The organism is Kitasatospora sp. NPDC085464 (assembly GCF_044541955.1).
In the GTDB taxonomy this organism is placed as follows: domain Bacteria; phylum Actinomycetota; class Actinomycetes; order Streptomycetales; family Streptomycetaceae; genus Kitasatospora.
The window spans coordinates 108,097-165,541 of the sequence record NZ_JBITTM010000003.1 but is presented as its reverse complement, the minus strand read 5'-3'; the positions used below and the strand labels follow the sequence as shown (position 1 = coordinate 165,541).

Annotated in this window: 47 protein-coding genes (2 of these 47 running past the window's edge); 25 read left to right on the top strand and 22 right to left on the bottom strand. The window is 74.6% G+C overall.

The genetic code is table 11. From position 1 onward, the window contains the following. The 3 genes from ACIGG8_RS03945 to ACIGG8_RS03935 form a co-directional block, all read left to right on the top strand. Positions 1-1,414, top strand: partial view of an HSP90 family protein gene (locus ACIGG8_RS03945; protein WP_396545530.1) — the 3' portion only. It extends 428 nt beyond the left edge of the window; 1,414 of the gene's 1,842 nt are visible here — the last part of the coding sequence; its start codon lies beyond the left edge, outside the window; its stop codon occupies positions 1,412-1,414. Further along, on the top strand, positions 1,411-3,576 hold the full coding sequence (locus tag ACIGG8_RS03940) for a hypothetical protein (RefSeq protein WP_396545528.1): 2,166 nt from the start codon (positions 1,411-1,413) through the stop codon (positions 3,574-3,576). The genes ACIGG8_RS03945 and ACIGG8_RS03940 overlap by 4 nt, the downstream gene beginning before the upstream one ends. 304 nt (positions 3,577-3,880) lie before the next feature. Beyond that, positions 3,881-4,624 carry an LURP-one-related/scramblase family protein gene (locus ACIGG8_RS03935; protein ID WP_396545756.1) on the top strand — a complete coding sequence of 248 codons (744 nt, stop codon included), beginning with the start codon at positions 3,881-3,883 and terminating at the stop codon, positions 4,622-4,624. Between the two features lie 211 nt (positions 4,625-4,835). On the opposite strand, the gene ACIGG8_RS03930 is transcribed toward ACIGG8_RS03935, so the two are convergent. Continuing rightward, entirely contained in the window at positions 4,836-5,654 is an 819-nt protein-coding gene (locus ACIGG8_RS03930; protein WP_396545526.1) for a hypothetical protein, read from the bottom strand. A gap of 162 nt (positions 5,655-5,816) precedes the next feature. Between ACIGG8_RS03930 and thpR the strand changes: the two genes are divergently transcribed. Both thpR and ACIGG8_RS03920 read left to right on the top strand, forming a co-directional pair. Beyond that, positions 5,817-6,434 carry an RNA 2',3'-cyclic phosphodiesterase gene (gene thpR, locus ACIGG8_RS03925; protein WP_396545524.1) on the top strand — a complete coding sequence of 206 codons (618 nt, stop codon included), beginning with the start codon at positions 5,817-5,819 and terminating at the stop codon, positions 6,432-6,434. A gap of 337 nt (positions 6,435-6,771) precedes the next feature. Further along, positions 6,772-7,578 carry a hypothetical protein gene (locus ACIGG8_RS03920; protein WP_396545522.1) on the top strand — a complete coding sequence of 269 codons (807 nt, stop codon included), beginning with the start codon at positions 6,772-6,774 and terminating at the stop codon, positions 7,576-7,578. 119 nt (positions 7,579-7,697) lie between these two features. Here ACIGG8_RS03920 and ACIGG8_RS03915 read toward each other — a convergent pair whose 3' ends face one another. Further along, entirely contained in the window at positions 7,698-9,254 is a 1,557-nt protein-coding gene (locus ACIGG8_RS03915) for a hypothetical protein (RefSeq protein WP_396545520.1), read from the bottom strand. Between the two features lie 463 nt (positions 9,255-9,717). Here ACIGG8_RS03915 and ACIGG8_RS03910 point away from each other — a divergent pair, with 463 nt between their 5' ends. The 5 genes from ACIGG8_RS03910 to ACIGG8_RS03890 all read left to right on the top strand — a co-directional run bounded on the left by ACIGG8_RS03910 (position 9,718) and on the right by ACIGG8_RS03890 (position 14,299). Beyond that, positions 9,718-11,019: a hypothetical protein gene (locus ACIGG8_RS03910; RefSeq protein ID WP_396545519.1), complete on the top strand. Its 1,302-nt coding sequence runs from the start codon at positions 9,718-9,720 to the stop codon at positions 11,017-11,019. Beyond that, positions 11,013-11,558: a hypothetical protein gene (locus tag ACIGG8_RS03905; protein WP_396545517.1), complete on the top strand. Its 546-nt coding sequence runs from the start codon at positions 11,013-11,015 to the stop codon at positions 11,556-11,558. Before ACIGG8_RS03910 ends, ACIGG8_RS03905 begins: the two co-directional genes overlap by 7 nt. Positions 11,559-11,685: 127 nt before the next feature. Then, a complete protein-coding gene (locus ACIGG8_RS03900) occupies positions 11,686-12,405 on the top strand; it encodes a TetR/AcrR family transcriptional regulator (RefSeq protein WP_396545515.1) in 720 nt (239 codons plus the stop codon). A 146-nt stretch (positions 12,406-12,551) separates the two neighbouring features. Continuing rightward, positions 12,552-13,727 carry a toll/interleukin-1 receptor domain-containing protein gene (locus ACIGG8_RS03895; RefSeq protein WP_396545513.1) on the top strand — a complete coding sequence of 392 codons (1,176 nt, stop codon included), beginning with the start codon at positions 12,552-12,554 and terminating at the stop codon, positions 13,725-13,727. A gap of 95 nt (positions 13,728-13,822) precedes the next feature. Beyond that, complete coding sequence (locus ACIGG8_RS03890) at positions 13,823-14,299, top strand: hypothetical protein (RefSeq protein ID WP_396545511.1); 477 nt, start codon at positions 13,823-13,825, stop codon at positions 14,297-14,299. A gap of 99 nt (positions 14,300-14,398) precedes the next feature. On the opposite strand, the gene ACIGG8_RS03885 is transcribed toward ACIGG8_RS03890, so the two are convergent. Beyond that, positions 14,399-15,082, bottom strand: coding sequence for a L,D-transpeptidase family protein (locus tag ACIGG8_RS03885; RefSeq protein ID WP_396545509.1), 684 nt, complete (start codon positions 15,080-15,082; stop codon positions 14,399-14,401). A 323-nt stretch (positions 15,083-15,405) separates the two neighbouring features. On the opposite strand from ACIGG8_RS03885, the gene ACIGG8_RS03880 reads away from it, so the two are divergent. Continuing rightward, complete coding sequence (locus ACIGG8_RS03880) at positions 15,406-15,912, top strand: DUF664 domain-containing protein (protein ID WP_396545507.1); 507 nt, start codon at positions 15,406-15,408, stop codon at positions 15,910-15,912. A 99-nt stretch (positions 15,913-16,011) separates the two neighbouring features. Here the strand turns inward: ACIGG8_RS03880 and ACIGG8_RS03875 are convergent, their stop codons facing one another. Continuing rightward, positions 16,012-16,968, bottom strand: coding sequence for a hypothetical protein (locus tag ACIGG8_RS03875; RefSeq protein WP_396545505.1), 957 nt, complete (start codon positions 16,966-16,968; stop codon positions 16,012-16,014). 355 nt (positions 16,969-17,323) lie between these two features. Further along, positions 17,324-18,169 (bottom strand): hypothetical protein, encoded by an 846-nt coding sequence (locus ACIGG8_RS03870; protein ID WP_396545503.1) that lies wholly within the window; start codon positions 18,167-18,169, stop codon positions 17,324-17,326. A gap of 257 nt (positions 18,170-18,426) precedes the next feature. Between ACIGG8_RS03870 and ACIGG8_RS03865 the strand changes: the two genes are divergently transcribed. Both ACIGG8_RS03865 and ACIGG8_RS03860 read left to right on the top strand, forming a co-directional pair. Further along, entirely contained in the window at positions 18,427-19,794 is a 1,368-nt protein-coding gene (locus ACIGG8_RS03865) for a chloride channel protein (protein WP_396545501.1), read from the top strand. A 133-nt stretch (positions 19,795-19,927) separates the two neighbouring features. Beyond that, the gene (locus ACIGG8_RS03860; RefSeq protein ID WP_396545499.1) at positions 19,928-21,316 is read left to right on the top strand and encodes a glutamate decarboxylase; all 1,389 of its coding nucleotides are present in this window, start codon (positions 19,928-19,930) and stop codon (positions 21,314-21,316) included. A 51-nt stretch (positions 21,317-21,367) separates the two neighbouring features. Here ACIGG8_RS03860 and ACIGG8_RS03855 read toward each other — a convergent pair whose 3' ends face one another. From ACIGG8_RS03855 to ACIGG8_RS03825, 7 genes are all read right to left on the bottom strand, one after another. Continuing rightward, positions 21,368-22,621: an MFS transporter gene (locus tag ACIGG8_RS03855; RefSeq protein ID WP_396545497.1), complete on the bottom strand. Its 1,254-nt coding sequence runs from the start codon at positions 22,619-22,621 to the stop codon at positions 21,368-21,370. Next, positions 22,618-25,257, bottom strand: a complete 2,640-nt coding sequence (locus tag ACIGG8_RS03850) for an SAV_2336 N-terminal domain-related protein (protein ID WP_396545495.1) — start codon at positions 25,255-25,257, stop codon at positions 22,618-22,620. Before ACIGG8_RS03850 ends, ACIGG8_RS03855 begins: the two co-directional genes overlap by 4 nt. After that, positions 25,254-26,267, bottom strand: coding sequence for an AAA family ATPase (locus tag ACIGG8_RS03845; protein ID WP_396545493.1), 1,014 nt, complete (start codon positions 26,265-26,267; stop codon positions 25,254-25,256). Before ACIGG8_RS03845 ends, ACIGG8_RS03850 begins: the two co-directional genes overlap by 4 nt. 98 nt (positions 26,268-26,365) lie before the next feature. Then, complete coding sequence (locus ACIGG8_RS03840; protein ID WP_396545491.1) at positions 26,366-28,558, bottom strand: trypsin-like peptidase domain-containing protein; 2,193 nt, start codon at positions 28,556-28,558, stop codon at positions 26,366-26,368. A 5-nt stretch (positions 28,559-28,563) separates the two neighbouring features. Continuing rightward, on the bottom strand, positions 28,564-29,088 hold the full coding sequence (locus ACIGG8_RS03835; RefSeq protein ID WP_396545489.1) for a CU044_2847 family protein: 525 nt from the start codon (positions 29,086-29,088) through the stop codon (positions 28,564-28,566). Positions 29,089-29,160: 72 nt separating this feature from the next. After that, positions 29,161-29,658 carry a hypothetical protein gene (locus tag ACIGG8_RS03830; protein ID WP_396545487.1) on the bottom strand — a complete coding sequence of 166 codons (498 nt, stop codon included), beginning with the start codon at positions 29,656-29,658 and terminating at the stop codon, positions 29,161-29,163. Between the two features lie 120 nt (positions 29,659-29,778). Beyond that, positions 29,779-30,336, bottom strand: coding sequence for a hypothetical protein (locus tag ACIGG8_RS03825; RefSeq protein WP_396545485.1), 558 nt, complete (start codon positions 30,334-30,336; stop codon positions 29,779-29,781). A gap of 248 nt (positions 30,337-30,584) precedes the next feature. Between ACIGG8_RS03825 and ACIGG8_RS03820 the strand changes: the two genes are divergently transcribed. The 6 genes from ACIGG8_RS03820 to ACIGG8_RS03795 all read left to right on the top strand — a co-directional run bounded on the left by ACIGG8_RS03820 (position 30,585) and on the right by ACIGG8_RS03795 (position 39,223). Further along, complete coding sequence (locus tag ACIGG8_RS03820) at positions 30,585-32,249, top strand: Imm49 family immunity protein (protein WP_396545483.1); 1,665 nt, start codon at positions 30,585-30,587, stop codon at positions 32,247-32,249. A gap of 281 nt (positions 32,250-32,530) precedes the next feature. Continuing rightward, complete coding sequence (cseB, locus tag ACIGG8_RS03815) at positions 32,531-33,181, top strand: two-component system response regulator CseB (RefSeq protein ID WP_396545754.1); 651 nt, start codon at positions 32,531-32,533, stop codon at positions 33,179-33,181. Between the two features lie 5 nt (positions 33,182-33,186). Then, positions 33,187-34,593, top strand: coding sequence for a sensor histidine kinase (locus tag ACIGG8_RS03810; RefSeq protein WP_396545481.1), 1,407 nt, complete (start codon positions 33,187-33,189; stop codon positions 34,591-34,593). A gap of 202 nt (positions 34,594-34,795) precedes the next feature. After that, positions 34,796-35,569 carry an ABC transporter ATP-binding protein gene (locus ACIGG8_RS03805; RefSeq protein ID WP_396545479.1) on the top strand — a complete coding sequence of 258 codons (774 nt, stop codon included), beginning with the start codon at positions 34,796-34,798 and terminating at the stop codon, positions 35,567-35,569. Positions 35,570-35,643: 74 nt separating this feature from the next. Further along, positions 35,644-38,208, top strand: coding sequence for an FtsX-like permease family protein (locus tag ACIGG8_RS03800; RefSeq protein ID WP_396545477.1), 2,565 nt, complete (start codon positions 35,644-35,646; stop codon positions 38,206-38,208). Positions 38,209-38,449: 241 nt separating this feature from the next. After that, positions 38,450-39,223, top strand: a complete 774-nt coding sequence (locus ACIGG8_RS03795) for an alpha/beta hydrolase (RefSeq protein WP_396545475.1) — start codon at positions 38,450-38,452, stop codon at positions 39,221-39,223. Positions 39,224-39,287: 64 nt separating this feature from the next. Here ACIGG8_RS03795 and ACIGG8_RS03790 read toward each other — a convergent pair whose 3' ends face one another. Then, complete coding sequence (locus tag ACIGG8_RS03790; RefSeq protein WP_396545473.1) at positions 39,288-40,274, bottom strand: SDR family NAD(P)-dependent oxidoreductase; 987 nt, start codon at positions 40,272-40,274, stop codon at positions 39,288-39,290. 537 nt (positions 40,275-40,811) lie between these two features. Beyond that, positions 40,812-41,882 (bottom strand): trypsin-like serine peptidase, encoded by a 1,071-nt coding sequence (locus tag ACIGG8_RS03785; RefSeq protein ID WP_396545471.1) that lies wholly within the window; start codon positions 41,880-41,882, stop codon positions 40,812-40,814. 165 nt (positions 41,883-42,047) lie between these two features. Between ACIGG8_RS03785 and ACIGG8_RS03780 the strand changes: the two genes are divergently transcribed. The 4 genes from ACIGG8_RS03780 to ACIGG8_RS03765 all read left to right on the top strand — a co-directional run bounded on the left by ACIGG8_RS03780 (position 42,048) and on the right by ACIGG8_RS03765 (position 46,986). Next, on the top strand, positions 42,048-42,464 hold the full coding sequence (locus tag ACIGG8_RS03780) for a hypothetical protein (protein WP_396545469.1): 417 nt from the start codon (positions 42,048-42,050) through the stop codon (positions 42,462-42,464). Between the two features lie 360 nt (positions 42,465-42,824). Further along, positions 42,825-43,316, top strand: coding sequence for a hypothetical protein (locus ACIGG8_RS03775; RefSeq protein WP_396545467.1), 492 nt, complete (start codon positions 42,825-42,827; stop codon positions 43,314-43,316). Further along, the gene (locus ACIGG8_RS03770) at positions 43,298-44,512 is read left to right on the top strand and encodes a phosphotransferase (RefSeq protein WP_396545465.1); all 1,215 of its coding nucleotides are present in this window, start codon (positions 43,298-43,300) and stop codon (positions 44,510-44,512) included. Before ACIGG8_RS03775 ends, ACIGG8_RS03770 begins: the two co-directional genes overlap by 19 nt. After that, positions 44,509-46,986 carry a lanthionine synthetase LanC family protein gene (locus ACIGG8_RS03765; protein ID WP_396545463.1) on the top strand — a complete coding sequence of 826 codons (2,478 nt, stop codon included), beginning with the start codon at positions 44,509-44,511 and terminating at the stop codon, positions 46,984-46,986. Before ACIGG8_RS03770 ends, ACIGG8_RS03765 begins: the two co-directional genes overlap by 4 nt. 17 nt (positions 46,987-47,003) lie before the next feature. Here ACIGG8_RS03765 and ACIGG8_RS03760 read toward each other — a convergent pair whose 3' ends face one another. Next, positions 47,004-47,684 carry a hypothetical protein gene (locus ACIGG8_RS03760; protein WP_396545461.1) on the bottom strand — a complete coding sequence of 227 codons (681 nt, stop codon included), beginning with the start codon at positions 47,682-47,684 and terminating at the stop codon, positions 47,004-47,006. A 199-nt stretch (positions 47,685-47,883) separates the two neighbouring features. On the opposite strand from ACIGG8_RS03760, the gene ACIGG8_RS03755 reads away from it, so the two are divergent. Both ACIGG8_RS03755 and ACIGG8_RS03750 read left to right on the top strand, forming a co-directional pair. Next, positions 47,884-49,119 carry a phosphodiester glycosidase family protein gene (locus tag ACIGG8_RS03755; RefSeq protein WP_396545459.1) on the top strand — a complete coding sequence of 412 codons (1,236 nt, stop codon included), beginning with the start codon at positions 47,884-47,886 and terminating at the stop codon, positions 49,117-49,119. A gap of 213 nt (positions 49,120-49,332) precedes the next feature. Next, entirely contained in the window at positions 49,333-49,758 is a 426-nt protein-coding gene (locus ACIGG8_RS03750) for a LuxR C-terminal-related transcriptional regulator (protein WP_396545457.1), read from the top strand. A gap of 11 nt (positions 49,759-49,769) precedes the next feature. Here ACIGG8_RS03750 and nagA read toward each other — a convergent pair whose 3' ends face one another. From nagA to ACIGG8_RS03715, 7 genes are all read right to left on the bottom strand, one after another. Then, entirely contained in the window at positions 49,770-50,957 is a 1,188-nt protein-coding gene (nagA, locus tag ACIGG8_RS03745; protein WP_396545455.1) for an N-acetylglucosamine-6-phosphate deacetylase, read from the bottom strand. 139 nt (positions 50,958-51,096) lie between these two features. Continuing rightward, entirely contained in the window at positions 51,097-53,001 is a 1,905-nt protein-coding gene (locus ACIGG8_RS03740; RefSeq protein WP_396545453.1) for a glycoside hydrolase family 27 protein, read from the bottom strand. A gap of 90 nt (positions 53,002-53,091) precedes the next feature. Beyond that, positions 53,092-54,162, bottom strand: a complete 1,071-nt coding sequence (locus tag ACIGG8_RS03735; protein ID WP_396545451.1) for a glycerate kinase — start codon at positions 54,160-54,162, stop codon at positions 53,092-53,094. Beyond that, positions 54,159-55,007, bottom strand: a complete 849-nt coding sequence (locus ACIGG8_RS03730) for a sugar phosphate isomerase/epimerase family protein (protein WP_396545449.1) — start codon at positions 55,005-55,007, stop codon at positions 54,159-54,161. Before ACIGG8_RS03730 ends, ACIGG8_RS03735 begins: the two co-directional genes overlap by 4 nt. Beyond that, positions 55,004-56,203, bottom strand: a complete 1,200-nt coding sequence (locus ACIGG8_RS03725) for a dihydrodipicolinate synthase family protein (RefSeq protein ID WP_396545447.1) — start codon at positions 56,201-56,203, stop codon at positions 55,004-55,006. Before ACIGG8_RS03725 ends, ACIGG8_RS03730 begins: the two co-directional genes overlap by 4 nt. Continuing rightward, a complete protein-coding gene (locus ACIGG8_RS03720) occupies positions 56,203-57,354 on the bottom strand; it encodes a Gfo/Idh/MocA family protein (protein WP_396545445.1) in 1,152 nt (383 codons plus the stop codon). The genes ACIGG8_RS03725 and ACIGG8_RS03720 overlap by 1 nt, the downstream gene beginning before the upstream one ends. 54 nt (positions 57,355-57,408) lie before the next feature. Next, positions 57,409-57,445 carry the end of a hydroxyacid dehydrogenase gene (locus ACIGG8_RS03715; protein ID WP_396545751.1) on the bottom strand. It continues 944 nt past the right edge of the window, so 37 of the gene's 981 nt are visible here — the last part of the coding sequence; the start codon falls outside the window, past its right edge; it ends in the stop codon at positions 57,409-57,411.

The following is a 57,445-nucleotide window of genomic DNA, read 5'->3' as shown; positions in this document are numbered from 1 at the left end:
GGCCGGCGAGCCCACCGTGCTGTGGCACGGCTTCTCGGACGGCGCCTACGCGGTGGAACTCGCGCCCGCCGACCGGCAGCGCGAGGAGACCGGAACCACCGTCACCCTGCGCCCCCGGCCCGGATGCGAGCACCTGCTGACCCGCCGCGCCGTGACCGGCCTGGTCGAGCACTACGGCGCCCGGCTGCCGTACCCGATCACGGTGGACGGCGAGCCGGTCACCGGCGGCCCGGCCCCCTGGGACCGCCCCGAGGACGAGACCGAGGCCGCCCGACGCGCCCGCCTGGAGGCGTACTGCGAGGAGGTCTTCGGCTTCGCGCCCTTCGACGTGATCGACGTGGCCACCGCCGAGGCGGGCCTGCGCGGCGTCGCCTTCGTCCTCCCGATGCCCGCCAACCCCGCCGTCCCGGCCGCGCACCGGGTCTACCTCAAGCAGATGCTGCTCTCCGAAGGAGCCGAACGCCTGCTGCCCGAGTGGGCCTTCTTCGTGCGCTGCGTCGTCGACACCACCGAGCTGCGGCCCACCGCCAGCCGCGAGGCGCTCTACGAGGACTCCCTCCTGGAGGCGACCCGCGACACCCTCGGCGACCGACTGCGCGGCTGGCTCGTACGGTTGAGCCGGCAGGAGCCGGCCCGGCTGCGCGCCTTCCTGCGCGTCCACCACCTGGGCGTCAAGGCCCTCGCCCTGCACGACGACGACATGCTGCGCCTGGTCGCCGAGTTCTGGCCGATGGAGACCAACGTCGGCCCGCTGACCCTCGCCGAGTTCGGCGAGCGCTACGGCCTGCTGCGCTTCACCCCGCTGCTGGACGAGTTCCGCCAGCTCGCCCCGGTGGCCGCCGCGCAGGGCCTGGCCGTCCTCAACGCCGGCTACGTCTACGACGCGGAGATCATCGACCGGCTCGCCTCGGTGGACCGCACCCTGGAGGTCGAGCAGCTGCGCGCCGCCGACCTCACCACCCACCTGCAGCGCCTGGACGCGGCCGACGAGCAGGCGATCGCCCCGTTCCTGGCCGTCGCCGACCGGGTGCTCGACCGGCTCGGCTGCGACCTGCTGGTCCGCTCCTTCGAACCGTCCGGGCTGCCCGCGCTCTACCTCCTGGACGAGGACACGGCCTTCCAGCTGGACGTCCGGGGCACCCGGGAGCAGGTCGACGACACCTGGTCGGCGATCCTCGGCAGCTTCCAGTCCGCCACCGCGCCCCGGCCCCGACTGGTGCTCAACCACCGCAACCCGCTCGCCCGCCAGGTCCTCGCGCTGGCCGATCCGGAGCTCCAGGCGATGTGTCTGGAGGGGCTCTACGCCCAGGCGCTGCTGCTCGGCCACCACCCGCTGCGCCCGGCCGACACCGCGGCCCTCAACCAGTCCTTCCTCGGCCTGATCGGCCGCGCCGTCGCGGGAGGCGCACGATGAGCCGCAGCGAGCAGGAACTCCGGCAGCTCTTCGCCGGCACCCACGGGATGCCCACCGGTGCGGCGAAGTTCGCCGCCCTGGAGGAGGTGATCCGGCACGCCGACGCGCTCGGACTGGTCGAGTTCGCCTTCGACGTCAGGATGTCGGCGACGCGGATGTACCAGCACAGCTGGGCGCCGGCGAAGTCCTTCCTCACCTTCTCCTGGTGCCTCGCGGCCTACGACCGGGAGCCCGAGCGCTTCGCCCCCGGGCACGAGCGCAGCCTGCTGTGGCACTTCAAGTGGATGGTCTACAACGTCCACCAGTTCCCGGAGATCCCGTTGCAGCGGGCGAGGGACCTGGTGGACGACATGGAGCGGCGCTACCGCCGGGGCGGGCACAGCATGCACGCCGTCCTCCAGCACCGCGGTCTGGTCGCGGAGAGCATCGGCGAACTCGACGAGGCGCAGGACTTCTACGAGCGGATGGCGCTCACCCGCCGGGACGGCCTCTCCGACTGCTCGGGCTGCGTGCCCAGCAGCCAGGTGCGGACGCTGGTCGCGCTCGGCCGGGACGACGAGGCGATCCGGGTCGGGGAGCCGGCAGTCCGCTCCGGTTGCACCGAGCAGCCGCAGTGGATCAACTCCGAGTTGCTGCTGCCCCTCGTGCGCACCGGCCAGGGCACGCGCGCCGTCGAGGCGCACCGCACCGCCTACCGCAGGATCCGCGACAACCCGCACCACCTGGGGGAGTTGGCGCTGAACCTGCTGTTCTGCGTGCGCAGCGGGAACGTCGGCCGTGGGCTCGACCTGATCGAGCGCCACCTGTCCTGGCTCGACCGGGCCCGTACACCGCTGACGGAGATGGAGTTCGCGGCAGCGGCCGTCGCCGTCCTGTCGCGGGCCCGGGAGCAGGAGGCCGGGACGGTCCTGCGCTTCCCCACCGTGGAGGGCAGGCGCCGCCCGGACGCGCGGGTGGCCGACCTCGCCGTGGAGCTGCGCGAGCGGGCCCTGGCCGTCGCCGAACGGTTCGACGTGCGCAACGGCAACACCTTCCAGAGCTCGCGGATGGAGGAGTGGATGGCCGCCGGTCCGATCGGCGAGCCCACGCCGCTGTCGGTCTTCGAGCGGGACCTGCGCTCGCGCAGCGGCGAACGCATCCACCGCCTGGCCGAGCAGGTCGCGGCCCGGACCGCGGCGGGCGATCTGACCTCCGCCGCCCGGGCCAGGGCCGCCGTCGCGGAGGCGCTGCTGGCCGAGGAGCGGCACGCCGAAGCGGTGGAGGCGGCCGAGGAGGCCGTCCGCGAACTCGACCGGCTCGACCTGACGGCGGACCTCGCCGCGTGCCGGTGGCTGCTGGCCCGCGCCTACCGGGCGGACGGTCGGAGGCAGGAGGCCGGCCGGGTGCTGGGCGAACTCCTGGACTCGGGGGAGTGGGGGCAGCCCGCCGAGGGCCCGGCGGGGCAGTCCGCCGGCGGCCCGGCGTCGTTGCCGCCGCGCCCGGAGCTCGAATCCACCCTCGGCGACTGGCTCGGCTACGGGCCCGCGGCCGCCGCCCGGTTCCTCGCCGCGGCCCGCGGCTTCGAGGCCGCCGGCCGGCAGGAGGACGCGCTGACCGCGCTCGCGGACGCGCTCGACCGGCTTCCGTGGGCCGAGCAGGAGGCCGCCGACGGCCTGCTCGCCGAGATCCTCAAGGAGACCGAAGCCGCCCTCGGCCGTGCGCCCGGCGAAGGCCCGGCCGACTCCGCCGCTCCTGCCACCGCGACCGCCGGCCTGCTGTTTGCCTACGCCCGCCGACTGCGCGTCACCGGCCGCCCGGCGGAGGCGGCCGACCGGCTGCGCACGGCAGGCGACCTGCTCGACGCGCACGCGGCGACGGGCGCCGGTGCGGACGCGGCCGTCGACCCGGGCATGGGCGCGGACGGGGACGCCTACCCGGGCACGGACGCGGGGATCCGGCGGGGCGCCGTGCTCACCGAACTCGGCGCCGTCCACCTGGACCTCGGTGACCCGGTCGCGGCCGAGGAGGCCGCCCGCGCCGCCCTCGCCCTGCTGGACGAACCCGACGACGCCTGGGAGGAGCTGTTCGTCATCGCCAAGGCCCTGCGAGCCCGCGGCGCCGACGACGAACTCGCCGCCTTCCTGGCCGACCACGACCTGACGGAGGAGGACCTCGACGACTGACGCACCGACCGGGCGGCGGCCCCGCCCGGCCGCCGCCCGGTCGGCCGCCACAACCGCCGCCCGCCGTCTGCCGAAACCCCGCCCGCCGTACCCCCGGGCGCCCACGGCCTGAGGCCGCATCGGATGCGCGGCGGTCGGACATGTCCGGTTACGCACGATCATCAGCTGTGACATCAGTCACACTCGCCACATTGAGTGTCCATCAGTTTTTCTTTGCAAAACCCATACCTGCAGGCCACATTCACAACGCGAGGTTCCGGGCGGGCCCCGGCGCCGTCCAAAACGATCTGGCTACCAACCGAGGATTGGCCCTAGCCTGCCCGCCATGTCCCAGAACACGAACACTCCCGGCTTCCCCGGGCAGCCGGGCGCTCCGGCCGGCGACTCCGCCCGGATCCAGCGTCAGGTGCAGCAGCAGGCCGGCGTCGGACCGGTCCACGGTGGCGGCGGCACTCTCTTCTCCGAGCCGGTCCTGGTGGTGAACCAGAAGGCCAAGCTGATCGAGCTGACCAACGAGTACGCGGTCCTCGACCAGAACGGCGGCACGCTGGGCTCGGTGGTCCAGGTCGGCCAGAGCGGTCTGCGCAAGCTGATACGGCTGCTCACCTCCCTCGACCAGTACCTGACCCACAAGCTGGAGATCCGTGACGCGCAGGGCACCCCGGTGCTGCTGCTGACCCGCCCGGCGAAGCTCATCAAGTCGCGGGTGATCGTGCAGCGTCCGGATGGCCAGGAGGTCGGCCAGATCATCCAGCAGAACGTCATCGGGAAGATCAACTTCGCGCTGGAGGTCGGCGGCCGGAAGGTCGGCGCCATCAAGGCGGAGAACTGGCGCGCCTGGAACTTCTCCATCGTCGACGAGACGGACACCGAGATCGCCCGGATCACCAAGACGTGGGAGGGCCTGGCGAAGACGATGTTCACCACGGCCGACAACTACGTGCTCCAGATCCACCGCCCGCTCGCCGACCCGCTGCTCAGCCTCGTCGTGGCGACCGCGCTGACCGTCGACACCGCGCTGAAGCAGGACGCCCGCGGCCTCGGCTAGCCGCAACCCGCACGGCTGCACCGCGTACGGCTGCAGCCCGCACGTCGTCCGGAGCCCCACCCCCCGACCAGCCCGTTTCCCGGGGGGCGGGGCCCTCCGACCTCGCCCGACCTCGCCCGACCTCGCCCGACCTCGCCCGACCTCGCCCGACCTCGCCCGACCTCGCCCGACCTCGCCCGACCTCGCCCGGCCTCGCCCGGCCGCCACCGCGCTACCCCGCGTCGTCCGACCCCCCGGCCGGCCCGGGGCCGGCGAGCGGGGTTCCGGCGAGGTGCTCGAAGAACTCGTCGAGCAGGCGGAAGAGTTCACGCACGGCGTGCTGGTCCTCCTCCTCCGACCACGGCTCCGCCGGGCGGCCGTCGGGAAAGGCCACGTCCACGACCAGGGCCGGGTAGACCACGTTCCACCCCGATCCCAGCCGGCAGGCGAGCCAGTCCCGGAACCCGTCCAACAGGACTCCTCCGGCGGCGAAGTCGTAGCCGGTGAGGAACGCGGTCACCGTCCCGAAGGAGACATGGCCGACGTACATGCCCGGACGCTTCTTGAAGCCGTCCCAGAACTCCTGGCGCGAGGACACCGGCTTCGTCCGGCCCCGCCACCAGGCGTCCGGCATCCGGGAGAGGTCGGTGCCTGCGCCCCAGGTGGAGTACGAGACGGCTTCCGGTCCCACCCCGAGCGCTGCGAGGAGACGGGCCACGCGCTCGGCCGAACCTGTCGGCCCGCCCTTCCTGGTCCAGACGTGCGTTCCGGGCGCATCGCCCTCGTGGTGGGTGACGACGAAGTCCGTTCCGTCCAGTACGAAGAACGCCGCCCGCAGCTGTCCGTGCCCGTCCCACGAGGTTTCGAGGGTCAGCCTGAGCCGCCGGGCCACCGCGTCCAGGTCCACCGAGAGCAAGGCCAGCGCACTCAACGGCCAGGTGGCGTTCTGGAACATCGAGGACTGCCACGCCGGATTGCGTCGGTCCGGTCGGGTCGATGACGCGGGCTCCCAGCCGTCCTCGGCGTCCGGTATGTCGATCAGTTCGGTCACGTCGGACAGTCAACCAGCAGCCGGCCGCCCGTCGCCCGGCGCCGGCCGCTTCGTCGTCGAGCCCGGTCCGGTCCGGTCCGGTCCGTTCACGGAACCCCGGTCGGAGCGGTTCCTCACGGATCCGCCTGCACCGGGCCGCGTACGGGGTGCTAGAAATCCCTGGTGGACGATCACCCCGAGCCCTCGACCCTGCGCGTCTTCGTGGCGCTGGCCCCGCCCGACGACGCCAAGGACGAGTTGGCCCGCGTCCTGCAGCCCGCCTACGAGAGGTACCCGCGGCTGCGGTGGAACCGGATCGAGGACTGGCACATCACCCTGGCCTTCCTCGGCGAACTCCCTTCCACTGCAGTGCCGTTGCTGCGTTCGGTACTGGCGGGCCGAGCCGCCTCGCACCCCGCCCTGCGGCTGAGCCTGCGCGGGGGCGGCCAGTTCGACGACCGACTGCTGTGGAGCGGCATCGGCGGGGACCTGGAGGGACTGCACCTGCTCGCCGCCGACGTCCGGGAGCTGGTCCGGTCCTGCGGGATCGAGTTCGGCGGGCGCCCGCTGCGGCCCCATCTGACGCTCGCACGGGCCCGCCGCGACGATCCCACCAGCGTGCCCGAGGTCGCCGCCGGGCTCACCGACTTCGTGGGCCGACCGTGGCTCAGCGAGCGCCTCCACCTGGTCGGCAGCAACATCGGCCGCGGGCCGGGGCCGATCCACTACCGCGACATCGAGTCGTGGCGGTTCGGCACCGCAGTCCGCCCCGGGGACGACGGCGCCCCCGGCGAGCCGTAGCCCCGGGCGCCCTCGCCGCACTCGGCCGGACCGCCGTCGGACCGCCGTCGGACCACCCTCGGACCGCCGTCGGACCGCCGTCGGACCGTCGGCAACGGGAGCGTGTCGGTCCCCTCGTCTAGCATGGCGTGCAGCGCGTTCCTCGCATGGGCTTGTTGAAGGGCCCGGGGCCGGGAAGGCGCAGGACGGCCGGTACCGACTCCTATCGTGGGCCGGCCGTCCGTCCCCTCTTCCGCGACCGCTCCGTTCGGCACTCCGGCCGTCGGTCCCCCGAGTGATCCCCGGCACAGGGGCTCGCCTTCCCAGCGGTGGTGATGATCACTAAGGTGTGGAAGCTGTGAGCATGCGTGAATCCGGTGACGATCTGTGGGACGAGTTCGTCAAGGACTTCGAGAAGAACAAGGCCGCGCGGGAGCCGAGCGTCGCCGAACGGGCCCCGCAGCCGGAGCGTCGACGCTCGCGGCGTCGGCTGCTGCTTCCGGTGGCCGCGGTCCTGCTGGCAGCCGCAGGCGCCGCGGCGTACCTGCTCCGGCCGTCGGACCCGGCGCCGGCCGCGGCCGCACCCGCGCCTGCGCCCGCCCCGGTGTCGTCCGCGCCCTCGGCACCGGCGGCGACGCCGCCGACCGTTGCCCCCTTGGCGGCGGCCTCGGCGGCGGCCGACGCTCCGGCCTCGGCCATCCCGCTGACCGTCTTCCCGGCGCAGGTACAGGGGTACACGCTGGTCGCGGCCGTGGCGCACCCCACCTGCACCGGCGCGAACACCGTGGCGCCGACCCTCGCCGGGTGGATCACCCAGGGCCACGGCTGTCTCGGCGTCAACCTGGTGCTGTACAGGGACGCCGAGGGCAACCAGTACAACCTGGCGCTGTTCACCATGAAGGACCCGCTCGACAGCCTGCACCTGGTCACCCAGCTGGGCGCCCACCCCGAGGCCCGCGAAGTCGGCGTCCACATCCCGCCCAAGGACTCGGGCCTGCCCCGGCTGCCGGCCGACAGCGGCTTCGTGCAGGACTTCGCGTCCTACGGGCACGGCTTGCTCGTCGGCTCGGCCCAGTGGTCCGACGGCCGGACCGCGGACTTCGACAAACTGGTGCAGCAGCTCTCGCCGTTGACCGATGCCGTCATCAGGAACGTCCCCGCCTGACGGAGCACCGTGTAGGCGCCGTGGGCCACCACGGAAGGGCCTCGCGGCGCCCTGACTGCCTTGCCCAGGCCCTGGGCCGGGGATCAATCCCGGCCCAGAGCCGCTATCATGACTGATCGTCAGTCGATCCCGTTGCCGCTGCGGTACGAACCGGCAGCGATGGGCCATTCGTTGTGGTAGATCTTGAACGGCAGGTCCTTCTCCAGCAGCGGGGTGCCGAAGACGGCGATGCGTGCCATCAAGGCTCCGTTCACGTCGAGCCCGCCGTAGAGGCCGGCCGTGCCCTCGACGACCGGCTTGGCGCCGCTGCTGTCGACGGTGACCGAACCGTCCACCGACGCCCGCAGGTACGGTTCGACGCTGGCCTTCACGCCCACCGTGTCGTAGAGGGCGACCGAGCCCTCGGCGACCAGGCCGGCGCGGACGTCGGCACGGCCGGAGAACGTGGCCTTGACCGGGGTGACCTTGGTGCTGACGGGCTCCGTGGTGCTGGTCCAGCCGCCCGCCCTGGTGTAGTCGGAGTGGACGGCCCACGCGCCGTCGATGCTCTGGGTGGTGTCGACGGTGACACTGCCGTCGGCGCTGATCGCGGCGTACACGGTGACGTTGAGGGTGATCACGACCGGGACCGGGCCGACCATCACGGTGGGGGCGGCGGTGAGTGTGGCGATCGGCATCCTGACCGGGCCGGTGGAGCCGGTGAGGCTCGCCGTGAGGTGCCAGTCCGCGTGCGCGCCGAGGTCGAAGCCGATCCTGGCCTGCTCGGGGCGGAGGATGCCCCGGGAGCCCTGGTAGGAGAACTCGACGCTGGGGTCGAGTTCGATCGAGCCGGTCAGGGAGGCCTTGGCCCCACCGGGCAGGGTGATGCTGTCGCTCGCGTTCAGTTGAAGTGCTGCTGACGCCGAGCCCTGGCCGCCGTCGGCCTTCGGGACGTAGGAGGCCTTGAGGTCCTTGACCCGCGGGGTGACCTGGATCTTGCGCGGGTCGAGGGCGCTCTTGACGTCGGCCCAGGTGTCGCCCAGCAGTTCGGAGATGGTGGCCGGGCGGGTGCTGACCGCCACCTTCCCGGCGCCGACGGACTTGACCTCGGTGATCGCCAGCAGCGCGCCCTGCGGCGCGGCAGCCGACGGCGGGCTGTCGATGACCTGGCCGACCCGGACGGCAGCTGTGGCGGCGGAAGTGGCGCTCGGGCTCGGGGCGTTCCTACCGGTGTCGGCGACGGCGAGCACGGCCTTGCCGGTGCCCTTGTCGTACGAGTCGAGCTTGAGGCCGGGCGCACCGTCCGCGCCGGCCGTACCGGCCACGACGGGTGCGCCGGCCGTACCGGCCACGACCGGCGTGCCGGCCGGGGACGGACTCGCGGGTGAAGGGGCGGGCCCGTTCTGCGGCGAGACGCTCCTCGGCGCGGACTTCGGTGCCGACTTCGGGGTGACGGGTGCGGCCGGGGCGGCCGACGGGCCCGCCGACGCATGGTCGGCGACCGGGGTCACCAGCGTGACCTTCGGGTCCTCGGCGGGTGCCGAGGGGAGCGGCGCGGCCGCATCGGTCGGGGCGATCAGGGCCGGGGCCGCCGCCGCGGCGGGGTCGGCGGGCGGGGCTGCCGGTGTCGTGTGGTCGCACGCGCTGAGCAGCAGCACGGCGGATGCGGTGAGTACGGGCAGAGTGCGGGTGCGCATGGACAAACGGAGGATCACCTTCGGTGTCAGGCGGACAGGGAGGACCGCCGGCATGCGCGGATCTCGGGCGCATGCCCTGGGCGGCGTCGGCAAGCTCCACCCGGACGCGACGACCCCGGCCGACTGCCGGAGGAGGTGGAGGGGGCCGGGCTGAAGAAGGTCGAGATCCGCCGTCGACCAGGCTTCGGGCCCCTGGGACGGAACCAGTGGATCTTGCCTGGCCAGAACGTACACCAATCGGCATGTACAGCCCAAGTTCGGGAGGTTGACGAGTCGCCAGGGGCGGATCCGCGCACTCCGGGAGCGCTCGTCTCCCCTGCGTTGTCCGCCGCGTACGCGCCCCAGCGCGCAGCTGGGCGGTGTGCAGCGGATTCCCGTCGTCCGCATTGCGCGACCCGTGCCGCCGGGTGTAAATACCCATTACTTTGTAATTCATCGTCAGAAAACCGAAGAGGAGGGGACGTTGACGCTGGACCTGAGACGTCAGGGGTCTGTCGAGGAGGACATGGTCTTCTTCGCGATGCCCTACGGCGACAAGGAGTTGCCCAACGGCAACACGGAGAACTTCGACGACCTGTACGAAGGACACTTCGAGGACTGGATCAGGAACTGGGACCTCCGCGCCGAGCGCGCCGACAAGGTCGCCGGGACGACCGAGAGTGCGATGGACGTCGCCTGGTCCGGGATCGACCGGGCCGGGATCGTGGTGGCCGACCTGTCCGTTCCGTCGACGTCCGTGGCCATGGAGCTGGCCTGGGCGCTGTGCCTGCGCAAGCGGTTGGTGGTGATCGCGCACAAGGGTGCCCTGGTCCCCAGCAACGCACTGGGGCAGTTCCGAGTGGTGTGGTACGAGTGGAGCGTGCGGGGCCTGTTCGAGCTGCGCACCAGCCTGCAGTCGGAGATCGAAGCCCTGCGCCGGCAGCGCCGTGAGCCGGAGATGGACCTGCGGCCGTACATGCCGGAGGACCGCCAGCGCGCCAGGGCCAAGGTCGAGGAGGCCGGCGAGGACCACATCAGGGTCCGCGACGTCCGCAACCCGCGCCGGATCGCCGAGATGCACAAGCGGGACGTCGGCTACCACGAGACCATTCCGGACCAGATGTCGCAGCGCTACCACGTCGGCCGGGACATCCCCGGCTTCTTCGTGTACCGGGACAACGTGCTGGTCTTCACCCAGCAGGAGGGCGAGGACCCCTGGGACACCTGGGAGCGGACCTACCAGCGCGGTTCCGTGTTCACCGCGCGGGTCCACCTGGTGAACAACGCGGGCGTCTGGGTCGAGTTGCCCGGCGGCGGCCGCTCCCGGCTGCGACAGCACGAAGCGGTCGGGCTGAAGGAGAACGACGAGGTGCCGGTGGTGATCCGGTGGGTCGACCGGGTGCGCCAGCGGATCGAGATCGGTGCCGCGAACCAGCCCGCGACCGCTGCCGTTCCGGGGCCGGCCCCGTCGCTGGACGACTATCCCAGGCCGGGAGAGCGACAGGGTGCCACCGTCGCCGTCGTCAACGAGTCCTTCGTTCTGGTGAGGTTGGACGACCACCCCGAGCTGCCGACACTGGCCCTGCTGCACGCGCGGCGGATGTCGCCGTCGCTGCGCGAGGACCTGGAGGCGGGCCGGGTGACGGAGGGGCGTCGGGTCGTGGTCGACGTCGAGGAGGTCGGCCCCTCGCGCACCAAGCCGGGCCGGACCGACATCCGGGTCCGCGAGGTGGAGAGCGAACTGCCGCCGGAGAGCGGGACGGTGGCGGAGGCGGCGGCGTGGTGATCCCCGGACAGGCGCCGCCCGTCGCCCCGACCCCGCTGGACGCGAGGCTGTGGAACAGCCGCGTCGGCGTGCAGGACTACGCTTCGGCGGGCGAGAAGTACCAGGCGGCCGTCCTGGAGCAGTACAAACTGTACGTGGAGATGGCGGACCGGATCAGTGCCCGCCGGAGCCTGACCAACACCTTCTTCCTGACCGTCAACGCGGCCCTGCTGACTGCGGTCGGCACCGTCCGCGTCGACGTCCTGCACGGGCTGCCGACCTGGGGGCTGGTGGTCGCCGGGCTGGTGGCAGTGGGCCAGTGTGCGGCCTGGATCCTCCTCATCGCCTCCTACCGGCAGCTCAACCGGGCCAAGTACCGGGTCATCGGGGCGCTGGAGCAGCGGCTTCCGGCCCGCGCCTACGATGCCGAGTGGGTGGAGCTCGGGGACGGGAAGACGATCCGACAGTACCTCCCGCTCACGCTGGTGGAGCTGTGGATCCCGGTGCTGTTCCTGCTCTTCTACGTCACCGCCGGTGCCGTGGCGGTGAACCTGGCCTGACGGTGGGGCCGGGCGGCGGCGCGCCCGGGCCCGGGTCCGCTACCGTGCTGAAGTGGACACGATCCCGGGTCGGTACCATACGACGCATTCGAACGTGCAATCGTCTGGGCCTGGGAAGAGCGGGAAGATGAACACGCTGACGCGACGCGACCGGCTCCGCCTCCAGATGTCGGAGGACGTCAGGGCCGTTGCCCGGGACATCATTGCGACGCGAGGGGTGGACGCCCTGAGTCTCGCGGAGATCGCGCGACGGGTGAGCGTCACGCCGGCGGCGCTCTACCGGCACTTCGAGAACCTGGCGGACATCGTCCGGCACGCGGCACGTGACATCGTCGCCGACCTCGCGCTCGATCTGCAGGCGGCGGTCGACGCGGAGTCCGAGACCGACTTCGCGGCCCGGCTGATCGCCCCCACCCGTGCTTTCCGCCACTGGGCCCTGGCCCACCGCCAGGAGTTCAACCTGCTGTTCGGGACGCCGACGGCCGCGGCGGCGGACGCGCAGACGGAGATGAGCAGCGACTGGGTCCGTCGGCTCTCCGATGTCTGGGGCCCGGTGTTCGTGCAGCTCTGGAACGCCCGCCCCTATCCGGTCCTGGCCGACGACGAACTGGAGCCGCTGCTGCGGCAGCAGATGGCGGCGTACCGCGCGGCGACCGGAGTGGACATGCCGCTCGGCGCGCTGGTCGTGATGCTCTCCTGCTGGCGTTCGATCTACGGCCAGGTGGCGCTGGAGGTCTTCGCGCACTTCGCGCCGCTGATCGTCGACCAGGAGCCGATGTTCGAGATGCTGATGCGGGACCTGATGGACCGGATGGGCCTGGGGGCGGACTACCGGCCGCCGTCGTGACGGACGGACGCCCGCGTCCGGGGCCCGGTTCCGCGGGACGGTCGAGGGCCCGCTCCCGGTCGACCCGATCCGTGCCGAACTGCCTTGCCCCGGTGCTATGTTCAAGCTGTCCGGCTCGTAGTCCGCAGGAACCTCGGGGGCCACCCATGACCGACGCCGACCGCGACGCCGAAGCCGACACCGGTACCGACCGCGCCCGCGAGCAGGCCACCCGAGCCCTGCTCGCCGAATACGCCGCCGGAGCCCGCGAGTTCACCGGCCGGACGTTCACCGGGCTGCGCCTCGGCCAGGAGAACCTCAGCGACGCCGTCTTCATCGACTGCGAGTTCGACGACTGCATCCTCGCCCTGGGTGCCTTCGACCGCTGCGAGTTCCGGGGCTGCCGCCTGCGCCGCATCAACGCCATCCAGGCCTCCTTCGTCGAGGCCCGGTTCCTGCACTGCGACCTCGAAGAGGCGGCCTTCCGCACCGCCGACTTCTTCAAGGCCACCTTCCGCGGCGGGAGCTTCGGCGGCAACTACCGCGAGGCCTTCTTCGTCCAGGCCGTCTTCGACGAGGTCACCTTCCTCGGCGCCCGGTTCGACGACGCCCACTTCGGGTTCAACGTCTTCTCCGACGCCAAACTCGTCGCCACCACCCTGGATCCGGTGGTCGTCGACGGGCTCTGCCGGATCGACGAGCGCACCATCTCCACCTCCTTCATCCTCAACAGCCGGGCCCTGGACGTGGCCCGCGAGCAACTTCACGACGACCGGGCGGCCCGGGAGCTGACGCGCGACCTCGCCGGGCTGGAACGGTTCTTCGTCCGGGCCGGGGCCGACCCGGACACCGTGCGCGCCTACCGCGACACCGCCCGCGGCGCCCGCGAGCCGGCCCGCCCCAGCGTCTTCATCAGCTACAGCGCGGCCGACGAGTCCTTCGCCACCGAGCTGCGCGACCAGCTGGAGGCCAACGGCGTGGACACCTGGTTCGCCCCGCACGACATCCGCGGCGGCCGCACGATCCTGGAGCAGGTCACCGAGGAGATCCAGCGGCGCGGTCGGATGATCCTCGTGCTGTCCGAGGCCAGCATGGCCAGCAACTGGGTGGCCACCGAGATCGGCCGGGCCGTACGGGCCGAGCGCGAGAGCGGGACCCGCAAGCTCTTCCCGATCCGCATCGTTCCCCACGAGCGGCTGCTGCGCTGGGAGCTCTTCGACGCCGACGCCGGCTACGACGTGGCCCGCACCATCCGCGAGTACTACATCCCGGACTTCTGCGACGACGGCCTCGCCCTCCACCAGTCCGTCAGCCGCCTGGTCCGCGACCTGCGGGAAGGGTGAGGACGCTCCGGGGGTGAGGACGCTCCGAGCCCGCGGGAAACCCGTAGAACTCCACTGACAGGAGGTGTCAGTGGAGCGCCCCTAGCCTGCGGCGCATGGACAACAGCACCGGCTTCGGCTTCTTCACCGGCACCTACGACGTCGTCAACCGTTGGCGCAAGGACTTCCTCGACCCTGCCGAGGGCGACGACCACTGGGAGGAGTTCCCGGGCCTCAGCCGCGCCTCGGCCCACTTCGACGGGCGGGCCAGCTTCGACGAGATCGACTTCCCGACCAAGGGCTTCGCGGGCCTGACCCTGCGGCTGTACGACCCGGCCGCCGACGCGTGGTCCCTGTACTGGGCGAACAGGCGCACCGGCGTCCTCTACCCGCCCGTCACCGGCCGGTTCGGTCCGGACGGCACCGGCCGCTTCCACGGCGACGACGAGTACGCCGGCCGGAAGGTGAAGGTCCGCTTCGTCTGGTCCGGGATCACCGCCACCTCCGCCCACTGGGAGCAGGCGTTCTCCGTGGACGACGGCCGGACCTGGATCACCAACTGGCACATGCACATGACCCGCCGCGAGGACTGACCGGCGCGCACGGCCCCGCCGCCACAGCACACGGCCCCGTGCGCGGTCCCGCCGGCGGCGCGGTACCGATGGCGCTCCGGGAACCGGCCCCGGGAGTGCCTAGCCGATCGCGATGACGGGGTGGTCGGCGGGGTCGATCCACTGCATCGTCCGGGCCATGAAGGCGGCGGGGACGGCGACGCAGCCGGCCGTGGCGCCCGCCTGCGGGCCGAGGTCGTGGAGGAAGATGCCGGCGCCGCGGCCCTTCACCACCGGGGCGGTGTTGAAGTCGATGACCAGGGCGTTGTCGTACTGGACGGGGTAGTTGACGAGGTGTTCGCTGCCGAGAGGCCCCTGTTCGGTGAGGTGGAAGCCGCCTTCGGTGTCGGTGCGCATGCGGTTGTAGTAGGCGGAGGACGGGTCCTGGACCCACCAGTCGTGCGGGGTGACGTGGTGGTAGGGCATCCTCGTGCCCGGGTCCGGGGCGATGCCGAAGGCCTGGGTGAGGGTGTACGTGCCGGTCGGTGTGGTGCCGGTCCCCTGGACGCGGGTGGCGCCGTCGTGCAGGCCGCCGGAGCCGATGCGCGCGTCGGCGGTGGAGTCGAGGGACCGCCAGAGGCCGTCCTGGCGGGCCCACAGGGTCACGGTGGCGCGGGTGCCGTCCGCCTTGACCGTGATCACCTGGTCGGCCGGGCCGGTCGCCACCGGCACCGGGAACGGTCCGTCGCCCGCCCGTGCCCCGGCCGGGGCGGGGCCCGCACCGGTCAGGGTGACGGCGGCGCCGAGCGCGAGTGCCACGCTCATGCGACGGAGTGCCGAACGGCGGCGGTCGGCGGGGAGTGTCCGGGAGACGGCCATGGCGGGGCCCTTCTGGTGTGGACGGCACGGGCGGGGCGGCGGGGCGGGGCAGCGGACCCCCTGGTGGGCGAAGGCGTCAGTCCACACCCGGGGTGGTCCCGACCACGCCAGGGCCATGATCGGATCGCCGGGGCACCTGCGCCAGCACCGACACCGCCGGGCCCGGGTGGCCGGGGCCCGACGGGCGGGACACAATCGTCGGGGCGGCGCGTGGCCCGCCACGCCGCCGGTGGGACGACGTACTCGACCAGGAGGCGACAGTGACCGGTGTGACCAGCGCCGATCTACTCGTGGACGCGTTCGACAGGATCCGTGACACGGTCGCCGACGTGGTCGACGGCCTGACCCCCGAGCAGCTGGCGTTCCGGGTGCAGGACTCGGCCAACTCGATCGCCTGGCTGGTCTGGCACCTCACCCGGGTGCAGGACGACCACCTCGCCGACGCGACCGACCGCGAACAGGTGTGGACCGCCGACGGCTGGGCGGGCAGGTTCGAGCTGCCGTTCGCCGCGGCGTCCACCGGCTACGGGCACCGACCCGCACAGGTCGCGAAGGTCATCGCCACCGCCGACCTCCTCCTGGGCTACCACGAGGCCGTCCACGCACGGACCGTCGACTACGTGCGCGGCCTCGACAACCGCTCCCTCGTCCGGATCGTCGACGAGGCCTGGCAGCCCCCGGTCACCCTGGGGGTGCGTCTGATCAGCGTGATCTCCGACGACCTCCAGCACGTCGGCCAGGCGGCCTTCGTCCGCGGCCTGCTGCCCCGGCGCTGACGGCCCGGCGCCGACAGCCCGGGCGCGCGGCACCAGCACCGACAGGCTCGGCCCCAGCGGTCACGTCACTCCTCGCCGGGGCCGGGGTGTGGTCGGTCCTCAGTGCCGGTCGGACTCCGGGCCGGCGGCCGGTGCGGGCGGCCGGGCGGCGATGGCGGGGCGCGGCGTGACGGCGGGGCTGGCCTCGACGACGGGGTGTGCCGGGAGCACGGGCCGGGCGGGGACGAGGGACGCGGCGGAAACGGGGCCCGGCTTCGGCTCGTCGAGGCCGGGAACGGGCGGGACGACGCGGAACGTGCCGGTGGCCAGTGCCTCATCCAGCGCCCGGTCCGCGGTCTCGCTCGGCTCCGGGTCGCCGATGCTCCGGACGACCCGGCGGGCGTCCTCGACCCGCCCGCGACCCGCCAGCGCGAGCGCCAGGTGCTCGTGGGCGCCGTAGCGGTAGTAGGAGTGGCGCGCGGTGGCCACCGGGTCCTCGGCCCGGGCGAGCTCGCCGAGGTCGAGGAGCGCGGCCGACAGCCCGCAGAGCGCCCGGGACTGGTGGATGTCGTCCGGTTCGCCGGCCAGGATCCGTTCGGCCGTTGCGGCCACCCGCAGGGCTCCGTCGGTGTCGCCGACGCGGGCGAGCGCCGTGATCACCTCGCTCAGCGCGTTCACCTGCTCCTCCGAGTCGGTGGCGGCCAGTGCGGCCCGCTCGGCGAGGTCCAGCAGGCGTCGGGCGCCGGCCGGGTCACCGGCGGCGGCCAGCGCCGCGCCGAGGCCGGCGAGGGCGGTCGCCCGGTTGCCGCCGTGGTCGACGGCGTGGGCGACCGGCTCGCCCTGCGCGACGAGCTGCCGGGCGGCCGCCGGGTCGCCGAGGGCGGCCAGGGCCACCGCCGGGACGGCCAGCGCGTGGGCCCGCAGGTACGGGTTCTCGATCGCGGCGACGCCCGGTGCCGCCTGTTCGGCGATCTGCCGGGCCCGCTCGGCGTCGGTGCACTCGGTCAGGGCGCGCACCAGCTGCGGGGCCGCGTACTGCTGGTGCCACGAGAAGGCCGACCGGTCGACGACGGACACTGTGTTCTCCCAGGGCTGTGCGGATGGCTTCGTGGACACTCGTACGCCACACGTGGGGTGCGCAGGCTCCGGTTCACCGGCGCGACGGCGGACCGGGCGGACCGGGGGCGGGGAGAAGGGGCGGAGGCATCGGTCCGCCGTGGTCGACGGCAACGCGAAGACGGACCCGGCTGCCACGGGATCGTGGAACCGGGTCCGTGCGTCACGGCCCTGGGGCCGACGGGTCAGCAGCCGCTGAGGATGTCGATCGCGACGACCTGCGAGCCCAGCCGACCGGGTCAGCGAGCCGGTGGTCTGCCAGCCCTGGTCCTTGTACATGGCGAGGATGTTGCCGTTCCCGTCCTCGAAGCACACGTCAGGGGCGCTCGACGTACTGCAGGACACCGCCGAGGGAGAAGCAGAGCGCGCCGGTGAGGGTGCCCCAGTTGGCGATGTCGGAGTTGACCAGGCTGTCGGTGGCCGGGCGGGTGTAGGCGGCGAGTGCCGAGACCATGAAGAGCACGGAGCCGAGCTGGTTCACGGCGACGATCCACCAGCCGAGGCTGCGGCGGCGGATGCACGGCCGGCCGTGGCAGATCTCGGCGAAGGCGAGGTGGCCGGCGATCAGGAAGAGCAGGCAGCCGATGACGTCGGGCGTCCAGATCAGCCGGTTGACCTGCCGGACGCTCAGCCCCTGCAGGAAGGAGAAGATCAGGTTGACGCCGAACACGAGGGTGCCGGTGAACAGCACGAACGCGCTCAGCCAGTCGACCCGCGTCGGCTCGTAGCTCCACCAGCGCCACGGGCGGGTGACCAGTCGCCCTTCGCCGCCCGGCACGTGGCGGGGGGCGTTGACGACCTGGAGGAGCGAGACGAAGCCGCCGGTGTTGAAGAAGAGCCCGCCGGCGAAGTAGATCGAGGCGCAGGTGGTCGCGTCGCCGGAGCCGAACTGCGCGACGGCGGCGCCTGCGGCGAAGAGCGCGCCGCCGATGACGAAGGCGGTGGCGGCGATGGCGTTGAGCCGGCGCAGCCGGACGAGGGCGGTGTCGTCGGCACTGGTGGGCCGGGGTGCGGCCGCGCCGGGCGGGTGGACGGCGAGGATGCCGCGGCGCCGTGCGGGCCGTGACTCCCACACGGCGGTGCCGCCGCCGGGCGGGTGCCAGGTGAGCCGGGTGGTGAACGGTCCCGCGCCTTCGGCGCGCTGCTCGGGCTGTCGTCCCACGAGCCGAGACTAGACCGCCCGACGGACCGTCCGCCGAGCGCAACGCCGTACCGCGGACGGCTGTCCGCCGGGACCGGCAGCCGCAGCCGACGAGTCCGAGCGTGCCGCAGCCGGACGGATCCGCTCGCGCCCGCCATGATCGGAGGACGGATGCGCACCGGCCACCGGGCCCACGCTCGGCCCGGCCCGCGCCGCCACCAGACCCAGGCCCGTACGACCCGGACTTCCCGGGCGGGCCGGACCCCGAGGGGATGCCCATGCCGCCCGGACCGCCCACCGAGGACGCGGCAGCGCCGCAGAACCCGTACGAGATCGTCCGCAACCGCGGGTACATCGCGGTGCTGGTGATCTCCGCACTGCTCGGTGTCCCGGTCTCGGCGGGCGCGTTCGGCTTCCTCGCGCTGGTCACCGAACTCCAGTCGCTGGTCTACACCGACCTGCCGAAGGGTCTCGGCTTCGCCGGCACCCCCGACTGGTGGCCGATCCCGCTGCTCGCGGTGGCGGGCGTGCTGGTCGCCCTGACGATCCGCCACCTGCCGGGCGGCGGCGGCCACCGGCCGGCCGAAGGACTCAAGACCGGCGGCACGCCGTCGTTCGCCTCGGTGCCCGGAGTGCTGATCGCCGCGGTCGTCTCACTCAGCCTGGGGGTCGTCCTCGGCCCGGAGGCCCCGCTGATCGCGCTCGGCGGCGGGCTCGCGGTCGGTGCCGTCCGCGCGCTGAAACGGGACGCCCCGCCCAGTGCCGTCTCCGTGATCGGCGCGGCCGGCAGCTTCGCGGCCATCAGCGAACTGCTGGGCTCCCCCCTCATCGGCGCCTTCCTCCTGATGGAGGCGTCGGGGCTGGGCGGACCGATGCTGGGCGTGGTACTGGTGCCCGGTCTGCTCTCCGCGGGCGTCGGGTCGCTGATCCTCACCGGACTCGGCAGCTGGACGGGCCTGGGCACGTACTCGCTGGCGCTGAACCAGGTGCCGGCCGCCGGCCGGCCGACTCTCGGCGAGTTCGCCTGGGCGGTCGTCGCAGGGGTGGCCGCCGCGCTGCTCGGCGAGGCGATCCGGCGCTCCGCGCTCACCCTGCAGGGACTGGTGGACCGCCGCCGGCTGCCGCTCACCGTGCTGATGGGCGTCGCCGTCGGCGTGATCGCGTTCGCGTACGCGGAGATCACCGACCGGCCGGTCAGCGGCGTCCTGTTCTCCGGGCAGGACGCGCTCGGGCCGCTGCTGGACAGCGCCTCGGGCTACACCGCCGCCACCCTCGTCGTCCTCCTGGTGTGCAAGTCGCTGGCCTACTGCGCCTCCATGAGCGCCTTCCGCGGCGGCCCGGTCTTTCCGGCCGTCTTCGCGGGCGCGGTCGGCGGCCTCGCCCTCAGCCACCTTCCCGGCCTGGGCACCACCGCCGGATTCGCCGTCGGGATCGGCGCGATGACGGTGGCCATGCTGAAGCTGCCCATGACCGCCGTCCTGCTGGCCACGCTGCTGCTCGGCCAGGCCGGCCTGACCGTGATGCCGCTGGTGATCGTCGCGGTGGTGGTCTCGTACGTCGGCACGCTCCGGCTCGCCCGGCTCCCCGCCGCTCCGCCGCCGCCGGACGTGCAGCCGCCGGCGCAGCCGAAGGCGCCCGCAGCCTGAGTCCTGACCGGGGGCGGGCGTTGCCCCGGGGATGCGGCGGATGCGGCGGACGGCGTACGCCCGCAGGCCGAGACCTCGGTTCTGCCCGTATTGTCCGATTCGGAGGATCCGAGGACGACACGAGAGGTGACCGGTGGCTCTCCACAACGCACAGGAGCCGGCGTCCGATGCGGCCGTCGACATCTTCGCCTCACCACTGAGCGAACACCCCCTGCCCAAGCGGGCCATGCCGGACTTCCCGGCGCCGCCGCAGGTGGTCTTCCAGCTGCTGCGCAACGAGCTCCTGCTGGACGGCAACGCCGCGCAGAACCTCGCCACCTTCTGCACGACCTGGACGGACGACGAGGTCCGCCGGCTGATGGACCTCTGCCTGGACAAGAACATCGTCGACAAGGACGAGTACCCGCAGACCGCCGAGATCGAGTCGCGGTGCGTGAACATCCTCGCCGACCTCTGGCACGCCCCGGTCGGCTCCGGCGAGTCCAACGCGGTCGGCTGCTCGACCACCGGCTCCAGCGAGGCGGCGATGCTGTGCGGCCTCGCCCTGAAGTGGCGCTGGCGGGACCGCCGGAAGGCGGCGGGCCAGTCCACGGAGCGGCCGAACCTGGTGTGCGGCCCGGTCCAGGTGTGCTGGGAGAAGTTCGCCCGGTACTTCGACGTGGAGCTGCGCCAGGTGCCGATGGAGCCCGGGGCGACCGGACTGCAGCCGCACCAGCTGCGCGAGTACGTCGACGAGAACACCATCGGCGTGGTCGCGATCCTCGGGGTGACGTACACCTGCACCTACGAGCCGGTGGGGGAGATCGCGGCCGAGCTGGACCGCCTGCAGGTGGAGACCGGCCTCGACGTGCCGCTGCACGTGGACGCGGCGTCGGGCGGGTTCATCGCGCCGTTCCTCCACCGCGACCTGGTCTGGGACTTCCGCCTGCCGCGGGTCGCCTCGATCAACGCCTCCGGCCACAAGTACGGGATGGCCCCGCTGGGCGTCGGCTGGGCGCTGTGGCGGGACCAGGCCGCGCTGCCGGACGGGCTGGTCTTCCACGTCGACTACCTCGGCGGCGACATGCCGACCCTCGCCCTCAACTTCTCCCGCCCGGGCGGCCAGGTCGTCACCCAGTACTTCATGTTCCTGCGGCTGGGCCGCGAGGGGTACCGCCGGGTGTACCAGGCCTGCGCCGACACCGCGCAGCACCTCGCCGGGCAGATCGCCGAGATGGGCCCATTCACGCTTCTCTACGACGGCGTCGGCGCCCTGCCTGCCGTCTCGTACACCCTCACCGACCCCGACTCGGTCGGCTGGAGCCTGTACGACCTCTCCGACCAGCTCCGCATGCGCGGCTGGCAGGTCCCCTCCTACCCGCTGCCGCCGGACCGCCAGGAGACCGTCATCCAGCGCGTCCTGGTCCGCCACGGCGTCGACCGCGACGAGATCGAGCTGCTCGCCGACGACATGCGCCGGGCCATCAAGCTCCTCGACCAGGGCCACCCCCACGACCGCGACCGCGTCGGCTTCCACCACTGACGGCCCCACCGGGCACACCCCCGCCACCCCCGACGGGGGCGACGACGTGCGTCAGTCCGGGGCATGCCGGGCGAGGGCGAGGAAGCCGGCGGCGGCGGCCAGGCCCGTCAGGGCGCAGGCGCACCAGAGGGCGGCGGAGCCGAGCCGGTCGTACGTCCAGCCGCCCGCGGCGGCGGCCAGGACGCCACCGGCCGACCAGGCGAAGGCACTCGCCCCCTGGTAGCGGCCGGCGGCTCGGGCCCTGGCGAAGCGGGCGGTCAGATCCAGGGTGACCGGGCCGCTGATCACCTCGCCGGCCGTCCAGACCACCACCGTCAGCGCGTACGCGGGCGCGGAGCCGGCGAAGGAGGTGAGGCCGAAACCGGCGCCGCACAGCGCCGCGGCCAGGGCCAGCAGGCGGAACGGGGAACGGCCGTCGAGCAGGCGCCCCGCCGGGAGCTGGGCCAGGCAGACGATGACGCCGTTCAGCGCGATGACGGCGCCGCAGGCCGCCGGGCTCAGACCGTCGTCGGCCATCGCGACCGGCAGCATGGTGGTCATCTGCTGGAGCACGGCGGCGACCAGGGCGAAGAGCAGCACGCAGCACAGGAACGGCCGGTCGGAGAGCAGCGCCCGGCGGCCGCGCGCCGACGCCTCCCCGGGGGCGGGCCCGCCGTCGGTGCCGCCCACGGCACCGGCCGCGCAGTCCGCCGCGTCGGCGCCGGACGGGGCCGGGACGCGCAGGAGCACCACCAGCGCGCAGCACAGGGTCGCCGTGGCGTCGGCCAGGAAGAGCACCGGGTAGCCGGTCCGGGCGGCCAGGCCGGCGAGCAGCACCGAGATCGAGAAGCCCAGGTTCATCGCCCAGTAGTCGAGGGAGAAGGCGCGCACCCGGTCCTCGGGGCCGAGCAGTGCGGACATCAGGGCCGCGGTGGCGGGCCGGGCCGCACCGGCGGTGCAGCCGAGGGCGAACGCCGCCGCGAACAGCGCCGGCCCGCCGGTGCTCAGGCCGAGCACGGCCGTCGCCGCGGCGGTGCTCAGATGGGCGCCGACCAGGGCCCGGTGGCAGCCGAAGCGGTCCGCCGCCGCGCCGCCGGCCAGCGCGCCGGCCGTGCCGCCGACGGCGAAGGCGGCCGCGACCAGCCCGGCGAAGGCCGCCGAGCGGCCGCGCTCCACGGTCAGGTACAACGTCAGGAACGGGACGGCGAAGGTGCCCAGGCGGTTCACCAGGGTGCCGGCCCACAGCCACCAGAACGCCGGGGGCAGCCCGCGCGTGCCGAGCGCCCCGGTCGACCCCGGGGCCCGTGCCGGGGAGCGGCCGCTCACCGCTCGCTTCCCACCTCGGGGCCGGGCAGGCCGGCCAGCAGCTCGCGGGCCCGCACGGCCTCCGGGTGTCCGGGTCCCAGCACCGTCTCCACCTCGGGGGCCAGCTCGGTCAGCAGGGCGCGGGCCTGCTCCACGTCGCCCGTCGCCAGCGTCCAGTGGGCGTACTCGACCCGGCACGTCAGGAAGATCGCGTGTTCGGGGATCAGCACCGAGCTGACGTCCGTCAGCAGGCTGCGCATCAGCTCCAGCGCCTGTTCCGGGTGGCCCGCCGCGCCGGTCCAGCGGGCGATGCGCGAGCGCACCGCGAACGGGTAGGAGTGCGCCGGGCCGAGTGCGACGGTCACCCTCGGCAGGACCAGCCGCAGGGTCGCCGCGGCCTCCGCCGGGGCCCCGGCGGCGCCCTTCCAGTGGGCGTGCTCGGCCTCGGTGATCGGGCGCAGCGGGTGGTCCTCCGGGGCGTGCCGCCGTACGTCGCGCAGCAGTTCCTCGGACAGTTCCAGGGCCAGGCCGGTCCGGCCCGCCTGGCCGTGCCAGGAACCGATGTTCGCCCGGGTGTTGAGCACCGCGACGTGCTCCTCGCCGAGCAGCCGCCGTTGCCGGGCGAGGAGTTCGTCGTAGCACCGGACCGCGCGCTCCGGGTCGCCCAGTTCCCCGGTCCAGTAGGCGAACCGGCCGTAGGAGGCCACCGTGTCGGCGTGGTCCGGGCCGAGCCGGGGCTCCTGGTGGTCGAGCACCGAGCGGTAGCGGTCGACCGCCTCGGCCGGGTGGCCCGAGCGTCCGGCCCATTCGGCGGCGGTGGCCGCGGTCGCCAGCGTGCGGTCGTCCCCGGGGCCGAGCAGCCGTGCCAGTTCCAGGTGCAGTTCCCGGGCCAGCCGGTGCGCGGTCTGCGGGGCGCCGGCCCGGCCGATCCACTCCGCCAGGTCCCGGCGGCCGGCCAGCACCCGCAGGCTGTCCGGGCCGTGGTGCCGGACCAGTTGGTCCAGCACCTCCTCGCCGCGCTCCACCGCGGCCCGCCACCGGCCGGCCGCGACCAGCGCCGCCAGCCGCCGGTCCTGCCCGGACAGTGGGTCGAAGCCGTCCGGGGTGCCCGGGCCGGGGGAGGGCCGGTCAGCCTGGGCGGTGAAGTGGCGCAGCAGCGGCTCGGCGGACAGGGCGAAGGCGCTCGCCCCCGGGGCGAGGGCGCTGCGCCCGGCGAGGTCGGCCTGCAGTGCGGGCGCCCGGCCGGAGCCCGGCGCCGAGGAGCGCAGCACGGCGCCGACCAGGTCGGTGGTGGCGAGGAGATCGCCGACCGGCACCGTCTCCAGCAGCAGGTCGCGCAGCCCCGGGCGGAAGTCGTACACGGCGGGGCCCGGCCCGCCCTGGCCCGGCTGGCGCCGCAGCAGCCCGCCGAGGAGGACCTCGGCGAGCGGGGCCGGATCGACCCGGCCGTGCACGGCGCGTTGCACCAGGCGCATCAGCGCCAGGGTCAACGGCCGCACCGCGGCCAGGTGGCCCGCCAGCCGGTACGCCTCCGGGGAGGCGGCCCGGCGGAAGTGCGCCAGCCGTCCGGTCAGGTGGGCGGGCGCGTCGTCGCGTCCGTGGCCGTCCGGTGGGAGGTCGTCGGCGGCCCCGTGCGGGGCCAGGGCGAGGGCGGGCAGGATCGTCGGCCGGCCTGCGGCCACGAGGGCGGCCCAGCCGGCGAACGCTCCCGGCTGGAGGTCCAGCACCGGCACCGGCGTGCCCGGGACGGGGAGTTCGGGCAGCACCGGGTCGGTGGCGGTGAGCTCGACGTTGGCCGCCCCGGGCCGGTTTCCGCGCAGCAGCAGCCGCTCCACCGTCAGCGCGCTGCCCGACCAGAGCCGCTGCGGCAACGGCTGGACGACGGCGGTCGGACAGCGCCGGGCCCAGTACGCGAGCAGCGGTGCGACCCGTCCCCGGTGCCAGCCCGCGCCGATCGCGTCGGAGAGCACCAGTACGGTGCCGCGGCCGTCGGCCGGACACAGCGACGCCGGTGCGACCACCGGCGCGCTGCGGGTGAACGGCCGGGCACGCAGGACCGGCGGGCCGTCGGTGCGGCTGTCCAGCCCGTAGCAGCGCACGGTGCGGAAGTGGCCGACGTGCTCCATCACCTCCCGGACGCCGGCGGCGGTCTCCTGCCACAGCTCCATCGACAGGCCGTCGTCGACGACCAGCGCGGCGCTGAGCCAGCGTTCCCGGCCCGGGCGCAGGACCACGTCCAGCACCCCGGTCTCGGCGATCAGTTCGGCGGTGGCCGCCTCGTCCAGCCGCTGCCGGTGCGCCGACGCGGTGGTGCGGCGGAGCGGGCGCAGGGCGCGGCTGATCGGCAGCGAGCCCGGCAGCGCGCGTCCGGCGGGCACCAGGACCGGCCGCGCTGCGGTGCCGGGCGAGGCCGCGCGGGTGTGGGCGTACAGCCCGGCAGGGGTGGGGGGTTCGGTGGCGTCGGGCAGCGTGGCACCGGCAGCGCCGCCCGGCCGCTCCCGGCCCTGGTCGGCGGGCCGTGCCGCGGCCGGGGCACCGGGCGCCCCGGCCAGGCCGCCGGGCGGGATGCGCCGGGCCAGCCAGAGGATCTCGGCCAGCTCGGTCGGGGTGAGGTGGGTGGCGGCGGGCTGCAGCACCGTCCGCAGTCGGTCGATCATCCGAGCCCGGGCTCCGGCTCCTCCAGCGGGCGCAGCACGGCGCCGAGCAGGCCCTCGCGGCCCAACTCCACGCCGCTGAGCCGCAGGTGGACGGCGTTGAGCAGCTGGTCGGTGGCCAGCGCGCCGCGGTCGTGGTCGCGCCGGTGCAGGAAGGCCTCGATCAGGTCCTCCCCGGCCTGCAGCCCGTCCTCGCCCAGGTGGGCCCGGACGATGTCGCGCAGCCGTGCCTCGTCCGGCTCGGGCAGGTCGAGACGCACACACCTGCGCAGGAACGCCGGCGGGAAGTCCCGCTCGCCGTTGCTGGTCAGGACGGTGACGGGGAACTCCTGGCAGCCGATCAGGCCGTGGTGCACCGGATGGCGCTCCCGGGTGCCGGTCAGCATCACCCGTACGTCCGGGTGGTCGTCGGGCAGCCGGCTCAGCTCGGGGATCTCGAACTCGCCCTCCTCGAAGACCACCAGCAGGTCGTTGGGCAGGTCCAGGTCGCCCTTGTCCAGCTCGTCGACCAGCAGCACCCGCGGCCGGCCGGGGCGCCCGGTGGCGAGCGCGGTGCCGAGCGGGCCGAGCCGCAGGTAGCTCCCCATGTCCGGCTCCGGGGCGGCCAGTTCGCGGGACCGGCCGGTGTCGCGCAGCCGCCCGACGGCGTCGTAGCGGTAGAGGCCGTCCTGCAGCGTGGTGCGGCTGTTCACCGGCCAGCGCAGCACCGGGCCGAGCCCGAGCTCGCGCGCCAACGAAGCCGCCAGCGAGGACTTGCCGGTGCCGGGACGCCCGGTGACCAGCAGCGGGCGGCGCAGGTGCAGTGCGGCGTTGACCACGTCGGCCTCCTGCGGGCCGATCCGGTACGCCGGGGCGGGCCGGGGACCGGGCAGGGCGCCGAAGCGGCGCCACGGCGGGGCTGCGGGCAGCGGCTCGTCGCGCACCACCGCGTCGTCGCCCCGGTAGATCCGCCAACCGTCCCCGCCGTCGTCCTGCGCCGTGGTGGCCGGCTGCGGTCCCGTCGCTCCGCTCATCGTCGCCCTCTCCTCGTCCGTGCTCGTCCGTGCTCGTCCGTGCCTCGGTCCGTGCCTCGTCCTCGCCCGGCCGGCGCCGACCCGCCCGCGCCGCCGGATCAGTCCCGCGGGTCGCCCAGTCCGAGGGTCTCCGGATGCCCGTCAGGAGAATCCCAGACCAGCGCCAGATTGCGGTGCAGGCCGTCCGGGGATTCCGTCAGGCGCGCCTCGTACACCAGTCGGGGAAGCTGGTACGGCGCCGCGCCGTGGACCAGCTCCCGCACCCGGTCCGGCGGGATGGCGTGATCGGCCGGGCGCAGCCACAGCACCCCGGGCACCCCCACGGCCAGCGCGATCGCCCGCAACCGCGGCACCTCCTCGGCCGGGCAGCACAGCGCCACACCGCAGACCGGCACCGGCGCACCCCGCTGCTGCACCACCGGGTCCTGCCGGTCCACCAGCGCCAACCGCCCCGAACGCAGGACCTGCCACCGGTAACGGTGTTCGGGCCGGAACGCGGCCCGCCGCAACTCCGGGCTGCGCATCACGCACAGGAAGTCCTGCCCCAGCACGCCCGGAAACAGCTCGTCGGGCCGGTACACCCACTGGTCGACCGCCAGATCGAGCTCCTCCCCGGTGACGAACCACTCCACCACCGGGACCGCGCCGGGCTCCACCTGACCGGTCACCTCCTCCAACAGCGCCCCGAGTTCGGCCAGCAGCCGGGAGCGCGGCACCGGAGTGTCCCGGACCGAGCGGTGCAGCGGGCGCCCCCGGGCGTCCGCGGCGTGCAGGGCGTAGCTGAAGTGCTCCGTGCCGGTCGCCCGCCACAGCTGCACCTGCACCACCGGGGCCGGGGCACCGCGCTGCGGACCCCGCTCCCGCGCACGCTCCGCCGACTCCCGCGCCTGGGCCCGGTGTTCGAGCAGGATCTCGGCCAGGCCGAGCCGCTTCGCCACCGCCTCGCTCCACGCGCCCAGCCCCCGTGCGGTGCCCGGGCCGGCCGCCGCTGCCGCGAACTCCACCGTGCGCAGCAGCTGCGGGAACCTTCCGTACCGTGGCCGGTAGCGCTCCAGCTCGGCCACCGCCTCCGGCCAGTGGGCCTGCTCCAGGTCGGGGCCCAGCGGCAGCGCCTCGGCCGCGCAGCGCCGCGGATCGGGGACGGTGCCGTCCGCGAGCAGGGTGAGCAGCTCGCGGTGTTCGGCGGCCGTGAGGAACTGCTCGGGGCAGACGCGCAACGCGGTGGTGGCGATCCAGCTCTGCTGTTCCTGCGTACGCGCGGCGCCCGCCAGCAACGCCAACAGGGTCGGCGCGCCGTGCGGACGGGCGGTGGCCAGCCGGACCAGCCGCTCGGCGCTCGCGGGGAAGCCGGCGTCCGCACCGGAGCCGTCTGCACCGGCGTCGATTGCACCGGCGTCGATTGCGGCGGCGTCGTCTGCACGGGCGTCGTTTGCGCCGACGTCGACACCGGCGCGGTCGTCGCCCGGTCCGGTGGCCGGTTCCGGCCCTGGTTCCGGCTCCGCTTCCAGCTCGGCCAGGAAGCGCCCGGCCAGATCGGCCAGCGCCTCCGGAGTGGTGAGCACGGAGCGCAACGGGCCGAGCAGCTGACGGGCCACCGGGTCCATCGGGCCGTGAGCACCGTCCTCGACGCCCAGCGGACCGGGAACCGCCTCGCCCGCCTCCTCGAACAGTTCGCGCAGGTCGGCGGCGGGCACCGCGAAGGCCCGCAGCCCGCTGCGACTCACCACCAGCCCCACCACCCGCCGCTGCGCCCGGTCCCACAGCGGCGAGCCGCTGTACCCGCCGACGACGGGCTGCGCGGAGCCGGTGGAGTCGAGCACGATCCAGCGCTCGGTGACGCCCTGCACCAGGACGGCGGCGATGCTGCTCGGCGCCCCGCTGCCGAACCAGGCGTAGGCGGGGCGGCCGGCGTGGCAGGGCCCGGTCCCCACCGGCAGTGCGGCGGGCCCGGGGTCGTCCAGCAGCCGTAACAGCGCCAGGTCGCCGGACCACTCGACGTCGCCCTCCGCGGCGGGCGACCCGTCGGCCCGGCGGGCGGGCAGCCAGGCCGCCAGGGCGGCCCGGAGCCGGCGGCGGCCCGTCGCGGGGAAGGAGACCGCCAGGAGATCCAGGGCCCCGGGGCGTTCCTGGGCGAAGTCCGGCCGGTCCAACACCTGGTTGACCACGTGCGCACAGGTCAGGACCGTACCCGGGGCCAGCAGCACGCCGCCGCCGAAGGCCAGGGGTTCCCCCGCACGGTGCAGGGCGGCGTGCGCGAGCTTGACGGGACGGTCGGGATCGTCCGGGCCCATCCCGCCTACCCGCGCGGTGGGTCGGCGGGCCCGGGGACGGTGGCCGGGGCGGCCGGCTCCCGGACGGCTTCCTCCCCGGCGGCTTCTTCCCGGGCGGTCTCCTCGGCGGGAGCGGCGGCAGGGACTTGAGCGGCGGCAGGGACGTCCGGGGCGGCCGCGGGCCGGGGCGTCCAGGTGGCCCGGACGGTGATGGTGGCCTCGCCGCCCGCCCCGGCGATGCCCAGCTTGAGGTCGTGGGTGAGCTTCACACCGAGCTCCACCTCGACCTCGTCGGGCGGGCGGAGCGCGCCGCGGACGGCGGAGTGCACCGAGTCCAGCACGCCGCCCAGCGGGCTCAGCACGTCGGCGAGGGTGCGGCCGGCGGCCTCCGCCGCCCGCCGGGCCCGCCCGACCGGGACGACCGGGGCGCTGCCGGGCGGCAGATCGGCCGCACCCGGCGGCAGTTCCACGGGGTACGCGGCCGGGGCGGGGGAGAGCTCCACCACCACGCCGGTGCCGTCAGCGAGCTTCAACTCAACTGTCTCACCCATGGGTTGATGATGACACAGCAGAGGCGCCGGGGACGCGGTATCACCCGAGCCGGTCCACCCGCGGCCGGGCCGTCAGCCGGCACCACCGTCGCCGGTCCCCCCGGCGTCCTCGAATGCGGACCGGATGCCGAGTACGGTCGGTACGAGGTCGGTGAGCTCGCACTCGACTCCGGTGTTCGTGATCGGCTCGAAGTCCCCGAGGCCGGCCGCAGTCCCGGCGATGTCCGACGGGTGGAAGCTCCAGCCCGCGACCCCGCTCCACCCGGCCTCCACCACGACCCGGCCACCGCTCACGCCCGACACCCGCAGCCAGCCGGTGTACTGGTCGGAGAAGTCGAACGGCAGGAACACCGGCCCCCCGGCGACCGGCAGCCGTTCGAGCTGTTCCAGCCACTGGTCGAGGAGCCGGACGAGCCCGGATGCGATGTCGGCCCCCATCGTGGGCGACTCGTCGATCGCGAGGTAGTACGAGTCGCACACCTGCTGCCAGACACCGAGCCTCAGCAGGAGGTCGCCGTGGACGTCGAGGTCGGTGGTGCGGGTGAAGTGGAGCGGGACGTGCGTGGTCATGCACGCCACCGTAGCGCCCTCCCCGAGCCCGACCCGGCCCCGAGCCCGAGCCCCTCGCCGACCCCGACCGGGGCTCGGGCCGGGGCCGGCGGCGGGGGACGGGTGTTCGGCCCGCGGACCCTAGCGGCGCAGGAAGGTTCCGCCGTCCAGGATCCAGAAGCCGGCCGGGACCGCGCCGCACCTGGTGACCTCGGAGTGCGTCGCGGGGTCGGTCCGGCCCCAGCCGACCCGGCGCTGGTGCTGCTCGTCGGTCGGGTAGAAGGTGAGGCCGGCCTCGGGGTGCCGGCCCTCGTCGAAGAGGTACGGCTCGCCCCCGAGCGGGGTGATCACGGTCCGCGAGATCGGCCCCGTCACGGTGACGGCGCCGTTCCCGTCGACGGTCAGGCAGTCGACGTCGAACTCGGCCCGGACGGTGCCGCTCGTCTCGAAGACGTGCTGCACCACGGCGTGCCCCCGGGCGTTGCCGTCGACCGTACGGGCGCTGACCCACGCGGTGAGCCGCTCGCCCGGGTTGGGGCCCGGGCCGTGCTCGTTGAGCAGGGTCCAGCCGTCCAGCGCGAGGTGCCGGGCCGGTACGGGGGCGGCCGACGCGGTCGCCGCCGAGGCGGTGCCGGCCGTCCCGGCCGCGAGGGCCGCGGCCGCGGTGGCGAGCGCGACGGCGGTGGTGAGCTTGCGCATGGTCGGTCCTCCGGGGAGAAGGGAGTCGGGCCGTTCCCGACGTCCTCCAACCTCCCAGTGCACCCCCGGTCGTGGCCTCCGCCGCAGGGAGGGAACCGACTCCCCCCGCGGGGGAACCGCTCCTCCTCCGCTCGACCTACCGCCGTGCCGTGCCGTGCCGTGCCGTGCCGTGCCGTGAGGCCCGCGGACCGCGATGTCCGACCCATTGCCTAGGCTGGGGCCAAGTCGATGATCAAGGGGGCAGGGCTGTGCGGATCGAACGTCACCGGGTGGACGAGGCGCGGGTGGTGGAGGCCGGCGAGGACTTCGTGAACCGGATCGGGAGGCAGGTCCACTCCTACTCCCGCGCCGGCCTGATGACCACCACCGAGTGGCAGCTGATCGCGGACTCCTTCCTCGACTACCTCGGCGCGCTCTCCACCACCCGGCCCGACCTGGACTCCGCCGAGGCCAAGGCGGTCCTCAAGGACGCCGCCGAGGCCGCCGCCGGCGCCGTCTCCTTCGCCGCCTACCACCCGGTCGACAGCTTCCACGTCTTCCTCGACTACCCGAACTTCGGGATGAGTTACGACCCCGAGTACGGGGAGGACCGCGACCCCCGCCACCGGGTCACCGCCCGGGAGTGGCTCGACGCCTTCTGCCTCGCGATCGTCGCCGACCGGGTCTCCCCGCACGGCGAGGCCTTCTGCTGGGCCCGCCAGCTGATGCCCGACGAACCGGTCACCCCCGCCCTCGAACTCGTCGACGGCTTCTCGGCCCACTTCTTCGAGGAGGGCGACTTCCCCACCCCCGCGGAGCCGCAGCCCGGCCTGCGCGCGCTGCGCGCCCTCACCGACGGGGACCGCGAGGCCTTCGACGCCGCCCTGCTCGCGCTCCTCCAGGACGGCCCGCACGGCACCGGGCCCGCAAGCCTTCTGCCGCTCGTCCCGATCGCCCTCGCCGCCCGCGCGTACCGCACCCACGGCTGGACCCCGGCGGTCGACACCGACTACCTCCCCCACGCCCTGGTCACCGGTTTCGAGACCCCCGGCCCGCGCGTCCACGGCCTCGGCCGCGACCCGCGCCCCGACGCCGTGGCCCGGCTCGCCGCCGGGCCCGTCGACGTCGACCGGCCGAGCCCGGCCAGGCCCCTCGCCCCGGACAGCGAGGCGCGGTTCGAGCGGCGCACCGCGGAGGCCGTCACGCCGAAGGAGGGCGAGCCGCTGGACGCGTGGGAGCTCACGGCCGCCCTGCGCTACCAGACCTACCTCCTCGCGGCGCGCGCCTCGCAGTCCGCCGACGCCACCGACGCCCAGCTCGCCAACCTGCAGCTCGGCTCCCGGCTGGGGGCCGCCGTGTTCCGGGCCGCCCTCGCCGAGCCGGGCACCGAGGCCGAGGTGACCATCGACGGCCGGAGGCTGCGCCTCGCCGCCCGCCGGGACAGGGACTTCGGCCCGGTCTTCTGGGAGACGGCCCTCTCCTACGCGCTGATCACCGGCAGCCCGGAGGACCTCGACCCGCTCGTCCTGGCCGGCCCCACCATCGCGGCCGAGGACCGCACCCCGTTCGCCCCGTACCGCACCGCCCTGCACGACCACCTCCGCGGCGCCGACCCGCTCCCGGCCACCGAGCGGGCCCTGAAGGAGCTGGAACGCACCCGGGACCAGGGCTTCCTCCCGCCCCCGGTGGTTCTCTTCTCCCAGCTCGTCCGGGGTGACGAGACCAGCTTCAACCTCGCCCTGCTGGACGCCCTGGAGGCCCACCGCGACCACCACTCCGTCGCCGACCGTGCCACCGACTTCGGCGCCGCGCTCAGCCTCGACGTCCTCGCGCTGGCCTGCCACGCGCGCCGCAGCCGCGGCTGGGCCGTCCACGTCCGCTCGCCCTACCTCCCGCCGCGCCTGCTCGCCGCGGCGGGGGCCGGGGCCGTCTGACGCGGGGGCGGGCCGTCTGACGCGGGGGCGGGCCCGTCTGACGCGGGGGCGGGCCCGTCCCGACCCGTGCCTCCCGGACCTCCCGGGGGCTTTGTATCCGTCGTGCATCAGGGAGCGCTTGATCGGGCATCGGTGCCGGTGGCACGACGGGTATGTCCGAATGTCTGCTGTATCGTCCCTTCACGTTCCGCCCCCGCCCCGGCGGCCGTCCGAAGAGGAGCCATCCGCCCGTGTCCGACACCCGCCCGATCCGCGTGCTGCTGGTGGAGGACGACGAGCTGATGCGGCGCGCGTTCACCGTCGCGCTCGAACGGTACGGGTACGAGATGACGGCCGCGGCCGACGGGCTCACCGGGCTTGAGCTGTTCCGCGACGGGGGCTTCGACCTGCTGGTCCTGGACGTGATGCTGCCCGGGCTCGACGGGATCGGGCTGTGCCGCCGGGTGCGGGAGACCAGCCTGGTGCCCGTGCTGATGATGTCCGCGCGCGGTGACGGACTCGACGTCGTCGCCGGGCTGGAGGCCGGGGCGGACGACTACGTGGTCAAGCCGGTCGACACCTTCGTGCTCGTCGCACGCATCCGCTCGCTGCTGCGCCGCGCGACGTACCCGCCGCTCCCGGGGCCGGCACCGGCCGCGCCCGCCGCGGAGGTCCTGGCCTTCGGGGACCTCGTCATCGACACCGCCGGCATGGAGGTGTCCGTCGCCGGCGCGCCCGTGGCGCTGACCCCGACGGAGCTGAAGGTGCTCCTCGAATTCGCCGCCCGCCCGGGCGTCGTGCTGGAACGGCACACCCTGCTGCGCGACGTCTGGGACTACGGCTGGGACGGCGACAGCCGGGTCGTCGACCTGTGCGTGCAGCGGCTGCGGCGGAAGCTGGGCCGGGACCGGATCGAGACGGTCCGCGGCTTCGGCTACAAGCTCAGGCGCTGAGCCCGGTGCGACCGCTCCGCGGGACGCGAACGGGCCGTTCGGACCGTTCGGACCGCCCGAGTCGTCCGGGCCGTACGCGCCGTACGTCGCTCCGGTGGAAGATCGCCGCGCTGGCCGCCCTCACCGCCTGCCTGGTCGCGGCGGCCGTCGGCGTCCTGGTGCACCTGTGGACCGCGCAGGACATCCGCAGCCGCGCCGACGCCCGGGCCTTCAACACGGTCTACTCGGCCGTGGACGTCTACCGTCGCACCGGCGCGCTCGTGGACGGCGCCGCGCTCGACCCGCCCGACCTGCCCGCCGCGCTGCGCGCCCCCGGCGACGACGACCGGCACACGGCCTACGACGGGAGCGTCGACGGGAACCTCGGGCCGAGCGTCTGGGGCGCCCAGCGCACCGCGGGGCCGGACAGCCCGGTGCTCGCCGTCCGGATCAACATGAGCCCCGAGCTCCACACCCTGGACCGCCTCGACGTGATCGTGACGGTGGCCTCGCTGATCGCGCTCGGGGCCGCCGTACCCGTCGCGGTGTACGGGGCCGGGCTGCTCGCGCGGCGGCTGCGGCGCGTCTCCGAGACCGCGGGCCGGATCTCCGCCGGGGACCTCGACGCCCGCACCGGGCCGACCGGGGGCCGCGACGAGGTGGCCGACATCGCCACCGCCGTCGACCTCATGGCGGACAGTCTCGGCCGACGCCTGGGCGCCGAGCGGCGGTTCACCGCGGACGTGGCCCACGAGCTGCGCACCCCCGTCGGCGGCCTGATCGCCGCCGTCGACCTGCTGCCGCCGGGCGAGACGGAGGACCTGCTGCGCGACCGGGTACGGGACCTGCGCGGGCTGGTCGAGGACCTGCTGGAGATCTCCCGCCTCGACGCCGGGGCCGAACAGCCGGTCCGCGCCCGGGTGCCGCTCGGCGCCGTCGTCGCGGAGGCGGTCGCGCGTACGGGCCTCGACGCCGAGGTCACCGTGGAAGGGGGCAGCTCGGACGACGGGGAAGGCGCTGCCGACGGGGAGCGCGCTGCCCACGGGGACGGCACGGTCGGCGCGGACGGCAGGGCCGACGGCGAGGGCACGGGCGGCGGCGAGGGCTCCGGGTACGTGGAGACCGACCCGCGCCGACTGGAACGCATCGTCGGCAACCTCGTCGTCAACGCCCACCGCCACGGCGCCGCCCCGGTCACGGTCGCCGTCAGCGGACGGACGGTCGTCGTGCGCGACCACGGTCCCGGCTTCCCGGCGGACCTGCTGCTCCACGGCCCGCGCCGCTTCCACACCGGCTCCCGGGAGCGCGGCTCGGGCCACGGTCTCGGCCTCACCATCGCGTTCGGCCAGGCCCGGCTCCTCGGCGCCGGACTGAGCCTGGACAACGCCCCGGACGGTGGCGCCGTCGCCACCCTGTCCCTGCCGCCGGACTGACGGCCGGGCAGCCGCCCGACGGCCCCCCGACGGCGGGCAGCCACCCGACGGCCGGCAGCGACCCGCCCGACGGCCGGCCGACAGCGCGGCCGCCGAACCGATACGCACCGGAGCGGCGGCCGATACACGACGGCCGGGGGCTCCGATACGTTCCCCGGACACCCTTCGACGTGCAGTTCCCGCACCGAGGAGGAAGCCCCCCGTGACCGTCGACCCCCTGGCCCTGAGCCACACCCCCGGCATCGCGGCCGCCACCACCGACCTGACGAAGGTCTACGGCGCCGCCGACACCCGCGTCACCGCCCTGGACGGCGTGAGCATCGGCTTCCAGGAGGCCGAGTTCACCGCGATCATGGGCCCGTCCGGCTGCGGCAAGTCGACCCTGCTGCACTGCGCCGCCGGTCTCGACACCCCCACCTCCGGCTCGGTGCGCATCGGCACCACCGAGCTCGGCACCCTCGACGACCGGCAGCTCACCCGGGTGCGCCGGGACCGGCTCGGTTTCGTCTTCCAGGCCTTCAACCTGCTGCCGACCCTCACCGCACTGGAGAACATCACCCTGCCGCTCGCCCTCGCCGGGCGCGCCCCCGACCGGCGCTGGCTGGACCGCGTGGTCGCCATGGTCGGCCTCGCCGACCGTCTCGGCCACCGGCCCGCGCAGCTCTCCGGCGGGCAGCAGCAGCGCGTCGCCGTCGCCCGGGCCCTGGCCGGGCGGCCCGCGGTCGTCTTCGCCGACGAGCCCACCGGGAACCTCGACACCCGCACGGGGACGGAGGTCCTCGGCTTCCTGCGCGACTCCGTCCGCGAACTGGGCCAGACCGTGGTCATGGTCACCCACGACCCCGTCGCCGCCTCGTTCGCCGACCGGGCGGTCTTCCTCTCCGACGGCCGCCTGGTCGACGAGATGGTGCGCCCCACTCCCGACCGGGTGCTGGCCGTCATGCAGCGCTCCGACGCGCGCGCCGCCGCCCGTTGACCCCCGAACTGCTGACCCCCGAACCGCTGACCCCCCGACCCCGCCGACTCCCCAGGAGGACGACCGTGTTGAGAATGGCTGTGCGCAACGCCCTGGTGCACAAGGCCCGGCTGGCCATGACCGTGTTCGCGGTGTGCCTCGGCGTCGCGTTCGTGTCCGGGACCCTCGTGTTCGCGGACTCCACCGCGGCGGCCCACCGCGCCGCCGCCTCAAGGGACTTCGCCGACATCGCGGTCACCGTGACGGCCAGGGAAGCCGGGCCCGGGGCCGCCGCAGGGCAGCAGCCCGGCGTGCTCGACGACCTCCTCGCGCGGACGCTGGCCGACGTCCCCGGCGTCGCGGCCGTCCGGCCGACCGCCGACGGCTCGGCCGTCCTGAACGCCGCGGACGGCACCCCGCTGCGGGTCGGTGCGCGGTGGGCGAACCAGGCCGCCGCCTACGTCCCGCGCACGAGCGGCACGGACGGCACGAGCAGCACGGACGGGACGGACGGCCGCTACCCGCTGGTGGCGGGCCGGGGCCCGAAGGACGGCGGCGAGATCGCCGTGGACCGCGGCACGGCCGCCGCCGGCCGGTTGAAGCTCGGCGAGCCGGTCACGCTCGCCACCGACGGGCCGGCGATGACCAAGCGACTCGTCGGCATCGTCACCACCGACGACACCCGGGTGACCGCCGGCGGCACGCTCGTCCTGTTCGACCGGGCGACCGCCCAGCAACTGTTCGCCGCCCCGGGCCACTACACCGGAATCGACCTCGCCGCCGCGCCCGGCACCGACCCGTCCGAGCTCGCGCGCCGCGTCGCCGCCGTGCTCCCCGCGGACCGTACCGAGGTCACCACCGGCGCCGCCCAGGCCGCCCAACAGGCCGTCCTCGTCGGCACCTTGACCCGCGGCTACGAGAAGCTGCCGCTGGTCTTCGCCGGGGTCTCGCTGTTCATCGCCTCGTTCCTCATCGTCAACACCTTCACCATGCTGGTCGCACGGCGCACGAAGGAGGTCGCGCTGCTGCGGGCGATCGGCGCGCAGCGCCGCCAGGTGGCGCGCTCCGTCCTCCTGGAGGCCCTGCTGGTGGGGCTCCTCGCGTCGGCGGCCGGGTTCCTGCTCGGCCTCGGCATCGCCTCGCTGCTGCCCGGCCTCCTCGGCGGCGATCTGCCCCGCGGCCCCCTGGTGATCGGCCCGGATTCCGTCGTCGCGGCGCTGGCCGTGGGGGTGGGCGTCACGTTGCCCGCCGCGTGGCTGCCGGCCCGGCGGGCGGCGAGGGTCGCACCGATCGAGGCGTTGCGGACGGCCGAGCAGCCGCCCGCGGGCCGACTGCGCCTGCGCACCGCGGCGGGCCTCGCCCTGGCCGTCCTCGGCGCCGCGCTGCTGGTGTCGCTGCGGGGTGCCAAGGACGCCTCGGAGGGGAACCTGCGGAGCGCGATGCTCGGATGCGCCCTCCTGGGCGGTGGCCTGATCACGCTCGCGCCGGTGCTCGCCACCCCGGTGGTCCGGTCGTTCGGACGGCTCACCGGCCGCTTCGGCGTCGCCGGGCGCCTCGCCCGCGAGAACGTGCTGCGCGATCCGCGGCGCACCGCCGCGACCGCCGCCACGCTGATGATCAGCACCGCGCTGGTCACCGGGCTCGCCACCATCGGCAACTCCGCCGCGCGGGCCCTCGACCACCGGGCGGCGGCCGGGCTGGTCGCCGACTACGTGATCGGTTCCCGCTCCACCACCGACGGCGTGGACGCGGCCGCCGTCCGGCGGGTGGCCGAGACCGCGGGGGTGCGGGCGGCGAGCGGCGTCACGGACTCCACCCTGGTGGCCGGCGGAGCGGTCCTGCAGGTCGCGGGCGTCGACCCCGACGCGGTGGGCACCGTCGTACGGCTCGACATGACCGGCGGCTCCGTCCGGGACCTCGGTCCGGGCCGGATCGCCGTCTCCGCCACTGTCGCCCGCGAGCGCCACCTCAGCCCCGGGGACCGCCTCGACGCCCGCATGGGCCGCGCCCGGGAAGCCCGCCCGTACACCGTCGTGGGCGTCTACCGGGACAACCCGACCGCGCTCGACGTGCTCGCCGGACGCGCCGAGGTGGCGCCCGACAGCTACCTGCCCGGCTCCGTCCAGCGGATCCTCGTGCGCACCGACGGCAGCTCGAAGGCGATGGCGGAGCGGCTGCGCACCGCCGTCGGCAACAGCCCGCTGCTGAAGGTGCAGGACCGCGAGGGGTTCGTCCGCGAGGCCGCCGGCACCATGGGTGACCTGCTGGCCGTCCTGTACGGGATGCTCGCGGTCGGCGCCGTGATCGGCGCGCTCGGCATCCTCAACACCCTGGCCGTGTCGGTCGCCGAGCGCACCCGCGAGATCGGCCTCCTGCGGGCCGTCGGCCTGGACCGCGGGGGCGTCCGGCGGATGATCCGCCTGGAGGCGGTGACCATCGCCGCATTCGGCACCCTGCTCGGGCTGGCCGCCGGACTGGCCGGCGCCTGGGCCGTCGGCCCGCTGGCCACCGGCGCGGTCGAGCACTACGCCATGGCACTGCCCTGGGGGACGCTGCTCCTGGTGTGCGCCTCCTCGCTCGTGATCGGCGCCCTGGCCGCCGCGGTGCCGGCCCGTCGCGCGGCCGCGCTCGGCCCCCTGACGGCGACCGCGCAGGGGTGAGGCACCCGCCCCCGGCCCCGGTCGGGGGCGGCTTCCCGAACGGTCCGGCGAGGCCGGGCAACGCGCACGGGCTGAAGCATCGTCATGAATCGGGGACGGTGCCCCCGCTCCACCCGGAGCGGGGGCACCGTCCAGGACACCGATCGGAGAGCTCTCACCGTGCACCAGCCGCCGTCACAGCAGCAGTCACCACAGTCGCCGCAGTCACCGCCGGCGTCGCGGCCGGCCCGTACCCGGGCGCATGATGACCACCCTGGCGGGCCGGAAGTCCGGCGTCTCCGCCCAGGTCTGGGTCTGGCTGCCGCCGCAGTACGGTGACCCGAAGTACGCCAAGTCCGGCTTCCCCGTGCTCACCCTCTTCGCGGGCGGTCAGAGCAACGGCTACAACACCTGGACGGACAACCAGCTGCCGGTCCAGGAGATCGACGCCCAGCTCGTCCAGGAGCAGAAGGCGCGCCCCTTCATCATGATCATGCCGGTGCAGAACCTGACGGGCGACGAGCACCGGTCCCTGGACTGCTCCGACATACCCGGCCGGCCGAAGATGGGCACCTGGCTGTCCCAGGACGTCCCGGACTTCGTCCGCGCCAACTTCCGTACCCTCAAGGGCGCCGACAGCTGGGGCCTGATGGGCGCCTCCAGCGGCGCGGACTGCAGCGCCAAGCTGGCCCTGCAGCACCCCGACGTCTACCGGGCCGCCGTGCCGATCGACGGCGACTTCAAGGCGGACTCCCTGCTGTGGAAGGGGCACGAGGCCGAGCAGGCCGCCAACGGCCCCGACAAGCTGATCGCCACCGGCAAGGCCGACGTCAGGATGCTCGCCACCGCCGGCGGCGGCACCTCCTACGAGGTCAACCTGGTCAAGGACTGGGTCGCCAGGGCCCTCCCCCCGACCACCGTCGAGTACTACGAGCAGCCGGGCGGCCGGCACAAGACCGTGGACTTCGAGAAGCTGATCCCGATGGGACTGGAGTGGCTCACCAAGAACCTCACCGGTCCGCAGAGCGACAGTTGACGGAACGTCAGATCGACGGGCGGTCGGCATCGGTGGGGATAGGCGGGCGGCCCGGGCCGCCCGCCTATCCCTCGGCGCGGTGAGCGGCCATCGGGTCGGTGCCGGTCAGGCCGGCGCAGGCGGCCCACAGGCGTGCCGCGGCCGTGGCGTCCGTGAGGTGGTCCCAGAGGGGTTCGATCCTGGGTGCACCGCGCAGCCCGAACGCCCGGGGGCTCCACATCCGGCCGCCGCGGACGTCCGGGTCGAGGACGGCCCGGACAGCGGACCACGCGGCGGCGTCCTTGCCCTGGACGACGAGGCCGAGCGGTAGGTGGCGCAGCCGCTCGCCGGTGGTCCGGACGTGGACGGGCGGGCGCGAAGGGGTGAGGGAGTCGAGTGCGCCGCCGGGGTGGACGAGCACGCTCAGTGTCGTGCTGCCGGCGGCGCGCAGGCGGCGGTCGAGTTCGACGGCGAAGAGCATCTGGGCCAGCTTGGACCGCGCGTAGGCGCGCTTGGGCCGGTAGTCGCGCGCGCTCTGGAGATCGTCGAGGTCCAGGCGTTCGGACTTGGCGGCGAAGCTGCCGGTGGTGACGATCCGGCTGCCCGGGGTCGCCATGAGCAGGGGGGCCAGGTGGTGGGTCAGCGCGAAGTGGCCCAGGTGGTTGGTGGCGAACATCAGCTCGTGGCCGTCCCTGGTCTCGCGCCGCGGCGGATGGTCGAGCGCCACCCCGGCGTTGTGGACGACCGCGTCGAGGCGGTCCAGCCCGAGCGCGTCCACGGAGGCCCCGAGCGAAGCGTGGTCGGCCAGGTCCAGGGGCACGTGCCGCACCCTGGCGCCGGGGACGCGCGAGCCGATGGAGGCGATCGCGGCCTCGGCCTTCGCCCGGTCGCGGCTCCCGAGGACGACCGTGGCCCCGGCCCCGGCGAGCTGCTCGGCGACGAAGTATCCGATCCCCGCGTTGCCGCCGGTGACCAGGACGTTCCTTCCTGCTGCGGGAGGCAGCCGGTGGACGTCCCACCGCGAGGCCCGGGACGCGGAGGGTACGGAGGGTACGGAGGAAGTGGCGGGCATGGCGGGCTCCCGGAGGTTCGGAGTGGTCTGGCTGTGGGCGGGCCCGCACCTGCACGGCGGTCCGCGTCCGGCTCCCACCGTCCCGTCGGCGGCTCACAGCCCGCCGACAGGTCGCTGTCCCCGCTGACAGCCGGCCGACAGCCGACCGACAGCCGGCCCACAGTCGGCCGACATTGCCCGGCTCGGCCCGGCGTGGCCCTCGCGCGGCCCGGCTCGGCGCGAAGTGCCGCCCCCGCTTCCTCGGGCGCGTACGGACGGGCGGTCGAGGAACGGGGGTCCGGAGCGGCCCCTTCCGGATGGCATGTCCGCGGCCGGAAAATCCCAGGTCAAAGCCTTGTTCGTGGCCGGTTCGCGGGTCTAGCATTCCCGGCACGGCGGCCCCACCGCAGTCGGGCCGCCGAGCAGCCGCGCCCCCCGTCACCGCGGCTGGCCTCCCACACGGCCGGGGCCTCGCGAGTCACCCCCATCGCTCGCGAGACCCCGGCCGGTCGGCCCGACCGACACGGCCCTGGGACTCCCGGGTCCCCGGGTCCGGGCTCAGGAACTCGGGCCCGCCGGGGCTGCGCCGGTGGTCGCGGCTTCGTACAGGGCGCGGGTGACGGAGCCGAAGTAGGCGCTGTAGGAGACCTGACGGGTGTTGCCGCCGATGTGGTAGCCGCCGATGGTCCCGATCACGGCCCAGCCGCCGGGCCGGGGCACCAGCATCGGCCCGCCCGACGTGCCGCCGACGAAGCCGTCGCACGCGATGCGCACGAAGGTGCCGGGATCCGCGGGGTCGTCGCTGGCCCACCGGGTGGTCCGGCTCAGGCACTCCAGTGGCCGCTGCGCGGCGGCCGGGTACCCGATCATCCGCACCGCAGCGTGTCGGTGGCCGGAGCCGGTGAGCAGCTCGACCGCGCCGACCGCGTCCTCGATCCGTCGGCCGTCCCGGTCGGGCTCGGTCCTCGCGAAGCCGAAGTCGTACGCGGCCCCGCCGTGCGGTCCCCGGTCGTAGTACTCCTGCGGGACGTAGACGCCGCCGGTCCTGACCGGGAAGATGCCGAACGGCGAGAGTCCGTCGTGGTACTGCGGAACGAATGCCAGGTGCCGCTTGGGGGAGGTGCCGGAGGATCCGGTGAGGCAGTGCCCGGCGCTCAGCACGAGGTCGTGGCCGGGGCTGCGGACCACGGAGCCGGTGCAGGTGCGGTGCGTCCCGACAGCGTCGGTCCAGAAGAACGTGCCGGTCTGCGGCATGCCGTCGAAGCTCCTGCTCGGGGGGACCAACTCGCCGGGCCTCGGCCCGTCCGCCGTGGCCGGTGCGCCCGGCGCGGCCGGTGTGGCGGATTCGGCGCCGACGGGCCGCGCGGCCGCCATGCGGGCCGGGGTCCAGTACCTGCCGAGCTGCTCCGCGACCGGGTTGCCCGGGTACGGGGTCGCCGCCGACGCGGTCGGGGCGAGCCCGGCACCCAGCACCAGGGCGGAGGCGACCGCCGCGGCCCGTCCGACGGTTCGTGTCCGCCGTGCGGACGAGGGCGCCCGGCCGTGTCCCTCGACCGGTCTGGGCTCGGGCTCGGAGCCGGGGTCGAGCGGGGCGGGGATCGGCAGCCGGGACAGCGGAGGGATCGTCATGCCGGTGCAACCCCCGCAGGACGGGCCCGGTCACGGGCACTCCGCCGTGCGGCCCCGGGCGTACGGGAGGTCCTCGGTCCTCGCTTGGCGTCGGCCCGAGCCGCGGTGAATGATGGTGAACGGGACCCTTGTGCATGCGTGGATTTCGTGGACGGGAGTCACGTCATGACGGACATCGTGTTTGCCAACGTCAGTAATCCGATCACTCCGGACATTTCCATCATTCACGACGACGATTCTTTTCGCGTTCAATGGTCTGCACGCAACATCAGCAACCATGACATCTCCGCCTTCGTCGATCGTCTGGTCATCCAGAGCATCCCGGAAGGATGCCCGGGATCCGACAGCGTCGATCACGACACCGTGTTCGACAGTGACGTGGACGGGGCCGCGAGCGACTTCGCCGAACCCGACCTGCCCGCCGGTACGGCGGGGCCGCTGATGAACCCCTCGGTGGGACCCTTCGCGGCCGGGGACTACCGGCTCACCGTCACACTGGCCAACGATCTCGGCGTGGGATTCACCACGTTCGACTGCGTCACGATCGTGGCCCGCGTCGCGGCGGGTGCGACAGCGGGGTGAGCGGCCGACCGAATCCGTGATCCGTGATCCGCGTACGGGTCTGCGTGCACGTGTTGCCGACCCGTACGCGGACAGCCTCAGCGGGACCGGCGTCGGCACCGGCCACGGAACGTGGCGCTCGGCGGCGCGGAACGGACCGGACCAGCGGCGATCACAGCGGGTGGCCGCACTCCGCGTGTCCGCCCGCCGGCGACGCCGGATCCGGCGTTCCCGCAGGGGAGTTGGCGCGGCGTCGGCGGGCGGTGAGGCCTATGGTGGGAGGAAGGACCGGCATGCGCGCGGGCCGACGCCGTCTTCGGCTCGTGCCAGGGACGCCGTGCGGTCGACGGGCGGCGGCGTGCCGGCGGAAAGGGCACTCCGATGAGCGGCGACAGCAAGGAACAGCGGGACCTCTCCCCGCACTCGTTCACGCCGAGACCGGGCTCCGAACCGTCGGGCGACAACCTGACCGTGCTGGTCGGATACGTCGGCGCCGGGCCGACGGACGACCTCATCCGGCTCTACGTCGACGTGACCCTGGCGAGCTACTACGAGTTCGCCGCCGACGACGTGGTCCGCACCGCGGCGGTCGACCCGGACAACGCCGACAGCCCCCGGCGGCTCTGGATCAGGGACGCCGCCCAGGTCCGCCTGGTGCGGGTCAACCAGGTGACCGGTCCGGCGGCGTTCCTCCAGGGGCGCCTGCGCAGCCGGTTCGCCTCCCGGCTGGTGTCCCGGGCGATCCACCAGAAGGAGCCGGAGTCCGACCCGTTCTGGACGTGCCCCACCGAGATCTCGGTCACCGAGGCGACCACCGGCACCTGGCCGTGCTCGGGCACGGACGTCTGGCCCCAGTGCCCCGACTGCTGCTGAGCGGGACCGGCCAGGCCATGCAGGTGCCGGACGTTGCGCAGGTGCCCGACCGGGCCGCCCCCACGGCGCTGGGCACGGTCGACGAGCTGGTGGCAGCAGGGGTGTTGAGCGCGGACGAGGTCGTCGACACCGGCCTGGCCGTTGAGGTCGGTGCCCGACGCAATCGCAATCTGGTGATCACGCGGCCGGACGGCAGCGGATACTTCGTCAAGGTGCCCAACGAGCAGTCGCCCATGAGCCGGTCGACGCTGCGCTCCGAGATCGACTTCTACCGCGCCGCCGCCGGGCGGGGCCACCCCTTCGACGCCCTGCTCGTGCGGCTGGTGCACGCCGACCGGCAACGGCCCCTCCTGGTCCTGGAGTTCCGCCCCGAGCACCGTGGACTGGGCGACATCGTCCGGGAGCGCCCGGCCGGGGAGTTCCCCGTCTCGCTCTACCAGGAGACCGGCCGCCTGCTCGGCGAGCTCCACGCGGCCGGCCCGGACTGGACCGCGGCACCCACGGCACCGCCCGAGGTGGCTCCGGTGACCGACTACGGCCGCCCCGACCCGTGGCTGCTGTGCACCGCCAGCCGCGGCACGCTGATGCTGGTGGAGATGGTCCAGAGTTCCCCCGAACTCAGCTCGGGGCTCACCGAGTTGGTGAGCCGCTGGCGGCCCGGAACCGTCGTCCACGGCGACGTTCGGGCCGCCAACGTGCTGGTCCGCCCCCGTGGGCTCCACCCCGGCGCGGCCCGCCCCGACGCGGCCCGTGGCCGGGACATCCGGCTGGTGGACTGGGAGCTGTGGCACCTGGGCGACCCGGCCCAGGACCTGGCAGGGCTGGTCGAATCGGTCGTCCGGGCGGCCCTCGGCCCCGTCCTCGATCCCGCCCTCGCCGCACCCCCGTCCCGCCCGACCGGCACGGGCCCGCCCCCGACCGGACCGGGTGTCGCCGCCGCGGGCCTCGTCCTGCAGGCCACCTGCCGCGCCGTGTGGCGGGCGTACCTGTCGGTGCGCCCGTCGACGGTGACGGCGCAACGGGACCTGGCCGCCCGGACCGCGGCGTTCACCGCGGCCCGGCTGGTCCAGACCCAGGTCGAGGAGGCCGGCCGCAGCGAGGCCGTGTCCGTCGGCGGCTGCGCGATGCTGGAGATCGCGGCCAACATCTTCACCGACCCGGACCGGGCGGCGACCGAGTTCCTGGCCCTCACATGACCACGGGCACCACGGTGGCACTCCATCCGGACCTGACGGCGCTCACACTGGCGGTCACCATCCCGGATGCGGAACGGGCCCACGTCCGGGGCACACCGGCCGGTCCGGGCCAGGCTGCAGGGCAGGCCAGGGGGCATTCCCCCGGGCAGCCCCCGGGGCAGGGCGCACCGGCCGGCACAGCGCCGGGCGACCGGGTGGAGGACCTGGCCTCCGCGCTCTACTGGCGCTGCTACGTCCGGCCGAGCGGCCGGCTGGAGCCGGGGATCGTCGACGCCGACCTCGCCGGGCGCTTCGCCGCCGCCCTGAGCGCCGCCGTCCCGGACGACTGGGTGTGGGAGAGGGGTTGGCGGCTGGTCGGGGCGGGCCCGGACGGCCGGGTGCAGGTCCGGAGCAACCGCGTCGTGTACTGGACGGCGCCCGCGCGGGTCCGCGCGCTCCCGGCCTCGGAGCGCGCGCGCCCGGCCGACGCCGCCGCGCCCGGCGAACCCGCGCTGCCGGCCGTCGGCGACGCCTGCCTGGTCCTCGCCCCCCGCGTCCGGCGCAACCTCCTGACCGGCTTCCACACGGTGACCGGCTCCGACCCCGGAACGGCCGCGGACCAGGCCGCCGGACTGGTCCGCCTCTACTGGCACCTGCGGGACGGCGGCGCCCCCGCCCTGCTCGACGCCCTGCGCACCGGCCTCGACTCCGCGGCGGTCCCGTTCACGCTCAAGGTCCTGCGCGACCCCTCGCGGTACGCCCGGGCGGACGCCGGAGTCCTCTACCTCCCCCGGACCCGCTACCCGGAGGCGCTCCCCGTCCTCCGCAGCGTCCACCGGCGCCTGGCACCGGACCTGCGGGCCGACCCGCCGCTGCTCACCCTCCGCCTCGACCACGGCCTGGGACTGGCCGAGGACCCCGGCCCGGGCACCAGCTTCGGCCGGCACCGCTGCCGGCTGGTCGCGGACGCACTGTGGCGGCTGTACGACGAGGACGGTCCCCAGGGCCCCACCCGCCCGGAGCGGGCAACCGCAGCCGTGGCAGCGGAGTTCCGGCGCCGCGGTCTCGACCCCCTCGCCCCCCACCTGGCCGCGAACTCGCGCACCGGCTACGAGTGGCCCGGCCAGGGCCGCCAGCCGGGACCGTCACGCAGCGCAGGCCGGCCACGCACGGCAGCGCCCCCGGCCCGTACGGCCGACCCGGACGCCCTGCTCGCCACCGCCCGCCGCATCGGCCGGTCGATCTGCGCCGACGCCCGCTGGGAGTCCACCCGGACCCGCTGCACGTGGATCGCGCGCACCCTCACCGGCCGCGTCGGCCCGAACGCCTTCACACCGCGATCGGGCACGCTGGGCCCCGACCTCTACTCCGGCACCGCCGGCACCGCCCTCTTCCTGGCCGAACTCGCCGCCGGCACCGGCGAGGAGGAGTTCGCCCGCACCGCACACGGCGCGCTGGCCGCGGCCCTCGCCGCCGCACAACGCCCCACCCGCTCCACCCCGGCCCCACCCGGTCTGTACACCGGCCTGCCGGGCGTGCTCCTGGCCGCCGTACGGATCCGCCGACTGCTCGGCGACGCCCCCGGCACCGGTCCCGTCGAGCCGCTGCTCGACAGCCTCGTCGACGACCCGGAAGGCGACGCCGAGGACGACCTGATGGCCGGGCGGGCCGGTGCCGTCCTCGCTCTCCTGCAACTCGCCGAGGCACCCGGCTGGCGACGGCCGGGCCCGGCCCTCGCCCGGGCGGAATCCTTCGGGTCCGCGCTCCTCGCCCACGTCACCGCGTCCGGGCCGGCCGGACGGAACCGGACGCCGGACACACCCCCGTGGACGGGCCTGTCCCACGGCGCGGCCGGTGTCGCGCTGGCCCTCATGGCGCTCGCCCGGAGCACCGGGGACCGTACCCTCCTGCGGGCCGCCCGGGACGGATTCGCCGCCGAGGACGGCCAGTTCGATCCCGCGGCCGGGAACTGGCCCGACCACCGGGAACGCCCCTACGACACCTCCGGCGGCCCGGCGTTCATGGTGGCGTGGTGCAACGGCGCCCCCGGAATCGCCCTGACCCGCCTGCGCGCCGAGCAACTGGACCCCGAACGGCGCGCCGCCTACCGCCACTCCACCGAGGCCGCGCTGGCCACCACCCTGAGCACCCTGGAGCGACGGATCGCGCGCGTCGACTCGGACGCCACCCTCTGCCACGGCCTCGCGGGGCTGATCGACGTCCTGTGGACCGCCGGCCACCTCCTCGGCCGCCCGGACCTCCTCGCCGCAGCGCACGACGCCGCGCTGCGCCTGGCCGGGCGTTCCCTCGACGAGCTGCGCTCCGGCTCGCCGGGCGGCGCCGACAGCCCGTCGCTCATGATCGGGTCCGCCGGGATCGGGCACCTCCTCCTGCGCGTCGCCGATCCGGCGGCCGTACCGTCCGTCCTCCTCGGCCTCTGGGACACGGCTACGGCCACGGTTCCGCGCATTGGTACCCGGCCGGGGGACGGCTGAGGAACAGGGCCGCGAGGCTACCGGTCCTTCGTCTTCGTGTAGTACGTGGCGCTGAGGGTCCAGGCGATGAGCGGGCCGTGCTCCTCCCGGGCCAGCTCCACGGTCATGCCGGCCGGATCGGTCGAGACCTGCCGGCGCAGGCGGTGCCGGTCCCTCCCGGGCGGTGGCGAGGTGGTCATCAGGTGACCGCCCGGGATGTCCCACCGCACCCAGGCATGGTCGCTTCCGTCGAGCACGTAGTGCGGCCCGGGGTTGTCGGGCTCCGGCCCGGGAGCGAAGCGGCTCCGGTACGGCAGCTCGGGCGGCAGGCGTTCGATCAGCGCGGGTAGCGCCTGGTCCATCGGCACCGACGGCGCGAAGTAGGCGATGATCTCCAGATCCCCCGTCATCGCGTAGCGGTTCCCGCCCGACGAGTTGGGGAAGAGGTCGATCCGCGAGCCCCGCGTGCAGGTGTCGACCGCCTGGCTGAAGACCGGCCGCAGCTCGTACGTCCGCGCGATCGCCGCCAGCCGCGTCCGCAGCTGTGCCTCGGCGTCCTCGCAGGCCTGCCGGACGGCCTTCGAACGGGACAGCCGCCGCAGCCGCCACGCGGCGGGCACACCGGAGCCGAAAGCCGCCTGCAGCAGGACGAGCGCGATGACGGCGGCGCCGCCCAGAAACTGCTCCACCTTCGCCGGCCCGCGGCGCTCCTCGCTCATCCGCCCATGCTCACCGGACCGGCGGTCCCCGCGCCTGAGTACGCGTACTCAGGTGTCTGTGACCCTCTCCGTCCGTCGGCCCGCTCTCCGTCCGTCGGCCCGCTCTCCGTCCGTCGGCCTGCTCCCCGGCCGACGGCGGCCGGGCCGATGCGCGACGCGCCGACGGCAGTGCGGCGGGACCGCCGTACCGGCCGTCAGCATGGCGGGTGTGAGGACTGCGATGCGTTGTGTGGTGGCCCTGGCACTGGCCGCGGCCCCGGCCGGCCTGGTCGTCCCGCCCGCCGGGGCGGAGCCGGTCGGGCCCGAGGCCGCGTCCCGCTGGACGGCGCTCGCGCCCGGGGTGGCGTACCGGGAGCTGACGGTGCGCACCACGCACGGCAGCGCGCGGGTGTACGCCGTCCGTGCCGATCTGCGCAGGCCGGGCGTGCGGGCGGACCTGCTCTTCCCGGGCGCGGTGGCCGCCCGCGCGCCGCTGACCGTGCTGGCCGGCGCACACCGGGCGGTGGCGGCGGTGAACGGGGACTTCTTCGACATCAGCGAGGAGCAGCACCCGGGCGTCGAGGCCACTGGGGCGACCTCCGGGCCGGCCGTGTACCGGGGCCGGGCGTTGAAGGCGGCCGTCCCGGAGGCGCAGCGCTTCGGCTGGCAACCGCCGCCGGGTGACACGGCCGAGGACGTGCTCGGGGTCGGTGTGGACGGGGTGGCCCGCCTGGGCCGCCTGGTGCTGCGGGGCCGGCTGCGGGCCGCGGGCGGCGGTGCCTGGCCGCTGGGCGGGCTGAACCAGTACGCCCTCCCGGTCGGTTCGATCGGCGTGTTCACCTCCGACTGGGGTGCGGTGTCCCGGGCCCGCGCCGCATGCGGGAGCGACGAGTCGCGGAAGGCCCCCTGCACGGCGGACACCTGGGAGGTGACGGTCCGCCAGGGCCGGGTGGCGGCGGTCTCCGCGACCCCGGGGACGGGCCCGATCCCCGCGGGGAGCACCGTGCTGCTCGGCCGCGAGGCGGGCGCCCGCGCGCTGGCCGGCCTGCCCGTCGGCACGCCGGTCGCCGTGGACTACCGGCTCGCGTCGAGCGGGCCGGTGCCCTTCCGCTTCGCGCTGGGCGCCCATCGGCTGCTGCGCGGCGGGGAGGCGCCGGCCGGGCTGGACGACACGGTCGCCGAGCCGCGCAGCGCGCTCGGCCTCGCCGACGGCGGGCGGGTGCTGACGCTGTTGTCCACCGACGGACGCGAGGGCACCTCCACCGGCCTGACGCTGACCGAACTCGCCCGAACGGTGCGCGACCTCGGCTGCCCGGACGGCGCCTACCTGGACGGCGGCGCCTCCGCCACACTCGTCGCCCGCGACCGGGCCACCGGCGAGCTGACGGTGCGCAACCACCTCGACCACGGCCGGGAGCGCCCGATCCCCAACGCCCTGGGCATCCTCACCGGGTAGCGCCGGGTCTTCCGACCTCACCGCCCGCCCCACGAGCCGCCGCCGCTCGGGCCGCCGTCGTGCTGTCGGCAGAGGGCGGCTCCGGCTCGGGGGACGGGGTGCGTACGCGGTCCCCGCGCCCCCGCGCGCTGCACCGGACCGGGGTCGAGGTGCGCAGCGGCGCGAGCGCCTGGGTATCGGGAGAGTCGGTACCGGGTGGTCACGGGAGGTTGCATGAGCGAGCAGGAAGCAATGCCGATCTCGGAGGAGTTCCTGCTCGGGCAACTCGCCTCCGCCCAAGGGAGGTTCGGCCGAGCCGTCGACCACCTGCGGACCGCGTCCGCCCGCGCGGGACAGCACGCCCTGGACGGCTGCGCCCGCCTCGGCGCGAGCGCCGACGCCGCCCGGTGCGGGCGCGCCGTCCGCGGGCTGGGACTGGCCCGACCGGAGCCGTCGAGCGGCGGGCGCGGTTACGGCGACCGGCTGTCCCCGCGCGAGCAGCAGGTCGCCGAACTGCTCGCCCGGGGTGCCACCAACCACGACATCGCCCGGGCCCTGGTGCTGTCCCAGCGGACGGTGGAGAAGCACGTCGCGCAGGTGCTCAGGAAGCTGGGCACGATCAGGAGGAACGTGGGCAAGGTGTTCCCCCAGGAAGGGTGACGGATCCTCGTTCAGGCGGTTCGGACGGTTGGGAAGCGGTCGGCGCCGCGGGCCCAGTGGCCGTGGCGCATGACGGCGACCAGGTCGAAGCTCTCGGAGTCGACGATGACGAGGTCGGCGAGTTTGCCGGTTTCCAGGGAGCCGGTGCGGTGGTCGAGGCCGAGGAGGCGGGCGGGGGTGGTGGACAGTGACTCGACGGCCTGGTTGAGCGTCAGTTTGCCGATGGTGAGGGCTCTTCGGAAGGCCTGGTCGAGGGTGAGGGTGGAGCCGGCGATGGAGCTGCCGTCGGGGAGCATGGCGACGCCGTTGGTGACGCGGACCTGGAGGGGGCCGAGGGGGTAGAGGCCGTCGCCCGTGCCGGCGGCGCCCATGGCGTCGGTGATCAGGGCGACGCGGTGGGGGCCGGCGGTGCCGTAGGCGAGGTCGAGGACGGAGGGGTGCAGGTGCACGCCGTCGTTGATCAGCTCGACGGTGACGCGTTCGTCCTCCAGCAGGGCGACGATGGGGCCGGGGGCGCGGTGGGCGATGGCGGGCATGGCGTTGAAGAGGTGGGTGGCGACGGTGGCGCCGGCGTCGATGGCCTGGAGGGTGGTGGCGTAGTCGGAGTCGGTGTGGCCGACGGCGGCGATGATGCCGAGGTCGGCGAGCATGCGCACGGAGTCGAGGCCGCCGGGGAGTTCGGGGGCGAGGGTGACCATGGTGGCGTGGCCGCGGGCGGCGTCGACGAGTTTGCGGACGAGGGCCGGGTCGGGCTCGCGCAGCAGGTCGGGGCGGTGGGCGCCGCAGCGGCCCGGCGAGATGAAGGGGCCCTCGAAGTGGATGCCGGCCAGCACGTCGTCCTCGACGAGTTCGGAGAGGACGGCGGCCTGGCGGGCGAGCTCGTCGATCTCGCCGGTGACGGTGGAGGCGACGGTGGTGGTGGTGCCGTGGTGCAGGTGGGTTCGGGCGGCGAGCAGGGCTTCCTCGGCGTTGCCGGAGGCGTAGGAGGCGCCGCCGCCGCCGTGGACGTGCAGGTCCACGAAGCCGGGGACGACGGTGTGACCGGTCAGGTCGAGGTCGCCGGGTTCGGCGGCGCCGCCGCTCGTGACGGCCGTGATGCTCTCGCCGCGGACGGTCAGGCGGCCGTCCTCGACGACACCGCCGGGCAGGACCAGCCGCGCACCGGCCAGGACAGTACGGTCACGGTCATTGGTGGTCATGCGGAGGCACCTCCGGGAGTGGTCGGCGCGGACGAGCGGAAGGCGGCGCTGTTGGGGTAGCGCCGCCTTCCGTGACCTGGCCGCACCGCGCCGCCGTCACGGTGTCCGGGGGTGGCCAGGGGTCTGGGGTCCGGTCGGATCAGTAGTCGGTCAGCGAGAAGATGTGCAGGGCGGCGTTGTCCGGCAGGGTGATGGACTGCAGCGTCTTGCCGTCCGGCACGCTCACCGACGCGTAGGAGACCACGTACTTGGTACCGAACTGGTCGGGGCCGTGCGGGCTGTTGCGGTGGGTGGTCGTGATGGCGGTGCTGTCGCCGAAGGCGGTCGGGTCGGCGGTCAGCCAGTTCGGGAAGCCGAGCGTGGCCTGGCCGCTGGTGCCGTCGGTGAAGTGGAGGGTGAGGGCGCCGGAGACGTCGCCGCCGCTGGAGGCGCCGAGGAAGCCGATCGTGCTGCCGTCGGTCGGGAAGGCGATGGTCTGGCCGCGGGCCACGATGTTGTCGAACTGCCCGGAGCCGCCGGCCGGCCAGGCGAAGGTCCGGCCGCCGGCCGCGACGCTGGAGCCGCGGGTCACGCCCGCCGCGGCCAGGGCGTCGGAGGAGAAGCTGTCGCCGGCACGGTCGAAGGAGCCGGCGGTGGCCGCGTCGTCGTCGCTGATCGCGGTGGAGTTGAGGGCGGTGGTCCAGTCCGCGTAGGTGGCGCCGGCGTCGGGGTGCAGCCGGTAGACGACGGCGGAGGTGGCCGGGACGGTGGCGGAGATGGTGCCGGAACTGCTGGTGACCGCCTTGCTCCACAGGTCCTTGAGGGTGAAGCCGGAGGCCGAGGTGCCGACCTCGGTGCCGGTGGTGGAGACGGTCCGGGCGGTGGCGGACTTGTTGAGCAGGGCCACCGCGATGTCGCCGTTGGCCAGGGGCTTGGCGTAGACGGCGGTGTCGTCGTCCGAGGCGACCGGGGTGGCCTGGACACCGAGGCGGTCCTGGTCCAGGGCGATGATGTCGGTGTTCCCTGCGTCGGCGACGACCTGCGGGGTGAACGCCGCGGCGCCGGTCATCTTGATGTTCAGCGGCGCGGAGTACATCGCCCACATGCTGAGCTGGGCGCGCTGCTGGTCCGGCGTCATGGAGCTCTGCCCCAGCGCGAGCTGGTCCGGGTCGTTGAAGTGGCCCGCTCGGGCGTAACCGGCGGTGGCATCGCTCTGCTCCAGGCTGGTGAGCGTCGCGGCCCAGTTGTTCCCGCCCACGTCGGCGGCCATCCGCCACTCCTGGGAGGTCTGCCCGATGCCGGCCATGACCTTCTGGAAGACGGGCGAGCCGGTGCTCTGGTTGTCCCAGTTGAAGTACGCCGGGGCCGAGCAGTTGAGGGTCATGTGGGTGCCGTGCGCGGCGTTGGCCTTGGCGATGGCCCGGGCGGCCTGCCGGTAGGCGTCGATGGCGACGTCGGCGTCGTGGTCGGTGGTGAGCAGCAGGCCGGAGGTGGAGGTGCGGGTGTGCGGGTAGCAGTAGTCCATCTTGATGTAGTCGACGCCCAGTGAGGCGAAGTACTCGGCGTCCTGGGTGAAGTGCCCGTAGCTGCCGGAGCCGCCGTCGCAGGTGAGGTCGCCGCCGTCCTCGTAGATGCCGAACTTGAGGCCCTTGCTGTGGACGTAGTCGATGGTGGCCTTGATGCCCTGCGGGTACTTGCTGGGGGAGGTGATCAGGTTGCCGGCCTGGTCGCGGCCGTGCTGGGCGGCGGGGACGACCTGGGTGCCGGTCCAGTCCTGGCCGTTGTCCTTGATCATCCAGTCGTCGTCGACGGCGATGATGTTCCAGCCCTTGGCAGCCAGGCCGTTGGCGACGACGGCGTCGGTGTCGGCGCGCACCAGCGCGTCGTTGGTCTGCCGCCAGCTGCCGGGCCGGACGATCATCGTGGGGGTGGCCTGCAGGGTGTGGTCGGCGATGTTGCCGGGCGCGGACTCCGCGGCGGCCGGCTGGGCGGGCAGGCCGGTGGTCAGTCCGGCCGCGGCGACGAGGGTCGCGGCGGCGAGTGCGGGCAGTCTGTTGCGTCGCACAGGGGCTCCTTGGGGGGCTGGTGGGCGGGGAGGAGGGGGGCAGGGGGCGGGCGCTCGGCGGCGGCTGGTCAGGGGGTGCTCAGCGAGCGCTCAGCGGCGGGCGGCGAGCAGGGCGCCCGCGCGGCGCAGCCAGTGCAGCGGCCGGCCGCACGCGGCCTCCGCGGACCCGGCCAGCCGGGTCAGCGTGAGCACCGCCGGGACGGCGGAGTCCCCGGCGACGACGGCGGCCGGTGTGCCGGCCCGGCGGGCCCGGTGCAGGACCTCGCCGGCCGCCTTGCCACGCAGGCTGGTGGCGTCGAAGCGGCCTTCGCCGGTGATCACCAGGTCGGCGTCGGCGAGGGCTTCGTCCAGGTGCAGCAGGTCGGCGACGGCGGCCGCGCCGGGGGTGGTGACGGCACCCCAGGCGGCGGCCAGTCCGTAGGCGGTCCCGCCCGCCGCCCCGGCGCCGGGGGCCGCGGGGTCGCCGCCGAGCAGGGCGGCGAGCTGTCGGAGGCCGGCCTCCAGGGCCCGGACGTCCTGCGGTCCGGCGCCCTTCTGCGGCCCGTACACGGCGGCGGCGCCGTCCGGGCCGAGGAGCGGGTCGGTGACGTCGGTGAGCAGCCGCACGCCGTCCGGCGGGGGCGGGAGCAGTCCGGAGCGGTCGACCCGGACGGCGGCGGTCAGGGCACGGCCGCCGTCCGGGAGTCGGTTGCCGTCCGCGTCGAGCAGCCGGAGTCCGAGGGCGCAGAGGAGCCCGGCGCCGCCGTCGGTGGAGGCGGAGCCGCCGAGGGCGACGGTCAGCCGGCGGGCTCCGGCGGCGAGCGCGGCGGCGATCACCTGGCCGGTGCCGCGGGTGGTGGCGGTGAGCGGGGCGGGGGCGGCCATCAGCGGCAGGCCGCTGGTGACGGCGAGTTCGACGAGGGCGGTGCCGTCCGGCAGGAGCGCGTAGGAGCCGGTGACGGGCCGGCCGTCCGGTCCGGTGCAGCCGGGCACCCGGCGGACGACGGCCCGCGGGGTGGCGGCGAGGACGGCCGCGGTGGTGCCCTCGCCGCCGTCGGCCATGGCGCGGGTGAGGAGTTCGTCGCGCGGCCGGACCGAGAGCCAGCCCTCGCGCAGGGCGGCGGCGGCTTCGGCGGCGGTCGCGGTGCCCTTGAAGGAGTCGGGGGCCAGGACGACCCTCACCGGGCGGCCGCCGGTGCGAGGTGCGGTTCGACGTGGGTGCGGTGGCGTTCGGCGAGCAGGCCCAGGGTCCGCGGGCCCGGGGTGTTCCAGACCTGCTCGTTGAAGATCTCGACCTCGACCCAGCCGGTGTAGCCGGCGGCGGTGACCTTGGCGGTGAGCGCCGCGAAGTCGATGTGGCCGTCGCCGACGTGGCCGCGCCCGAGCAGGGTGTCGGCGGGCAGCGGGAGGGTCCAGTCGCACACCTGGTAGGAGGCGATCCGGCCGCCGCGCCCGGCGCGTTCGAGCTGTGCGTCGAGTTGGGGGTCCCACCAGACGTGGTAGCTGTCCACGACCACCCCGACCTGGTCGGCGGGGAAGGCCTCGGCGAGGTCCAGGGCCTGGCCGAGGGTGGAGACGACGGCGCGGTCGGCGCAGAACACCGGGTGCAGCGGTTCGATCGCCAGCCGGACGCCGAGGTCGCCCGCGTGCGGGGCGAGCCGGGCGAGGAGGTCGGCGACCCGGGCGCGGGCGCCGGCGAGGTCCCGGCTGCCGTCGGGCAGCCCGCCGACCACCATGACGAGGGTGTCGGTGCCCAGTTCGGCGGCCTCCTCCAGGGCGGCGAGGTTGTCGGCGAGCGCGGCCCGGGTGGCCTCGGGGCCGGTGGCGGTGAGGAAGCCGCCGCGGCAGAGGCTGCTGACGGCCAGTCCGGACTCGCGGACGAGGCGGGCGGCGCGGGCGAGGCCGGTCTCGGCGACCTTGTCGCGCCACAGCCCGATCGCGGGGATCCCGGCGGCGACGCAGCCGTCGACGGCCTCGGCCAGGCTCCAGTCGCGGGTGGTGATCTGGTTGAGCGAGAGCCTGGTCATGCGGTGACCCCCGCGAGCTTGAGGAGGTCGCGCATCCGGCCGGCGGCGAGGTCGGGGTCGGGCAGGACGCCGGCCGTGTCGGCGAGGCGGAAGAGTTCGACCAGGTGGCGGGTCGAGCGGGCGCTCTGGGCTCCGGCGACCATGGTGAAGTGCGGCTGGTGGCCGGCGAGCCAGGCGAGGAAGACGATGCCGGTCTTGTAGTGGTACGTCGGCGCGCCGAACAGGTGGCGGGCGAGCGGCACGGTGGGGGCCAGCAGCGCGTCGTAGCGGTCCGGGTCGCCGGCGTCGAGGGCGTGCAGGGCGGCGGCGGCCCGGTTCGCGATCGGGTCGAACACGCCGAGCAGGGCGTGGCTGTGCCCGAGGTCGTCGCCCTTGATCAGCTCGGGGTAGTGGAAGTCGTCCCCGGTGTAGAGGCGGACCCCGGCGGGCAGGGAGCGGCGGAGCGCGACCTCGCGTGCGGCGTCGAGCAGGGAGACCTTGATGCCGTCGATCCGGTCGGCGTGCGCGTGGATGAGGTCAAGCACCGTCCCGGTGGCCCGGTCGAGGTCGTGGGAGCCCCAGTAGCCGGCCAGGGCGGGGTCGAACATCTCGCCGAGCCAGTGCAGGATCACCGGCCGGGCGCTCTGGCGGATCAGGCCGCCGTAGACGGTCAGGTAGTCCTCGGTGCCGGTGGCCACGGCGGCGAGGGCGCGGCTGGCCATCAGGATCGGGCGGGCGCCCGCCTCCTCGGTGACGGCGAGCTGCTGCTCGTAGGCGGCGGCGATGTCCGCGAGCGAGGGGGCGGGGGCGGCGAGGTGGTCGGTGCCGACCCCGCAGGCGAGCAGGGCGCCCTCGCGTCGCCTGCCACCAGCCCGGCCGGAAGCGCTGTGTGCCGCCCCTTCGAACGCCCGGGCCTCGGCGCCGGAGCGGATGATCAGCTCGCGGGTGGCGGCCCAGTCGAGGCCCATGCCGCGCTGGGCGGTGTCCATGGCGTCGGCGACGCCGAGGCCGAGCGACCAGAGGTGGCGCCGGAAGGCCAGGGTGGCGTCCCAGTCGACGGCGGCCGGGGCGCCGGGCGCGTTGTCGCCCAGGGGGTCGGCGACGACGTGGGCGGCGGCGAAGGCGGTGCGCGAGCGCGGCGGGTGCGCGGGCAGGTGCAGCGGCTCGGGGTCGCGCAGCCGCAGCCGGCCGTGGCCGGGCAGGAGGATCTCGGTCATCACAGCTCCAGCGCGGGGACGTCGAGGCGGCGGCCCTCGTGGGCGGAGCGCAGGCCGAGTTCGGCCAGCTGGACGCCCTTGGCGCCTTCGAGGAGGTCCCAGTGGTACGGGGAACCGGTGGCGACGTGGCGCAGGAAGAGCTCCCACTGCACCTTGAAGCCGTTGTCGAACGCGTCGTTGTCGGGCACCTGGTGCCACTGGTCGCGGAACGACTCGGTCACCGGCAGGTCCGGGTTCCAGACCGGCTTGGGGGTGGTGGCCCGGTGCTGGACGCGGCAGTTGCGCAGCCCGGCGACGGCGCTGCCCTCGGTGCCGTCGACCTGGAACTCGACCAGCTCGTCGCGGTCCACCCGGACCGCCCAGGAGGAGTTGATCTGGGCGGTGATCCCGCCCTCCAGCTCGAAGATGCCGTACGCGGCGTCGTCGGCGGTCGCCCGGTACGGTTCGCCGCGCTCGTCGTGGCGGAGCGGGATGTGGGTGGCGGTGTGGGCGTACACCGAGCGCACCGGGGCGATGACGTTGTCCAGCACGTAGCGCCAGTGCGGGAACATGTCGAGGATCATGCCGCCGCCGTCCTCGGCGCGGTAGTTCCAGGACGGCCGCTGGGCCTGCTGCCAGTCGCCCTCGAAGACCCAGTAGCCGAACTCGCCGCGCACGGACAGGATCCGGCCGAAGAACCCGCTGTCCACCAGCCGCTTGAGCTTGAGCAGGCCGGGCAGGAACAGCTTGTCCTGCACGGCGCCGTTGGCCACCCCGGCCTCCCGTGCCAGCCGGGCCAGTTCCAGGGCGGACGCCAGGGTCTCGGCGGTCGGCTTCTCGGTGTAGACGTGCTTGCCGGCGGCGATGGCGGCCTTGATGGCCGGTTCGCGGGCCGGGGTGACCTGCGCGTCGAAGTAGATCTCGGCGAGCGGGTGGGCCAGGGCCTCGTCGAGCGAGGTGGTCCAGTGGGCGAGGTCGTGGCGCTCGGCGAGGTCGCGCAGCTTGGCCTCGCTGCGGCCGACCAGGATCGGCTCGGGCCACAGGACGTCGCCGTCGGGCAGCGGGAGCCCGCCCTGCTCGCGGATGGCGAGGACGGAGCGGACGAGGTGCTGGCGGTAGCCCATCCGGCCGGTCACGCCGTTCATCACGACGCCGAAGACCTTGCGGGACATGGGGGTTCTCCTCTGGTCCTGGGTGGTTGTGCCGATGGTGGTGCCGACGGTCCGTCAGGCGGTGAGGTGGATGTCGGACGACAGCACGGGG

Excerpts from the sequence above, each read along its gene's own strand:
- ACIGG8_RS03755 (WP_396545459.1), top strand. The coding sequence starts at position 47,884 with ATGGCGGGTGTGAGGACTGCGATGCGTTGTGTGGTGGCCCTGGCACTG.
- ACIGG8_RS03760 (WP_396545461.1), bottom strand. The coding sequence starts at position 47,684 with ATGAGCGAGGAGCGCCGCGGGCCGGCGAAGGTGGAGCAGTTTCTGGGC.
- ACIGG8_RS03725 (WP_396545447.1), bottom strand. The coding sequence starts at position 56,203 with ATGACCGAGATCCTCCTGCCCGGCCACGGCCGGCTGCGGCTGCGCGAC.
- ACIGG8_RS03845 (WP_396545493.1), bottom strand. The coding sequence starts at position 26,267 with ATGAGCGGAGCGACGGGACCGCAGCCGGCCACCACGGCGCAGGACGAC.
- ACIGG8_RS03830 (WP_396545487.1), bottom strand. The coding sequence starts at position 29,658 with ATGACCACGCACGTCCCGCTCCACTTCACCCGCACCACCGACCTCGAC.
- ACIGG8_RS03785 (WP_396545471.1), bottom strand. The coding sequence starts at position 41,882 with ATGACGATCCCTCCGCTGTCCCGGCTGCCGATCCCCGCCCCGCTCGAC.
- ACIGG8_RS03750 (WP_396545457.1), top strand. The coding sequence starts at position 49,333 with ATGAGCGAGCAGGAAGCAATGCCGATCTCGGAGGAGTTCCTGCTCGGG.
- ACIGG8_RS03840 (WP_396545491.1), bottom strand. The coding sequence starts at position 28,558 with ATGGGCCCGGACGATCCCGACCGTCCCGTCAAGCTCGCGCACGCCGCC.
- ACIGG8_RS03730 (WP_396545449.1), bottom strand. The coding sequence starts at position 55,007 with ATGACCAGGCTCTCGCTCAACCAGATCACCACCCGCGACTGGAGCCTG.
- ACIGG8_RS03915 (WP_396545520.1), bottom strand. The coding sequence starts at position 9,254 with ATGCGCACCCGCACTCTGCCCGTACTCACCGCATCCGCCGTGCTGCTG.
- ACIGG8_RS03835 (WP_396545489.1), bottom strand. The coding sequence starts at position 29,088 with ATGGGTGAGACAGTTGAGTTGAAGCTCGCTGACGGCACCGGCGTGGTG.
- ACIGG8_RS03775 (WP_396545467.1), top strand. The coding sequence starts at position 42,825 with ATGAGCGGCGACAGCAAGGAACAGCGGGACCTCTCCCCGCACTCGTTC.
- cseB (WP_396545754.1), top strand. The coding sequence starts at position 32,531 with ATGCGGCGCGCGTTCACCGTCGCGCTCGAACGGTACGGGTACGAGATG.
- ACIGG8_RS03790 (WP_396545473.1), bottom strand. The coding sequence starts at position 40,274 with ATGCCCGCCACTTCCTCCGTACCCTCCGTACCCTCCGCGTCCCGGGCC.
- ACIGG8_RS03890 (WP_396545511.1), top strand. The coding sequence starts at position 13,823 with ATGGACAACAGCACCGGCTTCGGCTTCTTCACCGGCACCTACGACGTC.
- ACIGG8_RS03825 (WP_396545485.1), bottom strand. The coding sequence starts at position 30,336 with ATGCGCAAGCTCACCACCGCCGTCGCGCTCGCCACCGCGGCCGCGGCC.
- ACIGG8_RS03885 (WP_396545509.1), bottom strand. The coding sequence starts at position 15,082 with ATGAGCGTGGCACTCGCGCTCGGCGCCGCCGTCACCCTGACCGGTGCG.
- ACIGG8_RS03940 (WP_396545528.1), top strand. The coding sequence starts at position 1,411 with ATGAGCCGCAGCGAGCAGGAACTCCGGCAGCTCTTCGCCGGCACCCAC.
- ACIGG8_RS03720 (WP_396545445.1), bottom strand. The coding sequence starts at position 57,354 with ATGTCCCGCAAGGTCTTCGGCGTCGTGATGAACGGCGTGACCGGCCGG.
- nagA (WP_396545455.1), bottom strand. The coding sequence starts at position 50,957 with ATGACCACCAATGACCGTGACCGTACTGTCCTGGCCGGTGCGCGGCTG.
- ACIGG8_RS03800 (WP_396545477.1), top strand. The coding sequence starts at position 35,644 with ATGGCTGTGCGCAACGCCCTGGTGCACAAGGCCCGGCTGGCCATGACC.
- ACIGG8_RS03765 (WP_396545463.1), top strand. The coding sequence starts at position 44,509 with ATGACCACGGGCACCACGGTGGCACTCCATCCGGACCTGACGGCGCTC.
- ACIGG8_RS03895 (WP_396545513.1), top strand. The coding sequence starts at position 12,552 with ATGACCGACGCCGACCGCGACGCCGAAGCCGACACCGGTACCGACCGC.
- ACIGG8_RS03865 (WP_396545501.1), top strand. The coding sequence starts at position 18,427 with ATGCCGCCCGGACCGCCCACCGAGGACGCGGCAGCGCCGCAGAACCCG.
- ACIGG8_RS03795 (WP_396545475.1), top strand. The coding sequence starts at position 38,450 with ATGATGACCACCCTGGCGGGCCGGAAGTCCGGCGTCTCCGCCCAGGTC.
- ACIGG8_RS03780 (WP_396545469.1), top strand. The coding sequence starts at position 42,048 with ATGACGGACATCGTGTTTGCCAACGTCAGTAATCCGATCACTCCGGAC.
- ACIGG8_RS03900 (WP_396545515.1), top strand. The coding sequence starts at position 11,686 with ATGAACACGCTGACGCGACGCGACCGGCTCCGCCTCCAGATGTCGGAG.
- ACIGG8_RS03850 (WP_396545495.1), bottom strand. The coding sequence starts at position 25,257 with ATGATCGACCGACTGCGGACGGTGCTGCAGCCCGCCGCCACCCACCTC.